Genomic DNA, 55,914 nt, shown 5'->3' with positions numbered 1-55,914 from the left:
TATATTTTTATGCTTAAATTGCTAAATTTATTTTGCTTGATAAAAACACTGTAGGAGTTATGATAGATGCCTTAGCTAGTAGAGGATTATTAGAAAGAAAACAAAATCCTAAAAATCGTAGAGAAAATATTATAAGCACAACTAAAAAGGGCAAAGAATTAGTCGATAAACTTGAGCCTATGTTTTTAAAGGCGCAAAGAGAGGTTTTTAGCTTTCTAAAAGACAAAGATTATGAGATTTTTTGTTCGTATATGCAAGATGTTATGACAAATATTTTTTTAAAGGAGAGAGAATGAATTTGTTTTCATTTAAAAAGGGTTTTTTGTATTTTTGTGTTTTTATTTTTATAAACATGAATTTGTTTGCTTTGGATATAGATAAATCTAAATCAAAAGTCGCATTCAAAGCTAGTAAGCTAGTTTTTGTGGGAGTTGATGGCGAATTTAAAGACTACGAGGGCAATGTAAGTATACTAAATGATGAAATAGTAGCTTTAAATGGCAATGTTTTTGTGAATTCTGTTGAATCTGGCGATAAGACAAGAGACGAGCATATACGAGGCGAAGTACTTTTTGATAGCAAAAAATATCCTATCATAAGCTTTAAAATGAGCAAATATGAGGCTTTAAGCAGTGCGAATGGAATTTCAAAGGGCAAAATTTATGGGCTAATGAATGCGCACGGCGTATCTAAAGATATTGTATTTGATAGCACAGTTAAAAAGACGGAAGAAGGCTATATTTTGACTCTTAATTCAACTGTAGATGTGAAAAAAGACTTCAATATGCAATCTTAATTCTATAATGAGCAATTCGGTAGATATAGATGTAAGCTTGTTTTTGAAGTAAGCTCAAAAAAGGGGGATTAGTTTTTTATAAAATAATCCCCATCAAAACTAAATACTAGCTTTGAAAGCTTGTGTTTTTGATTTAAAACAATTCACTATGACTTTCAAGCCTAAAGCAAACTAATACTAAAATATCTTCTTGCTTTTTATAAATTAAGAGTAAGTCCGGTTCTATATGGCATTATCTATAGCCTAGATATTCGTCTTTTAAAACGTGGTCTTTGTGTTTAGCTTCTAAGGTTTCAAAATCTACATTTTTTAAAGTTACAGTCATCTTTTTTCCTTTAAGTTTTAAGACATTTGACAAATATCATTCTAGCAAGAATCCATACTCATAAATCTTTGGTTCGATTTTTTTAGCAAGTTTATCTAAGGCATAACGCAAATCAGCGATTAAATCATTATAGGCAGAATCTAAACTCCTAGCATTCATTTTACTCTTGCCTTTACTTTCCTTAAAGCCTTGAAAATAGCCTTTTATGTCATATAAACTTGCATTTGGATTGTAGTTTTTATAAAAATCCTCTTTATGCTGGGTGTGGATTTCTGGGATTTTGGCAAAGTTTTGATGATAATATTGCCATATTTTACGTCCTGCTTCAAAGACAGCCTTAGCTTCATCACTAAAAATTAAGGGCTTGCTTGGGATAAAGCTTGTAGATTCTATTGCAAAAAGTGCTTTTTGTATAGATTTAGAATTTTGACTAGAAGCTAGCTTGATTTTACCCTTGATAAAATCCTGCATAAAGTGGGACTCAAAAGCTTCTTTTGCCTCCACTTCTGCTTCGCTAAAGGGTATAAAATGATTTATGCTCTCTTTAGCGCTGATTCTATTTTGTCCGTGAAAGAGGGTAAAGGCTAGGCAGTCATTTTGAAACTCTTTATCCTCATCCCAAGTCTTATTTGGATACAAAAATTGGTCTCTATCATTTAACCAAGTGGCAGGAATAGCGTGTCGTACTGCGAAAAACACACAACAAGGAATGAGATTAGTAAGAGTAAGAGTAAGAGTAAGAGCGTGTGCTTCATCACTTATGTAATTCTTGATATAAACAAGTTTTTGATTTTGAAAATCTAATCTACCAGAGTTTAACATTCCTAAATTTGGACTTGGATTTTTGATTCTATATTGTGCTATCCATTTTCCTATATTTTGGGCGTAATGTTCTGTCGCATAAAAGTTCTTCACTCCCATATATTCATTTTTATCATTATGCACATCAAGTTTTATAGATTTTTGTATAGGTTTGTTGTTGTTCAAATCCCATATCATAAAGCCTATGGGAAAAGAACCTTTTACATTATCAAAGGTATAAGCAGGGCAGACAAAACCGCCCAAAAATTTAGCCTTAAACCTTAAACGAAACTTAGAAAAATTCGTGCCTTGCACAATTTTCAACTTTGAAAATTGTGCAAGGGTGCAGTTTGGAATCTCCTCATATATTCTTATGAAAAATTGGGCAAAGACTTCATTGCTTGCCTTGCCTAGCACCTCCTTATAACGCAAGTAAGTGCGATTATCGGTAGCGACTTTGGTTTTGTTAAGTCCTGTGCCTGTTGTTTGTGCGGTCGTGCCAGCTTCCGCATAGGGCGGATTTATGAAAATAATGAGTTTCTCACGCTTTTTAGAATCTTTTAGGATTTTTACTAAAGATTGTGGCAATCTAGTCGTGTTTTCATCAAAATTACGGCAATTAAAGCATAAATCATTCTTTTGCTTATGCACTACACAAGGTAGCGGGTCGTTTAAAAAGTCAAAGACAAAGACATTAGATTCCAAAAGATTAAGATTGGCTTTTTGTATCCTTTGTGTCATCACATCAACATCACTTTTATAGAGTGTGGAAGCATAGATTTTGTATTTATCACTTAAGCCAACAAGTAAATTTCCTGTGCCAGCCGCACAGTCCCAGATATAATGCTCCTCTTGATAGTCTTCACCTAAGGCTTTTGTGAGGTATTCTTGTGATTTTTCCACCCAGATTCTAGGGGTAAAAAAGGCACCTTGATATTCTCTAAGATTTTGAGGCACGAGTAAATCACGTCTTTCTATGATATAGTCCCAATACTCCTCTTTTGGCGGTCTTTCATAACGGTTCCAAAACTGGGCGTGTTTGTCTTTGAGATTTGTCTTAAACTCTGCTCTAGCACCAGAAAATAGCCCTACATCATTTTTACCGCGTAAAAGCTCATAAAATACCTTATCTTCGTTATTTTCACGCGTTTTTTTAAGCACAACTAAAAGTTTATCGGTTAAGGTTTGATTTTCAGTGCTTAAAAGATCAGCCAAATAAAAGTCCGCATCTAAAACTTTATGCTTTTTAGCTAAAATTTCCCAATTTACATCGATGCACTCTTTTACCTCATCTTGCCACCTTAGATAGATATTAACAAAGTTATTTTTATCTATCTTTTGTCTGTTTATGTGAGCATTTTCTAGTATAAAATTTACTTTTATAAAGTCTTTTAGAGCTTTGTTATCTTTAGAGAAATAAAACAAAAGGCTTTGAGCTTCTATAATGGACTTAGATTCTGCATAGAGTTGTGCGAATTCTTTGCTTTCATGATCGCTTGGACGGACATTCCAATTAAAGTCATTTTGTGAGAAAATGTGCATAATGGAGTTGTAGGGTAAAAAGGCGATTTTCTCACAATCAAATGCACCTAAAAAGCTAGGTGGGCTAAAGATGTTTTGTAAGCTTTTTTTACCAATAGTTAGAATTAACTGCACGAAAGATTGCAAAATATCCTCTTTATTGCCACGCTTTGCCTCCGCCCAAAGATAGCTTGCAACCTGTGTAAAAAGATTATCCTTAGGACAAATCCAAAAGTCTATGTTATCGTTTATCTTGGTGCTATCAAAGGCGGCAAAAAAATCCTTAGCTACTTTGTTTTTTAGCTCTTCTTCTTTTATACTCTTATCATACATAGTTTTACTTTATTTTTTGCAGTGATTGTAACCTAAAAATGCAAAATTTTATCTTTTATCTATGATATAAAGCTGTTCTTTTATGTGTTTGTTGCGGGAATGCAGGTTCCTTGAGCCCCTAAATGCCGGGTAGTCTTGCTCTAAAAGTTGGCATTTTCCAAGCTTTTCTAGTTTTTTTAAAAAGCTTTCTTTTTTTACGAAGCCCTCGCAGTTGTAAGATAGCAAGATTATCTTAGCTTTTAAGTTTGAAATCAGCTCAAAAAGTGCATTTTCAGCCTCTTTAGCCTTGTTAAATTTGCTTCTATTCCACTTTTTTGGTATGCCGCTTACCTTTGAAAGCTCCTGCGGTTTTTCATAAGTGGCTAGTAAATTTAACATAAAATAATTTGAAGCGTAAGGGTGCTGATTATAAGGCGGGTCTAAGTAAGCTAAATCAAAGCTATCAAGCTCTTTTGCTAGTTCGTTTGCATCCTTTTGAAAAACCTTAAAATCACAGCTAAAATTCGAAAAAATGGGCATTTTAAGCTCTATATCGCCCTTTATGCGAGAAAGGGCATTGCCTGCCTCTCCTCCAAATTTACCAAGTCCGTTTTTACCTTTATAAAAGCCCTTGAAAACACCGCTGGTATTGGAATGCACGCTTGCTTCGTATATCAAAGGAGCTATGAAAAAATGCTGAAAATCCTTTGGCACTTCCCTTGCTATAAGCTCTCTCATAGAGTCCAAATACATAGCGTTTCTTTTGGTGTAAAAAAGCCTGTCATCCTTTGTGATAGCCTTTTCATCCTTTGCTGAGTAAAGCTCTGTGATAAAGCCTTCTTTAAGCTCTAGTTTTGAAAGTAAAATTTGATGATGAGCTTTTAAAATTTGCTTAAGCTCTTTGTTTGCATTGTGTAAATAACACTCATTTATAAGCTTTGAATAATACTCTAAATCATTTGCTATTATAAAGCTTGAATGTGCCTTTGCAAAGCGACTTACTATGCCAGAGCCGCTAAAGATGTCGCAAAAGGAAAATTTGTCCTTTTTAAGCTCTTTTTTTGCATACTCAAAGCCTTTTTGCAAAAAGCTTAAAAGGCTTCTTTTGTTGCCTAGGTAGGTGATGATTTGCTCTTTTAGGTATAGGGGGTTTTCTTGCATTATTTTTGGGTGCAAGCTATAGGGAGCTTGCTTTTGATTTTAAGAACTCATAAAGCATAAGCTCATTTCTTAGGAGTAACCAGCATATTCACATAACGGCCCTCAAAATTTGGCTCTTTGTCCCTGTTTGCCTTTTCTTCTATCATAGTCCAAATTTTTTCAAGCAAGGCAACCCCAGCTTCAGGGCTTGACATCTCGCGTCCTTTTAAAAATACTCTAAATCTAACATGCTTTCCTTGAGCTAAAAACTCCAAAGCGTGTTTTACCTTGTAATTTATGTCATTTTGTGCGATTTTTACGGAGAGTTTTATCTCTTTTACATCTATGATTTTTTGTTTTTTCTTAGCCTCTTTTTGCTTTTTTTCTTGCTGGTAGCGGAATTTTCCAAAGTCCATTATCTTGCATACCGGAGGTTTTGCATCAGGTGCTATCATAACCAAATCAAGCCCCAAGCGATTAGCTATATCTTGTGCTTCTTTAGAGCTTATGATACCATAAACCTTGCCGTCATCACCCACACATCTTATCTGCTCTGCTCTTATGTCCTCGTTAAGCAATACTTCTTTTTCTTTACTCAAAAGTGCACCTCACTTATTTTCTCCTTTACTAAAGCTATAAAATCATCTAGGCTAAGATTACTTTGCTTTTTTTCTCTTCTATCTCTTAAAGCAACGCTTTTCTTAGCCACCTCCTCATCTCCTAAAACAAGTATCATAGGTAGTTTTTGCTTTTCTGCATTGCGAATTTTTTTGCTTAAACTCTCATCTTTAGCGTAAATTTCGCTGTCTATGTTTAACTCTAACAAGCTCTTTTGAATTTGCTTTGCGTAGTTTAAATGCTTTTCATTTATAGGGACTATGCCAACTTGCACAGGTGCGATGAAAAATGGAAACTCGCCCCCGCAATGCTCTGTTAAAATTCCTATAAATCTCTCAAAAGAGCCTAGTATAGCTCTGTGAAGCATAACGGGCTGCTTTTTGAGATTATCACTATCTGTGTATTCTAGCTCAAATCTTTGCGGTAAGTTGAAATCAACCTGTATGGTGCCGCACTGCCACTTTCTTTTCAAGGCATCAGTTATCTTTATATCTATCTTTGGTCCATAAAATGCACCGCCACCCTCGTCTATGCCGTAGTTTAAGCCCTGCTCATCAAGGGCTTCTTTTAAAGCCTTTGTGGCTGTGTCCCAAATTTCATCATCTCCTATAGCCTTGCTAGGTTTGGTTGAAATTTCCATTTCATAAGAAAAGTCAAAAAGCTTCATAAGCTTATCCACAAAGGCTAAAATTTCAAGCACTTGCTCCTTAATCTGACTTGGCATACAAAAGATATGCGCATCATCTTGAGTAAATTCCCTAACCCTAAAAAGACCGTGCAAGACCCCGCTTTTTTCGTGTCTATGCACCACACCATACTCAAAGAATTTCAAAGGCAAATCCCTATAACTTCTTATATCGCTTTGATAAATTTTTATGTGCCCTACGCAGTTCATCGGCTTTATGCCATACTCTTGCTCATCAATCTGTGTAAAATACATATTTTCTTTATAGTTTTCATAATGCCCACTTATCTGCCAAGCCTTAGCCTTTAAAAGCTCTGGACCTCTTACAGGCTCATAGCCTCTTAAGCGATGTATCTTAAAAAGCATTTGCTCTAGCTTACTTCTTAACCTAGCTCCATTGCTAAGCCATATAGGCAAACCCCCGCCTATATCATCATCAAAGGTAAAGAGTTTAAGTTCCGTACCTAGCTTTCTATGGTCTCTTTTTTTACCCTCTTCTAAGATATGCAAATATTCTTTTAAGCTTTCTTTATCTGCGAAGGCTGTGCCATAAATTCGAGTTAGCATTTCTCTTTTTTCATCTCCGCCTAAATACGCACCCGCAACGCGTATAAGCTTGAAAAATTTTAAAAATTTAGTATTTGGTAGATGAGGTCCTCTACACAAATCCTCAAACTCGCCCTGTCTATAAATTCCAACATCGCCCTCTGGAATTCTTAACAAAACCTCTTGTTTTAAGTCATCATTAGCAAATTTAGCCTTAGCCTCGCTTTTTTGAATTTGGTATTTTTCTATGGGAAGCTTAGCCTCCGCAAATTCTTTCATCTTTTTTTCAATCCTTGCTAAATCCTCCTCGCTTATCTTAGAGCTTACCCTAAAATCATAATAAAATCCGTCCTCTATCACGGGACCTACGAAGAATTTAACCTCGGGATACAAAGCTTTGATAGCTTGTGCCATTAAATGAGCGCAAGAATGCCTTATAATTTCAAGAGCCTTGCTAGAATTATCAAAATAAATAGCCTCTCCAGAATTTGTGCTTTGTGTATCTATAATCTTATCTTTGTCAAAATATCCAATTATTTCCTTAGTCATATTAAAACCTTGTTATAAAAAAATTTAAAGATAATTTTAACTGTGTAAAACTTAAGTTCTTTTAAAATCATAGTTTTAAGACGGTATTGTAAAGCGGCATTGTTAAAATTTGCTAGTTGGATCTAAGATGTTATTGAAGTAAATATAAAAGAACAACAAGCCAAGCAAAATTCTATAAATCCCAAACGGTATAAAATCAAACTTAGATATAAATTTCAAAAAGAGTTTTATAACTATAAAAGCCACCACAAAGGCTGTTACAAAACCTATGCTAAGTGCTAGAAAATTTGAACTATTTGTAATAATACTAGGCTCTTTATATATACTATAAGAAGTAGCTGCAAACATCGTAGGAACAGCTATTAAAAACGAAAACTCGGTAGCTACTTTGCGGTTAAAGCCCAATAAAAGCGCACCAACTATACTAGCACCACTTCTTGAAGTTCCGGGTATCATACCTAGGGACTGTATGGCACCTATGGCAAGGGCGTGTTTATAGCTAATCTCATCTAAGGAATTTATGCTGTATTCTTTACCCTTGTGTAGAAGTTCTATAAGTATAAAAATAATACCGCCAATAATTAGCATAGTAGCAACCAAATATCCATTAAACAAATCTTGAGTAAATTTAGAAACTAAAATTCCTATCAAACCCGTTGGTATAAAGCCCACACAAAGCTTTAACCACAAATCAAAGCTTTGTATAAGCCTTTTATAAAATACAAAAAGCACAGCAAGTATGGAACCTAGCTGTATAACAACCAAGAATGAACGCCAAAAATCATCTAGCTTTATACCCAAAACAGTAGCACCAAGTATCATATGACCTGTGGAGCTAACCGGTAAAAACTCTGTCAAACCCTCTATAACGCCTAGTATTAACGCATTATACAAATCTTGCAAAAAAAGCCTTTAAAGTGAAAGTAAGCTAGAAGTATACTAAAATTTTACAAATAATTCCTTATTGTTGTAGCACTTAAAAGGTTTTTTCTTTAAAATCTTGACTTAAACTAGCTCTCATCTTTTATAATTACACATTTAGAACTAAACTTTAGCTCAAAAGAGTGGCAAAACCTAGAAGCAAAACTTGATAAAATAGAAATAGTAGGCGATAGATACCCACCAGAACAAGCACAAAGAGTTGGGAAGTAAGATTTAGCAGGGCTTTAGCAAAATACTAACTTTTATCCCGAGACTAACTATCAGATTCAAAAGCTTTGAAATAGCATTACATCAAAGCTTTTGATTTATAAGCAATCTTAGAATCTTTTTAAATACCCAAGCTCTTAAGATTCTATGCTCTTATGCTCCTTCAAGCTCTGCGATGATAGCATCTATTTGCAAACGTAGCTTACTTTGTCTTGCCACGATTTGCGTGATTTCTGCATTTAAAGCTTTTATGTCTATCTTTTCCCTTGTATCCTCTGGCTCTATATAGCTTGATACGCTTAAATTATACCCATTTGCCTCTATTTCCTCCATGCTTACAGACCTTGCGATATGCTCTATGTCTTTTCGTTCTGTATAGATTTTTAGGATAGTATCACGGTTTTGTTCTGTAAGGACATTTTTCTTTGTAACTTTTTTGTATTCTTTACTTGCATCGATAAAAAACACCTTAGAATCTTGCTTGTTTTTCTTAAGCACCATTATGCAAGTGGCAATGCCCGTGCCAAAGAAAAGATTATCAGGAAGAGCGATGATAGAATCTATAAAATTTTGCTTGATTAAGTATCCACGTATTTTTTTCTCCGCACCCTCTCTATATAAAATTCCCGGAAAGATGACAATAGCCGCCGCTCCTTTGTTTGATAGCCACGCTAAGGAGTGCATGATAAAGGCAAAATCAGACTTAGACTTAGGAGCTAGCACACCAGCAGGAGAGTAGCGAGGGTCATTGATAAGCACAGTATTAGAATCACCCTCCCATTTGGTGCTATATGGGGGATTGCTTACTATTACGTCAAATGGCTCATCATCATAATGATAAGGCTTTATAAGCGTATCATCGTGGGCTATGCTAAATTTTGTGAAATTTACATTATGCAAAAGCATATTCATACGTGCTAGGTTGTAGCTTGTGATATTTATCTCTTGTCCGAAGTAACCAAGTGCAGGATCTTTATATAAAATCTTTTTATATTGTAAAAGCAAAGAGCCAGAGCCACAAGCAGGGTCATAAACTTTGTTTGGTTCTTTTACCGTGTGCAAAGTAAGACGTGCTAAAATCTCACTCACTTCTTGCGGAGTAAAAAATTCTCCCCCGCTTTTGCCTGCACTACTTGCATACATACCCATCAAATACTCATACGCATCACCAAAAGCATCGATTTTACTATCTGCATAATCAAAATTTATCTCGCTAATGGCTTGCATTATTCTTGCTAGTTTTTTGTTTCTTTCTACCGTGCTTTTTCCAAGCTTATCGGATTTCAAATCCATATCATCAAAAAGCCCTTTAAAATTTTGCTGTGCTTTGTCTGTAGGTAAATCCTCGCTTGATTTTTGGATATTAGCAAAAACGGAATTTAAGTGCTCGTTAAGATTTTCCAGATATTCACTTTTTTCAGCAGATTTTAAAACATTTTCAAAAAGCTCACTTGGCAGGATAAAAAAGCCTTTTGCTTTGGTGATTTCTGCCTTGCCATTTTTCGCTATCTCATCATCTAAGCTTTCATAATTATCCTCTCCCATACTCTTTACATAGTTTTTGAGATTCTCGCATAAAAAGCGGTAAAACAAAAATCCCAAAACATAACTCTTAAAATCCCAGCCATCTACGCTACCTCGTAATTCATTAGCGATTTTCCAAATGCCTTTGTGTAGTTCTGCTCTTTGTTTTGTGTTTATCATTTTTTATCCTTTTTAAAATTCTAAAAGCTTAAAAGCTTTTCTCTGTAATACTCATATTGCTTTTTCCTTGCCTTTATCTCAGCAGGGAGTCCCTGACTTAAGTCATTAGCTAAAGATTCAAATTTATCTAAAATACTTACGATTTTTTCTTGTATTTCTAGGGGCGGGAGGGGGATTTTAAATTGTTTAAACTTTTTCATATCCACAGAAGCAAAGCCTGATACATTGACATTATTCCTACACCACTCCCCTAAAATAAAGCAATAGTAATAAAAGTATTTCATATTGAGAATCTCACAACAATTCACCTGCGGACTCAAGCAGGTGAATCGTTGATTCGCAAGCGAATCAACGATTATCAATGCGTGTTCGCCAATAGTAGCAGTCGTAGAAATGATAATAGAATTTGCAGGGAATAATTTGCCGCCTTTTACCGCCTCTGGTGTGATATGCTGGATAGAATCTGCTAAGATTCTGCCATTTGTCCGAATGTCGTCCATTCTAAACCAAGGGATAGTGCCATTTTCCCAATATTCTTTTTTAGCCTTGCTTGGTGTGTATCCGTTCCTAATAATAAAAAGATCTCCCAAAGCCATATAACTAATGCCCCCCCCCGTGATAGAATCTAGGTAATCAAAGCTTAGTAATTTTTCGCGGTAATAGGCGTATTGCTTCTTTCTAGCTTCTAGCTCTGCTTCTAGCTCTGCTTCTAGCTCTGTAAAGGTATCGAGAATAGTTACTATTTTCTCTTGCACTATCAAAGGTGGTATGGGGATTTGCAGGGATTGCCATTTGCCTAAAGTTAGCCCGAATCTTGTAATTCCTTGTGCGTATCTCCTAATTTGCCTTCTTAAAAAACTAGATTCAAAACAATATCTTATAAAAAAGCTTGTAATCATATTTGAATTGAACAATCTATAACGCATTATGTGATAACTATAACAAGCATTTGGTATTGTTTCTGTAATTACTGAAGCAAAGCCTATTTCATCTATTGTTTCCGAAGATGGGGTAATAAAAATGTCTCCTTTTTCAATAGTGCATTTTTGTATTTTAGAATCTGAAGCTGTTACACGCATTTTTGGAATATTTTTATCAATATATTTGTTTTTCACTACATCAACGAAATTTAATAAAATTACTTCTTTTTGCCCGTCAATGACTTTCTTATCAACGCCTATATTTGCAAATTCTCCCAATTCCCCCAAAGGCTTATACTCCACACCATTAGGACAATGCGTTTTTAGTAATTCTTCTATGCTATTCATTTAGTTTCCTTGGTCTATGACTTTGCCGTTATAATATAACTCATTGCAAGAGAGGTCTAGTTTATCATTCCACTCTATGCCATAGCCACCTTGTGAGACTTTCACGTTTTTAAAAAGTTGTGGAGTAGATAAAAGAATCTTAAAATCGCTATATTGCCCAAGCTGTGATAGGTCGTAGATTTTGCATTCATCTGATAGGAATTTGACTTTTAGCTTATAATCATCTAATGCTTGCACCTGCTTAATCTTATGAAATATATATTTTTCCATTTTCTTTACTCCAAAGGTTTTAATTCTTTAAATATTTGAGATTGCCACATTTGCATTAATTCATCTTTATGCTCTGTCATCCATTCCTCTACCATTTTTTTAGCTTTGTTTGGTAAATCGCCCTCTATCATTTCTATAGGCTCTATGCTAAACACTCCCGAATATTCATTATAAAGTGCGTGTATATGCGGTGGGTTATGCTCCTTACTTGCAAAAAACATTTTTATAATGATTCCATAAAATCTAGCAATCACTGGCATTTTATCTCCTTTTATTGTTTTATAATATTTTATTATTTTTTTAGAATGATAAAATATCACTCCTCCACTAAAATATAGGCAAATTCTTTGAATCTATCAAAAAATTCTCGCATTTGTGCGATAACATTTTTGCGTTTAGCTTCATTTTCTTCTTTTTGCTTACCTCCTGCAAAAATCGACATCTTAGGCAAAACCTCGCTAATCTCTACGCCAAGCTCTTGAAATTCGCCTATTTTGATAGCGTTGTATAAAAAGTCTTTAGCTTTTTCTTTTTGTAAGTTTTCAGATTCTATAAGCTTTTGTAAGTGTTCTTTGTATTTGTCTTTTATAAAGCTTTTAAAGAGTGAATCAAAATCCTCACTCTTGCTACCTGATAAAAGCTCTAAAAACTCCCGTAATAATTCTTTTTTGTTTCTCAAACTAGGACTTGATTCAAGGCTTTTTAGAATCTCTTGCTTTATCTTACTGTCTTGTTTGTTGCTGTATGTTTGCAAGAGAAACATTATATACTCGACATTGACTTCTACTTGCTTTATAAGCTCTATTTCAAAAACTATGTCATCATCAATTCGTGCGGGGGTTGCTTTAGCAGGGCGAATCCTCTCCCAAATATCTACATAATGGCTTTGATAGTCTTGCTTGTCTGCGTGGGTAAGTGTGGAAATTTGGCTAAATTCATCAAATACGCGCAAAATATTTTCTAACTTTAAGATACGGTTAAAAAGCTTTATAAAGTCTCTTTCCTCTGTATCTGTGCTAAGTGGAAAACTTGAAAGGGAAAAATTTTCTTTAAGCTCTTTTGTAAGCTCTTTATAACCTTTGTGGTAGGTTTGATTTTCATCAGTGTAGCCCTCTAAATAGTCTTTAAAGCTTCTAAGCAAAGCTATGCTTTGAGTTTTTTTATCGCCATAGAGTTTTAGGCTGTCATTAGTGGCTTGTTCTAGGTTTCTAAAGCATACGACATTGCCAAAATTTTTGACTTCATTGTAGATTCTATTTGTCCGTGAAAAAGCTTGCATAAGGGAGTGGTATTTGAGATTTTTATCTACCCATAGAGTATTTAAGGTTTTAGCATCAAAGCCTGTGAGAAACATATTTACAACTATTAAAATATCTAACTCTTTATCCTTAAGTCTTTTTGAAATATCTTTATAGTAGTTTTCAAATACTGATGTATCAAAGCTCGTGCCAAAGATAGCATTATAATCTTTTATGGCAGATTCTAAAAATTCTTTAGAGCTTTTTGTATCTGCACCAGAATCTAACTCATCTAAATTTTCATTAGCTATATAGCTGTAAATAATGCCTATTTTTAGCCTTTCTTGCTTAGGTTTATGCTCTTGTTGCTTTTTAAATTCTGCATAATAGGCTTTTGCTGCTTCTACTTCTTGTGTGGCAAAGATAGAATTAAATCCTTTTAATCTTTTTTCTTCTAAAGAATAGTGTTTATTACGCAAGGTTTTAGAATCAAAATGCGTAAGTATGTATTCTACGATGGTAGCTATACGCTCTGGATTATTTAGGGCGGATTTTGTATCTATGCTATTTACTTGCTCTTTTGATTCTAGTTCTTGGATTTCTTTTTCTTTTATGGTGTTTATGTATTCCACTCTAAAAGGTAGGACATTTTCATCTTTGATTGCATTGACTATGGTATAAGTGTGCAAACAGATTCCAAAAGTTGTTTCGGTCGTTTGGACTAAAGCTTTTTGTGTTTCATTGCCTAATGCATCTTTATCTTTTATGGTGCTGTATTTGCCACTTGGGGCATTTTCTTTCATTATGGGTGTGCCACTAAAGCCAAAAAGATAGTATTTTTTAAAAGCCTTTGTGATAAGGCGGTGCATATCTCCAAACTGACTTCTATGGCATTCATCAAAGATAATCACTACTTCCTCATCAAAAATGCTGTGCTTTTTGTATTTATTTACAAAGATTGAAAGCTTTTGAATGGTGGTTATGATGATTTTGCTTTGTGAATTTTCTAGTGCTTTTTGAAGTTCGTTTGTATTTTTTGTGCTATTTGCTGCACCTTTTTGAAATTTGTCGTATTCTTTCATCGTTTGATAATCTAGGTCTTTTCTATCTACGACAAAAAGCACTTTTTTGATAAATGGTAATTCACAAGCAAGTTGTGCGGTTTTAAAGCTTGTAAGTGTTTTGCCGCTTCCTGTGGAATGCCAGATGTAGCCACCAGATTCTTTACTGCCATAAAGCTTGTGATTATGTGCTATAGTGATTTTTTCTAAAATTCTCTCACTTGCTGCGATTTGATAAGGTCGCATAATAAGCAAAATATCATCAGTATTAAACACGCAAAAACGCGTCAAAATAGCTAAAAGCGTGCGTTTGCTAAAAAATGTTTTGGTAAAATCCTCTAAATCTAAAATGATGTTGTTTTTACTATCAGACCAAAACATAGTAAAGCTAAAACTTGCATTTTGCTTACTTTTGGATTTATCTTGGCTGTATTGTGTGGAATTGCTATAATATTTTGTTTGAGTGCCATTACTGATAACAAAAATTTGCACATATTCAAACAAGGCATCACCTTTACTAAAGCTCTCTCTTGCGTATCGTTTGATTTGATTAAATGCTTCTTTGAGTTGCACGCCTCGCTTTTTTAATTCAATATGCACTAAAGGCAGTCCATTTACAAGTATGCTTACATCATAGCGATTTTTATAGCTTCCTTCGTCGTTGTGAAATTGGTTTATTATTTGTAAGTGATTATTATGAAGATTGTGCGTATCAAGCAATTTGATATTTTTCTCGCTACCATCATCTCGCTCTAAAAGCTCGGTATGTCCTTTTTCTTGTATCATTTTTGTTTTTTGTTTAAAGTCTTTTTGTGTATTTGCTAAAGAAGTTTTATAAAATCTTTCCCATTCTTTATTGCTAAAAGTTACATTGTTAAGCCTTTCTAACTGGGTTTTTAGATTTTCTTTAAGGCTTGGATAGTCTTTGATGTGTGAGGCGTATTCATAGCCTTGAAGTTGCAAGTCTTGTATAAAAGCTTTTTCTAAAGCCTCTTCACTTTGATAGCCTCTATCTTTGCTTCTTTTGGCTTCATAGTGGGCTACTACGGTGCTAAAATCATTTTGACTGATGAGGTTTTGATGTGTTTCTTGCATACTCTATCCTTAATGTGTCATTGAGTGCATTGTCTTAGGCGTAATTATATCTTGCATAGTGCCTATAATCTTTGTAAATTTGGGATTTTACATTGCTGTGTTGCCAAATTTCTACCTTTATCATAAAAGCCTAATTGTAACAAACTTGAAATAATATACAAACAAGAGCAGCAAACATCTTGTGTATGGGCATTTTAAACAAGGTGTGCGGGTTTTAATCAAAAAAGCTTATGCTTCTTTGTCTAGCAATTTTCAGCCTCGCATCTTTTCTTTCTATATTTGCGAATGCCTTTTGGCAATATTTGTTTTTAAGAGGGCTAGTGGGTATTTTTCACCCTATTTACTGTGCTCTAGCCTTTAGCATAGCGGCAAAATCAGCAGCCAATCCAAAAGACGCTCCAAAAGAAGTGGCTAAGGTCTTTGCAGGAGTTTCTGCTGGTATGGTTTTGGGTGTGCCTATGGGAAGTTACTTAGGAGGGAATTTCTCTTACGAGCTTTCACAAGCTTTCTTTTGCTTACTTAGTGCTTTGACATTTATCGTAACACTCTTTTTGGGCTTACTTGGCATAGTATTAAGGCTTAGAATTGGCACAAAACTATCTTAGCTAAATACCTTGCCTTACAAAAAAAGCCTTGCTATAATGACAAAATTAATTGCAAGGCTTTATAATTTGTAAATTCTAGCTAAAGGATTAAAATGCCCATCTTGATACAAAGCACGGTTTCTAGCAAAAAACAAGCACAAAAATTAGCCCATAAGCTTTGCAAAAAACACCTAGCCGCTTGTGTGCAAATTCATAAAATAAAAAGCTCTTATTTTTGGCAAGATAAATTTTGCAAGGAAAGCGAATTTATTTTAAATATAAAAAGCAAAAAGAAAGCCTACAAAAAAATAGTCAAATTTATGGAGAAAAACCACCCTTACGAAGTCCCTGAAATTATCGCTTTTAAGATAGATAGGCTAAATAAAGCTTATAAAAAATGGCTAAAAAATTCCTGTAAGAATAAATTTTAAATTTAAAAAATATTTATTGCAAATTGTGTAATTTCTTAACATAAATTCAAAAAAAAAAAAATCCAAAAAAATTTTTAAATACAAAATCGTTTTTTTTTGATTACAATCATCATATACAAAAATATTTTGTAATGGTGCTAATCTATGCTAAACAGTTTTAAGTCAAAACTCATACTCGTTTTATCCTTGTGTATAGCCCTTGTTGTTGTGCTTAGCGCTTTGTTTAATTATTTTTCAAGCCTAAGCTATGTAAGCAATAAGCTAAAAAGCGAAGAGTTGCCTATCATGGCTAGATCCTTGGCTAAAAGCGTTAGTCTTGAAATTCTAGCACTTATACACGGCTCTAGTGTCATGGCAAATGATGTCTTTTTTCTTGAGTGGATTGAAAACAACGAAAATTCTCAAGACGGCGTATTTTACAGATACCAAAACAAAATGAAAGATAATTTTAAGGCCTCAACATCTTTCTTTGCTTCCATTAGGAGCTTAAATTTTTACTCTCACGAAAAGATAGAAAGCAAGCTAGATATAAACGGCAGGGATAAATGGCTGCTTGAAGCGCAAAATAGCCCACATCCTTATGTGCTAAATATGGATTTTGACAGAAACAACAACGACCGTTTAGTTCTTTTTGTAAATCACAAGGTATATGCTAAAAATGCGAATTTCTGGGCATAGTTGGTCTTGGTTCTTCTGTGGAAAATATAGAACTTTTAATCAATAACCAAAAAATAGGCAAAAACGGTATGTCTTTTTTGGTGGATGAAAAGGGCAAAATTTTATTTCATGAAAACAAAGAGCTTATCTTAAATAAAAATTTAAGCGACATCGCAGCCCTTAAGCCTATCTCAAAAGGGCTTTTAGAAAATGAAGGAGAGGTTTTTACATATGTGGATGAGAACGAACGCGAAAGGTTTGTGATTTCAACCAAGATTAAAGAACTAGGCTTTATAGTAATAACCGAGCTTGATTCGAGTGAAGCCTTTGCGCCTATTTATGAGAATTTATACAAAACTCTTACTTACTCCTTTGTCTTTATAGTAATTGGCGTGATTTTTGCCTATATCCTTGCTTCGTATTTTCAAAAAAATATCAAAAAACTTCAAGACGGAATTTTGAATTTCTTTGCATATTTGCATTATAAAAAAAGCGATATACAAAGCATACAAATCAAGAGCAAAGACGAGCTAGGCCACATGGCTGCATTGATAAATGAGGGCATTAAAGCCACCCAAATCAACCTCCTTTCACTTAACGCAGCCATTGAAGCTGCACGTGCGGGAGAACACGGGCGTGGCTTTGCTGTGGTGGCTGATGAGGTAAGAAAGTTAGCAGAATCAACCCAAAAATCCTTAGCGCAAATTGAAGCAAACAGCACGAGCTTGGTGCAAAGCATTATAGAAACTAGTTCTGTGGTAAATTCTCAAACACAGGCTATGCAAAATGTAAGCAACATAGCTAATAAAATTTCCACCGCCTCGGCAGAAAACATAAATTTAATTAAGAATTTCCAAGAAATAGCAAAAGAAATTAGCGAAATGTCAAACAATATGAAGGATGAAATTAAGAGTAAAAAATTCTAACCTTAAAGCATTTGCTTTAAGGTTATTTTAATCTTGTAAATTCTCAAAGCTCTTAGCTCCAGCTTCTTGTAAAAGCTGTATATTTATATCATAGGCATAATCTAGTGCTGTTTTATTTCTATCCTTAGCATTTAAGTTTACTCCCAAGCTTATAAGCATTTTTGTAGCCTCACCTAGGGCTGTTCTTTAGAGGCAGCTGCTATCATCAAAGGAGTTTGTTTTATGTTTTCATTCTTGTATTTAACATCAGTTCTTGCTTCCATATTGGCTCCAAATTTAGCTATTAAGGCCAAGGCTTGCGTCTTTTGGTAGTTCGCACAGTTGTGTATAATGCTCCAGCCGTCCTTGCCTAAACTTTCAAAACTAGCCTTCTTATCAAGCAAAAACCCAATCAAATTCACATCGCTTCCGCCAAATTTTATATAATATTGTAAAACGTTGTTCTCTCCGTCGCTATCACTGGCTTTTAAACCGTAAGAAAGCAAAAAATTTAACATATCAAAATTCTTAGTTTTTTCATAGGCTAAACAAGCTTGATACAGGCTAAGAGCAGAGTTAAACATAGGCTCTTCCTCAAAGTCAAAACTATTTTCATAAAAGATGTCCTCTAGCTTAAAATCCTTTAAAAAATTTCTTGTTTCCTTTATGTTGTTGCTAGAAATTAAGTGCCAAAGCTCTTTTTGCAAGGAATCTTTTTCCTCAAAACTCATCTTTTTTATGTATTCTAAATTTATCATAACTATGCCTTTTAAAAAAGTAATTGTAATTACATTACATCAAAACTAAGACAAATTTTGTTTTTTAAATATTAAGCTTACTGTCCTATAATCGCATTTTTAGTTTTTAAGGAAATAACCTTGAATAATATTTTATATAAATTTTTTTCTGTAAATACCAAAGAATTAGCCTTGCTTGCCTATTCTTTCTTTTTTATGTTTTTGCTTTTTGCTTCTTATGCTATCTTAAGACCATTGCGAGATGCCTTAGGTTTGGAAGGCGATACAGTAGATCTTAAGTGGCTTTTTCTAGCAACCTTTATACTAATCATACTAGCTTCCTTAGCTGCTATGTGGATTAGCTCTCGACTAAAAAGAATGTTTTATATCAATGCTATTTTTATATTTTTTATATCAAATTTATTTATCTTTTACATTGCTATGCAAACAATTAGCAGCGATAGTGTGTATTTTTTATGGCTTTGTAGAAGTTTTTATGTGTGGGTGTCTATTTTTAATCTCTTTATCATATCTTCTGCTTGGAGTTTATTAGCTGATGTTTTTACTAAGGATTTTAGCAAGAGAATGTTTGCTATGATAGCTGCTGGAGCATCTTTGGGAAACATAATGGGTGCTTATTTGGTCTCTGTGCTTGCTGCTTCTATCACTGTTGATTTGTTTATCTTTATTTCTATTTTGTTCTTACTCTTTTCTTTGATACTTAAGAAATTAATCATAAGTGAGGGCTTTAAATTTAACGACAAAGTAAGCTTTGAGGATAAATTTCAAAAGCCTATAGGCTCTAAAAATCCCTTTGAGGGCTTTAAGCTCATAATAAAATCAAAATACCTAATGGCTTTACTTGGCTTTATACTACTTTTAACCTCTGTTAGCACATTTTTATATATGGAACAAGCAAGAATGATATTTGATATGTTTCCAACAAGAGAAGCAAGAATTCAAGCCTTTGCAAACATAGATTTAATAGTGCAAAGCCTTAGCTTTTTTATACAAATTTTTCTAACGGCTAAGATAGTGCAGTTTTTCGGCATAAAATGGCTGCTTTCTTTGCTTGGCTTTGTTCTAACTGTTGTTTTTGTAATAATGGCTTTAATGCACTATGGAGGACTCGCTGAAAAACCAGAATCTAGTGGTGGAATTTATGGTGGCTACGGTGGCTACAAAGAACCAATACATAGGCTTTTTGATAGTTTGGTTTCAGAGCCAGAAACTACTTATTTTTACCCTATAGTATTAATAATAGCTATGGTTATAAGAAGGGTTGGAGAATACGCACTTGTAAAACCCGGACGAGAAATGCTTTTCGTGCCTCTTGATTCTGATTCAAAATACAAGGTAAAGAATTTCTTAGACACCGTTGTGTATAGAGGAGGAGATGCACTATCCTCACAACTTGAAGGTGCCTTAGCAAAGATAAGCATTGCTTTAACATTATTTGCGGGAGCCTTTATTAGCTTTATTTGGGGACTTTTAGGTTTATTTTTATCTAGGAGTTATGAAAAAAACAAATACTAAATTTAAAAACAGTTTAAAATAAATTCGCTATAATCTCATTTTCGGGGCATTAGCTCAGCTGGGAGAGCACAACGCTGGCAGCGTTGGGGTCAGCGGTTCGAGCCCGCTATGCTCCACCATTTCAAATCTTTCATCCCAAGTTTTTGTATTTTTTTTCTTATTTAAAAAGTTTTGCGTGTGTGCCTATTCTTAAAAGCTTTATAACATCACCATCCACCATATAAATTACAAGCATATCGCTGCCTATGTGAAATTCCCTTGAGTCTTTGTATTCTCCCAAAAGGGCGTGATCTCTTGCTTGTTTTGGCAAGGGTATATCATTACTTAAAAGAGCAAGATAATTGATGAAATTATTAAACTCGCTTTCATTTAATTGTACTCTATCAAAATCCTTGATAAAACTTTTCTAACGCACGAGCTTCATTCTTTTTCCCATTTCTTTTTAAGCTCAGCATATTCTTTTTTTAGCTGTTCTATAGTAACTTCTTCTAAATTTTCATTATTTCTAGCATTTTCAATCGCTCTTTTTGTGGCTTCGTTTGGCACTTTAGCTCCTTTAATGCTAAATGGCACTTTGTTTTCGTTTATCACAGCCTTAGCAAAAACATTAAAAGCCGAGCTAAGATTTAAGCCCATAGTATTTACAATGCGTTCAAATTCTTGCTTATCCTCTCTACTCATCCTAAAAGTTACATTTATCATATTACTTTTTGACATTTTTCATCCTTTCTGCCTTAAATTTAAGGTAATTAGCATAAAGTTAAGGCATTTTTACTTAAATGCTAAATATTTTTATTTTGATGGAGATTATTTTATAAAAGAGTGAAAAATTTAAAAATAAAGTAGAAATTTAAACAATGAAATTTTAAAAATAGAATTTAAAAAATATAGTGAAATTTCAAAATTTAAAATGAAATTTAAAAAATTTTAAAATTTTTTGCTTTTTTGTTAGCCTCATTAATCGTTTTTTTTGTTATATAATCTTTTCCGCATTTTTAACTTAAATTTAAAGGTTTTGCTGTGAAAAGGGCTCTTTTTTATTCTCCTTTTAGCTTCTTTTGTCTTTGCTTTGAAAAGTGAATGGGTGGGTAAGATAGAGGATAGCCCTGTAAATTTAAATGACGGAGAAAGTAAAACTGTTATATTAAAAAGAGACCCTAGTACCGACACAGCTAATCTCTTCGCAAATCGAGTTAATTTTGAATATACTACTTCATCTGGCTCTTCGACATTGACATTGCAAAAAGACCCAAACCTTAATACAGATATGAGCTACTTCATACAAGGAAATATGCAAGTAAGTGGAAACAGTCATTTAATTATGAATTTAATAGCACAGGGGGCTATGGTTTATTCAACTAAATGGAGGTATAACCGCAGATGGCTCAACTATAGAGATAAATAATGTAAATAATTTTGTTATAGATAAGAAAGGCATGATGAGCGGAGAATTAAAGGTTACAAACGGAGGCACTTTAAATATAAATAATGTAGATAGCTTAATAAATGTATCAAGCACTAGTGCTTCAGCTTCTATATACAACAATAATTCCACACTTCACATAGACGCTGATGTATATAATTATGATAAAGATACTTCAACAGGTGGAGGATATTTTCGTCAAACAGGCGAAAATGCTGAAACAACTATAGGGGCTCTTTTTATAATGCTGGTTTTAAAAGTGGTTCTGGAGGCAGGCAGGATGCCTTAGTGCATATAAATGGTGGAACTTTTACTGTAAATGGAAATTTTTATAATGGCAAGAATGATACTTACGCTTCTAGTGATTATTACGGAGTTGGAAATTTAAAAGCTGACAATGGAGCCTTAATAACAGTAAATGGAAATTTCATAAGCGATGCACAGGGAGAAAAGTTTGGCAGTTTAGACAAATATTACTCAACAGTTGATTTAAATAATGCAAATTTAGTGGTAAAGGGAAAAATTTAATGCTTCTAATAGCTATATTTCTTTGACAAACACAGCTAAAATTTATACAACAGATTTTACTTTAAATGATAGTGCCACTATGAATTTCGTAGGAGGAGATACAGGCTTTGGTTATATAAATGCCTCATCTTCTGCTAATTTTAATGGCGTAACTAACTTTCAACTCATAGGGGCAATTGCTAAAAATGATAATATGTCTTATCTTTTTCTAGAAAGTAAGGATGTTAGTGGCAATATAAAAGAAGGTTCTGTAACTGTGTATGATAATTATGGAAATCCTCTTTCTGATTCTGGCTACACCTCAAATATAGTTAAGGTGGGAGATAAATACTTCTTAGTATTCGGCGAAGCAAATAATGAGGGGAATGAAAATTACCCTAATGCAAATGCTCAGCCTCCCGGAGGACACTTAGCCGGTTATGAAAATGGAATTCAACCGGACGGCGATACTGAAGGCGGAGACAATCAAGGCGGAAATGAGGGCGGTAGCGATGATAAACCTATAACACCAAGTCCAAGTACACCACCAACTTATGACAACCCCAAAGACGCTATACACTCAGCACTTAAAGATGCCTTTATAATATCTGATAATTATGTAGGAAAGGCTGTAAATGATATAGAAAAACAATTTGCTTTAATGCAAGATGAAAGAAAAACATATCAAGGGAATTTAATATATCATAATATGTTAGGTAGAATTGCTCATCTTAGTAGTAGAAATAATAATATTGCTTTTAATAGAAATACTAATAATTATGCACTTTCTAAAAGTAACTCTCGTATAGAAACTGAAGGAATGTATTTAGATAGATTTAACTATAGTTTAGGTTTATACTCAAGAGTTTATATGCCATATTCACTTGAGCTTGATGTATTAGGATACTATGCAAATAATCATAATAAATACGATAGAATTTTTGCTGGTTTAAGTCTTCATCAAGGAGATTATAAAAGACATAATATAGGAGCACAAGCTAGACTTGGATATAGATTTGAATTTAAAAATGAACATAGTTTAAAACCTTATCTTGGTATATTAGGAAGTTATTATCATATGCCTTCTTATAAAGAAAATGGAATACTACCTATAAGCAGAAGCACAAATACTTTTACAAGCTTATATGGTGTTTTATAGGTATAGAATATAAAAAAGAAATAAATACAGGAAGCTTTTTTATATCCTTAGAAGGAGTTAATGGAAAAGCTGTCTTTGGAGATAAGAACTATGAAATGAGCATAGGACAAGAAAAATATCTTATGAAAATCAAAAAGAATTATTTGCAAATGTATTTGCAGGTGCAAATTTCTCTGTATCAAAACACTTAGACTTTACAGCCTCTGTTATGTCTTAAGCCTATGAGGGTGGCTTTATAAATGTGAATGGGAGTCTTGGGTTTAGGTTGAGGTTTTAGGGCTTGAAACAGATATTAAATTTTATACTTTCACTTAGAATGTAAAATTTTTTATTTAGACCTTACAGCAAGCTAAGGAGCAATTTACTTGCTCCACTCCCACGCGTTGTAAGCAAAGCCTACGCCATGGTGTCCTAGGGTGTATGTTTTAATTCCTTTTATGTTTTTGTTAAAGGCCAAAGGATAGTCAATATAGGCTATGAATACGAAAGGAGGGTTTTCATCTAGGGATTTTATGAAAGTTTGGTATTCTTTTTTTCTTAGCTTTTTATCCAAGGTGTTTCTTGCTTTTAGCAAGCTTTCATCTACTTTTTTATCGCTGTATGAGCCGAAATTCCAATCCGCGTTGCTTGTAAAAACCCTATAAGTGTGAAAATCAGGGTCATACGGACTGCCCCAACCCACCAAAAACGCATCAACTTTTGTATAATCAAAGCTTCCAGCAGGTTTTGCAACGCCCTTTGCCTTAACTCCTATCTTGTTAAAATCGCTTACCAAGATATTTACAAGCGCCACTCTTAAAGGGTCGTTGCTCATGGCGTAAAGTTCAAATTCCAGCACCTTGCCATCTTTTTCGTAAAAATTATCAGCATTCTTTACAAAACCAGCCTTTTGCAAATACTCATTAGCCTTTTTTGTATCATAGTTGTATTGGGATTTAAAGCCCTCATAAGCAGCCCAGGACCTTTGTAGCGGTTCATTTGCCACCACAGCTATATTGTGCAGCAAATTCTTTACTATGAGTTCTTTATTTACGGCATGATTTAAAGCCTTTCTTACATTTAAATCCTTTAAAAATTCGTTGTTAAAATTAAACATCAAGGCTCTGTAATCAGCTGATTTTTCCATTAAGACCGTGAAATTTTTATCATTTTTAAAGTCATTTACGCTTTCAAAGTCTATCAATGCAACATCTACATTGAGGCTCTTAAGCTCAAGGGCTGCTATTTTGGTATCTTTGATGAGTTTTAGTATGAGTTTCTTTGACTTTACCTCTCCTAGATGAAAATTCTCATTCGCGACAAGCTCCATGTATTGCCCTTGTTTCCAGGCTTTGACCTTAAAAGCCCCCGTTCCTATGGGCTTTTGGTTAAAAGAAGCCTTGTTTAAGTCCTTATTTTGCAGGATATGCTTAGGTATCATACCCATACTTAAAGCGTCTAAAAACGCCGGAAAAGGTCTTGAAAGAGTGATTTTAATCTTAGTATCGCTTAGAATTTCAACATCTTTTATATCCTTAAAATTTACCTTAGTCGGAGCGTTTAGCCTCTTATCTAGCAAACTTTTTAAAGTAAATTCAACATCTTCCGCACTAAATTTCACCCCATCATGCCAAAAAACATCATCTCTTAAGTCAAACTCATACACCAGCCCATCTTTACTGATAGTCCAAGACTTAGCCAAATCAGGCCTTATGTTCATGTTTTCATCAAAGCGAGTAAGCCCTGAAAAAATGAGAGCCAAGGCACTATCATGGTCCTCGCTAAAAAGTGGATTTAGTCTTAAAGGTTCGTTTTCAACCGCTATTATAATGGTATTTTGAGGGCTTTTTGCAAAGGAAAAAGCAAATAATGAAAATATGGTAAATAAAATTCTAAGCAAAATACATCCTTTTTGCAAAATAATGCAAAGATTTTAAAGCAAAAAAGCTTTTAGCAAAAGCCCCCTAAGGGCTTAAATTTGAGATAGTATTTCAGCCTTGGAATTTACTATGGCTAGACAGTGTTCGTAATGAGCGGTGTTTAGTCCGTCTTTGCTTGCTACATTCCAATTAGGTATGAGATGTACAGGGGTGCCGTCCTTTTGGCAAATCATAGGCTCCACGCAAAAAACCATGCCATTTTTTATCTTTTCTCCGCTTTTTACATTGACGCCAGGTTCTAGGTAATTTGGAATTTCAGGCTCGCAGTGAGGTTTGCTTCCTATGCCGTGTCCACAGTATCCTCTAAGTGGCACAAAGCCCCTTTTTACTATGAAGTCCTCTATAGCCTTTGAAAGTTCTTTAAATCTCATGCCGGCTTTGATTATATCGATAGCATAGTACAAGGCATCCTTAGCACAGGCTATCAGCTCCTCATCTTTCTTTGAAATTTTACCAATAGCTATGGTTCTTGCGGCATCTCCATAAAAACCATCTTTAAAAGTTCCCACATCAAGCCCTAAAATATCACCCTCTTTTATCTTGGTATCATCTGGCTCTCCGTGTATACACACTGAATTTAAGGATATACATATAGCGCCCTTAAAGCCGTAAAGCCCTTTAAATGAAGGCTTTGCACCATGCCTTAGTATGAAATCCTCAGCCATATCGCTAATTTGTATCAAGCTCATGCCCTCTTTGATGTTTTCCTCTAAAAAATCAAGCGTCAAAGCAACTATTTTATTTGCTTCTCTTAGTTTTTGAATTTCGTTTAAATTTTTTATCTCTATCATGTTTATACCGCTAAAGAAAATGAGCTAGAATTTTCACTGCTTACATAAACCCTTGCTATGCTGGCTTTTTCTTCGCTACTCATTTCTTTATCATCCTTTCTAAGCGTTTCATCTTTTTGTTTTATAGCTTCGTTTTTTTCCTTGTTTTCCTCTGCTTTAATCCTAACTAACTCCGCCCTGGCTTCTATCTCCATTTGCATAGCACTTGCAGCCACCTTGTAATCCTGCGGACTAGGATCGCTTGGTGCCATGGCTGCTGCTTGAATTTGTCTTGCTTTGGCTATTGTTTCTTGCGGGGTGTTGCCCTCGGTGGTTGAGATTGAGACCTCGCCTGCTGTGGCGTACATTTTATTATCAGGTCCTTTGGTGTAGCTATAAGTAGCAGCACCGGTTAAACCGCCACCAGCAGCGACATGAGCCATCTCATGAGCCCTTACCTTGGCATCAATGACTTGAAGTCTGCTTACTAAGGTTCTTTCGGCAGGGCTTAGCTCGTTTTCGTTTTTTGTTTCTTGCGAATTTTCATTCTTTGAATTTTCGGTATTTTCTTGTTTTTGTTCGGTTTTTTTATCAAAAGAATAGGAGTTGTTGTAATAAGAATTTGCCGTAATTTGCATATTATCTCCTTTCTATCTTTTTAAAATTATACTCTAAATTTAGATAAAATGTTTAAGAAAATTTAGGAGAAAAGTTATGTTTTATGAGAGCAAAAATTTGTATTTAGAAGAGGAAAAATCCCAAATTCCTTGGATAAAAATTTTTACAAAAAAGCCTTATAAAGAGCTTAGCGAGTGCCCGTCTTTTTTGCAAAAAGAGCTTTTTGAGATGACACTTTTTTGCGAGAAAACCTTGCTTAGTTTTTACAAGCCCGATAAAATCAACATCGCCTCCTTTGCAAACTATGTTCCAAGAGTGCATATACACGTAATGGCTAGGTTTAAAAATGACGCCTTTTTTCCTGAGTGCATGTGGGGCAAGCAGCAAAGGGAGCTTGTGGATTTAAATTTAGCTAGTTTTGGTGATTTTGTATCATTTTTTAAGGCAGAGCTTGAAAAAAATGAATTGAGAGTTCAATATTAAATTTTTATTTGCCATTTTTAAGTTAAATATTTGAAAATAAATTTAAAGGAATTAAAATGAAAAAAGCGTTATTTTCACTAGCTTTAGCTAGCTCTTTGTTTGTTGCTTTTGCAAATGCAAAGCCTTATGAGATAGACAAAACTCACACAAACATAGGTTTTAAGATTAAACACCTTATGATAAGCACTGTAAACGGAAATTTCAAAGATTATAGCGGGGATATAGACTTTGATCCTAAAACCTTTACTTTTTCTAAATTTGAAGGTTCTGTAAAGGTTGCTTCTATAAATACTGAAAATAAATCAAGAGACGCACATTTGCAACAAGATGACTTTTTCAAGGCTAAAAAACACCCAGAGCTTACTTTCAAGATGAAAAAATATCAAAAGAAAAATGACAAAAGCGGCACTATGATAGGCGATTTAAGCATAGCAGGTGTTACAAAAGAAGTAAAATTTGACACTGAAATAGGTGGCGTAGCAGAAGTAAGAGGCAAAGAAAAGGTAGGTTTTTCTCTAAGAGGTGCTATAAAAAGAAGCGATTTTGACTTCGCACCAGGCAGCAAAGAAGCTAGTTTAGGCGATGAGGTTCAAATTTTAATCGACATGGAAGCAGACGCTAAGTAAGCATAACTTTTAAGCCCTTTTCATCAAGCATTTTCGTGCTTATGGGAAGGGAAATTCTCTCTTTTCTTATTTTGATTTCTGTATTTTTCAAAGCCTTTATAATGTGTTCTAAATTGCTTATTTTCATCTCATCATCGCAGACAAAAACAAAGCCGAATTTGGTGCTAAAAATCTTATAATCCTTGCTTAAATACCTTAAAATTTTAGCCATTTTTTTAAGATAAAGTCTTGCGTATTTTTCTTGCAAGTTGTCTAAAAGCTCGAATTTTAAAAGCATGAAATTTAAATTTTCTTTAGCTCTTATAAATCTTTTTAGCGAATTTTCATTTGGCAAAAAAGTAAGCGGGTCAAAAAACAAATCTTTGTATCTATCATAAAGCATAAAGCCAAGAAAAAACAAAGAAGCAAATTCAAAGTAAAAAAGCTCTTTTATATAGCTTGTAAAAAAGCTTATGTAAGCCAAGATAAGGCTTAGTGCTTGGTATCTTTGCGCGTTAAAAAATGAAATTAGTGCTAACAGTATGAAAACAGCCAAAAAAGGCAGCAAAATAAAGTCTGTAAAATTTGCGTAAGAGCTTAAAAATTCATCTATCTTGGCATTTGTATAAGGAAGTTTTAAACAAAAAAGCAAGAAGAAAAAGAAAAATAAAAGCGTTAGTGCCTTGCTTAAATTTAGCCTTGAAAAAAGTAAATTTTTGCTCGGCAAAAGGCAAAATAAAAACCAAAGCAAGGGCAAAAAGATGGCTAATAATAAATTTACTCTGTCTAAGGGAGCAAAAAAGTAAAGAAATCTAAACAAAAGCAAGGTAAGTGTTAGAAAGAAAATTTTACCCTGCTTGAAATAAAAGGCGCAAATAAGGGCTAAAATTTCAAAAACAACGCTGACTGTTGGTAAGAAGCTAAAAATTTGCATGCAAAAACCTCACAAAAACTTTGATTATAAGCTTTTTTTCTAAATTTTCTCTAAATTTTTAAAGACAAAAGCCGATTTAAAAAAGTTAGGTTTTAAGGAGCATTTATGAGGATTAAATTCCCTGCGGACATAGCTATTTCTAACGCACTTGGCGTAGAACTAGTTAATCTTATCAATCACAAGCTAAATAAAGAGCCTATTTTAAGCAAGGAAGAGATTAAAAAAGAGCAAATAGCATTGCTTGATGATTTTTTTGCTGGGGTTGAAAATACAGAGGGTAGCATAAGGGATTATGTGTATGAAAATGTCCTTGCTGATGAGCCTAGCAAGGAATTTGAAAGCTTTATGAGTTTTTTATATGAGTTTCGTCCTAGATGTTATTTCGCGCCAGAAGCAGGGATTATAAATAAAGAAACAGCCAAAAGACAGGCTATGCTTTTTAGCACTATGACAAATATGGAGGATTTTAAGGCAAGCTACATAGCCTTAAGCGTTTTTGAATCTAAGCTCTTTGAGGGCAATGACGCAAAAAATAGAGAAGAGTTTTATAAAGAAATGCAAGAAGCTGAGGAAAATGCCAAGAAAAAACGTTTTGAAGCCATAGAGGTTGAAAGAAAGAGTAAAACTTACGAATACGATGATATAGCTAAAAAATTCTTTTTAAACTTTTTAGAAAACGAAAGACAAAAGGGAAATGACATACTTAGCCTTTTGGAAAAAGTGCTAAAACTTGGTGGCAAGGGGCTTGATTTTAAAGCTTAAAACGCCAACCTAAATTCTAAGCTCCCATTTACATTCATAAAGCCACCCTCATAGGCTTAAGACATAAATTAAGCACTTATATCAAAGTCCTTAGACATAGAAAAAGATGCACCTGCAAAAGATTTGCAAAAGTTTCTTTTTCATTTTCATAAGATATTTTTTCTTGTCCTATGCTCATTTCATAGTTTTTATCTCCAAAGACAGCTTTTCCATTAACTCCTTCTAAGGATATAAAAAAGCTTCCACTATCTAGTATTTTTCTATACTCTATACCTAAAACACCATATAAGCTTGTAAAAGTATTTGTGCTTCTGCTTATAGGTAGTATTCCATTTTCTTTATAAGAAGGCATATGATAATAACTTCCTAATATACCAAGATAAGGTTTTAAACTATGTTCATTTTTAAATTCAAATCTATATCCAAGTCTAGCTTGTGCTCCTATATTATGTCTTTTATAATCTCCTTGATGAAGACTTAAACCAGCAAAAATTCTATCGTATTTATTATGATTATTTGCATAGTATCCTAATACATCAAGCTCAAGTGAATATGGCATATAAACTCTTGAGTATAAACCTAAACTATAGTTAAATCCATCTAAATTCATACCCTCTGTGTTTATATAAGACTTACTTATAGAAGCATAAAAACCAGCAAAGAACTCATCTTCTATTTCTTTATCATATCCAAAGCTTAGACCAAATTCAGAGCCTGAACTACTTTTATAATTACTATATCCTGCTAAGGCAGAGATATAGAAATTATCACTTTCTTGTTCTTCTAAATTTACATAGTAAGGTTTATAATAACTTGCTAAGCTTGCAAATTTAGATTTTGTGTTAAAGGCGTATTTTGGTTTATTAAGATTATTTGCTATACGACCTAACATATTGTGATGTATAAGATTTCCTTGATATGTTTTTCTTTCATCTTGCATAGTCTCAATCTGTTTTTCAACAGTACTAGTAGCAGTTCTTATAAGATTATTATTGTTTATGATAGAGCCATCTAAGGCTTCATAAATAGCATTATATATAGGAGCTTGGTGGAGTGTTTGGACTTGGTGTTATAGGTTTATCATCGCTACCGCCCTCATTTCCGCCTTGATTGTCTCCTCCTTCAGTATCGCCGTCCGGTTGAATTCCATTTTTATAACCGGCTAAGTGTCCTCCGGGAGGCTGAGCATTTGCATTAGGGTAATTTTCATTCCCCTCATTATTTGCTTCGCCAAAGACTAAGAAGTATTTATCTCCCACCTTAACTATGTTTGTGGTGTAGCCAGAATCAGAAAGAGGATTTCCATAATTATCATATACAGTTACAGAACCTTCTTTTATATTGCCACTAACATCCTTACTTTCTAGAAAAAGATAAGACATATTATCATTTTTAGCAATTGCCCCTATGAGTTGAAAGTTAGTTACGCCATTAAAATTAGCAGAAGATGAAGCATTTATATAACCAAAGCCTAAATCTCCTCCTACGAAATTCATAGTAGCAGTATTATTTAAAGTAAAATCGGTAGTGTAAATTTTAGCCGAATTTGTTAGAAAGATATCACTTCTATAAGCGTCAAATTTGCCTTTTACCACTAAATTTGCGTCATTTAAATCAACGGTTGAGCGATAGCTTGTCGAAGTGCTAAAGCTATCTCCTTGTGCATCGCTTATGAAATCTCCCTCTACTGTTATCACAGCTCCATTATAGGCTTTTAAATTTCCAATACCGCGATAGTCATTAGAAGAAGAGGAAGGATCATTCTTGCCATTATAAAAATTTCCAGTTACAGTAAAAGTTCCGCCGTTTATCTCTACTAAAGCGTACTCTCTACCTCCATTATCACTCTTAAAACCAGCATTATAAAAAGAACCCCTATAGTTGTTTTAGCGTTTTCGCCTGTTTGAAGCAAATATCCTGCACCCTGTGTAGTATCTTTATTATAATTATAAACATCGGCATCTATATAAATGGTGGAATTATTGTTGTATATAGAAGCTGAATCACTGCTATTTGATTTATTTGTTAAAATATCTACATTATTTATATAAGGTGCTTCCGTTTGAAACCGTTATACCACCACCTCCTTGCGTAGTATCTATAACAAAGTTATTTACATCATTTATTTCTAAGCTTGAGTTATATACCTTTATCGCTCCTTCGTCTAGCTTAAATAGACCCTTGCTTCCTGTGCTATCTAAATTCATAATCAATTGAGATCCTGGATTTATAAATATATCTCCCTCTATATAGTAACTCATATCACTTCCTTGAGAGGAAGAAAAAGTGCTTGGGTCTTTTTGTAATGCAAGTTTGGCAGTGCCAGATCTACCAGAATATGTAAAATCTACATTGCTTCCTTGCCCAAATATATTGCCATCTTTACTAGGGTCTCTTTTTAGTATTACTGTAACATCGTCTCCTGGCTTTAAATCCGAAGTACTATCCTCTATCTCACCCACCCATTCACTTTTCAAAGCAAAGACAAAAGAAGCTAAAAAGGAGAGTAAAAAAAGAGCCCTTTTCGCAGCAAAACCTTTAAATTTAAGTTAAAAATGCGGAAAAGATTATATAACAAAAAAAACGATTAATGAGGCTAACAAAAAAGCAAAAAATTTTAAAATTTTTGAAATTTCACTATATTTTTTAAAATTTCTACTCTATTTTTAAATTTTCACTCTTTTATAAAATAATCTCCATCAAAACTTACTAAAGAATACTGCCTTTCCAAGCCTATGCTCTCTTTAAGCTCATCTATGCTTAAAAAGGTAAGGGTGTCAGCTCCTACGAAGTTTTTTACCTCGTCTGCGTTTTTATTATGCGAGATGAGTTCCTCAAAGGTTGGGGTGTCTATGCCGTAGAGGTCTGGGAATTTGATTTCCGGACAGGCTATGGCTAGGTGTATGCTTCTTGCTCCTGCTGCTCTTAAAAGCGAGATTATCTTTTTCGAAGTCGTGCCACGCACTATACTATCATCAATCACTGCTATATCCTTGCCTTTTAAGACCTTTGACATAGGATTTAGCTTTAGTTTTACCTTGAAATTTCTAAGCTCTTGGGTTGGTTCTATGAAGGTTCGTCCTATGTAGTGGTTTCTTACTATAGCCATTTCTAAGGGTTTGTTTAAAAAATTTGAAAAGCCTATGGCAGCACTTACGCCACTATCTGGCACAGGCACTACAAAGTCGATGTGTTCTTTAAAGTTCTTGGCTAGGCTTTCGCCCATTTTTTTACGCACCTCATAAACGCTTTTGCCCTCGATAATGCTATCAGGCCTTGCGAAATACACATACTCAAAGGCACAAATTCTAGGCTCTTCTTTGAAAAGCTCTATGCTTTCGTATTTTTCGTAGCCGTTTTTAAAGATGAGCATTTCGCCCGGTTTTACATCTCTTATAAATTCAGCTTCTAGCAGGTCAAAGGCACAGGTTTCGCTAGCTACGATGTAGCCTCCGTCCTTTAGTCTAGCTAGGGATAGGGGTCTAACTCCGTATCTATCTCTAATGACGAAAAGCTCATCTTTTGAAGCTAGGATGAAGCAGTATGCTCCTAGGCAGTGTTTTAGACTTTCAATAATCCTTTCTTTTAGGCTTTCTTTCTTACTTCTGGCGATGAGGTGGATGAGATTTTCTGTGTCCATATTTGAGCTAAAAATCGCTCCTTCTTTGATGAGCTTACTTCTAATCTCGTCTTTATTTACCAAATTTCCATTATGCACTAGGCTTATGTCGCCTAAAACGCAGGTGGCACTTACGGGCTGGGCGTCATTTATGGAGGAAGTGCCTGCTGTTGAGTAGCGGTTGTGCCCTATGGCTATGGGACCTTTTAGCTTTTTAAGCAAGCTTTCGTTAAAGACTTGATTTACCTCGCCTTTTGACTTTATAGTTTGAATTTTGTTTAAATCGCTAACGCTTATGCCTGTGGCTTCTTGCCCTCTGTGCTGCATAGCAAAAAGTGCGTAATACGCATACACGGAGGCTGAATTTGAGTTTATAACTCCAACTACTGCACACATTCTAAAACTCCAACATATCGTTTATGCTGTAAAATCCAGCATCTTGCTTTATCAGCCATTTTGCTATCTTTATAGCACCTTTTGCGAAAGTGGCTCTTGAAGTGGCGGTGTGGCTTAACTCTAAAAACTCGCCATCCTCGTAAAAGCCGACCGTGTGTTTGCCTACGATGTCGCCTCCTCTTAGAGAAAGGACTGAAATTTCATCTTTTTTTCTGGCTTCTTTTCGGTTTGTAACCATAACCTTGCTAAGCTCTAAAGATCTAGCACTTGCGACTGAGTTTGCAAGGCTTAGGGCTGTGCCGCTTGGGGAGTCTTTTTTGTGCTTGTGGTGCATTTCTAAAATTTCTATGTCAAAGTCTCTTAAAATGGCACTTGCTCTTTGTGCTAGGTGGTTTAAAACGGCTATGCCTAAAGATGTGTTAGAAGCATAAAAAATTGGCATTTTTTTGCTTAGCTCTTTCATAGTCTCAAATTCTACATCAAGTCCTGTTGTGCCTATGAGTAGGGGCTTGGGATGAGTTTTTGCGAAGTCTAAAAGCGAGGCGGTGCCTTGCTTTGATGAAAAGTCTATAATTAAATCGCTATTTTGAAAAAAGCTTTCAAAGCCTGAATTTTTATCGTAAGAGGCTGATACAAAGGCTTCTTTGTCATCTTTTAAATTTTCTTGTATGCAAAGTCCCATTCTGCCGTTTGCACCGAAAAGTCCTAGTTTTATCATTGGTTTTCCTTTTGAAAAAGCTGAATTCTAGCATGTATTTTTTAATATGTTGAAAGTTTCTAAAAAGTTTCCAACTTGCTTTACAATGCCAAAAATTTTAAAGGATAAAGATGACAAGACGCAAATTTTTACAAAATTCAACTATGGGTTCTATGCTTGCTTTTTTTGCTGTTTCAAATTTAAATGCAGCTGTTCTTGGCTCAAGGAAAAGTTTGCTCGGCTTTGAAGAAATCGGCGCAAGCAGTGCTGATGAAGTGATAGTGCCAAAGGGCTATGAGAGTAAAATTTTACTTTCTTGGGGGGATCCTTTGTTTAGCAAGGCTTACAAATACGATGAAAGCAAAAAGATAGATGAAAGAGCGGTTGAGAATGCAAAGCTTTGTTTTGGAGATAATACAGACGGCATGAGCTTTTTTGAACTAGATAGCAAAAGAGCGATTTTAGCTGTGAATAACGAATACATAAATCCAGAGCTAATGTTTACTCATCAAGGAAAAAAGTTAAGCAAAAATGATGTTTTATACGAGCAGGCAAATGTTGGGGTTAGTATTTTTGAGATAGAAAAAGAGGGCGAGTTTTACTCTGTGGTGCTTGATTCTAAATTTAACAGACGCATTGACGCAAATACCAAGATGAAGGTGAGCGGGGCTGCGAAAAATGAGGTTTTGGCTGGCGAAAATTTTGTTTATGGTACTTTGAATAACTGTGCAAATGGCAAAACGCCCTGGGGGACATATCTTAGCTGCGAAGAAAATGTGGATGATTTTTTTGGAAGCAGTGATGAAAATTTTGTCTTTGATGAGAGTTTGAAAAGATATGGTTTTGGCGTGAAAAGTGTTTATGGCTGGGAAAAATTTGATAAAAGATTTGATTTAAGCAAAAACAAGCAGGAGGCAAATAAATTTGGCTGGGTCGTAGAAATTGACCCGTTTAATGCTAAATCAATCCCTGTTAAAAGAACGGCTTTGGGGCGATTTAAACACGAAAATGCTGAATTTGTGCTAGAAAAAGATGGAACTGTGGTTGTTTATATGGGCGATGATGAGGCGGATGAGTTTATATATAAATTTGTAAGCAAGCATAAATACAAAAAAGGTGCAAATACTGATAAAATTTTGGATGAGGGAATTTTATATGTAGGGCAGTTTAATGGCAAAATAGGGGATTTTAGAGGTAGCGGCAAGTGGATAGCCTTAGAATACGGTAAAAACGGGCTTGATGAAAAAAACGGCTTTAAGTCACAAGCTGATGTGCTTATAAATGCAAGATTTGCTGGGACTGTTGTTGGTGCTACGCCTATGGATAGGTGTGAGTGGATAGCCTCGCATAAAGAAAGTGCTCAAAAAGAAGTTTTTGCAACTCTTACAAACAACAAATCAAGAAAAGAGCCAAATGCCGCAAATCCTAGGGTTAAAAATGTATATGGTCAAATCATAAAATGGTGGCATAAAAATTCACATAAAGAGGATGAGTTTTCTTGGGAACTTTTTGTTTTAGCGGGCAATCCTAGCCAAAAAGGCCTAAACAAAGGCACAAACAACATCACAGATAAAAATAAATTCAACTCACCTGATGGCTTGTGTTTTGATAAAGATGGGCGGCTTTGGATACAAACTGATGGGAATTACTCAAACAAGGGCGAATTTAGCGACATGGGCAATAACTGCATGCTAGCGGCTGATACTAGAAGCGGAGAGATAAAAAGATTTTTAAGCGGGCCTGTTGCCTGCGAGATAACGGGCATTGCTTTTAGTCCTGATTATAAGCTTATGTTTGTGGGAATTCAACATCCGGGCGAGTTTTTAAAACCAAGCACTTTTCCTTACGGGCAAACGCCTCGTTCAAGTATAGTTATGATACGCAAGAAAGACGGAGGTATAATAGGAACTTAAGCCGTGCTAAAGACGGCTTATTTTTAATCATCCCAAGCTTGGCCTAGCAAGTTGCCATTTCTATCAAAATACATCTTCATGAAATTTGTAAGCTCAACTTCAAAACCGTAACCCTCAAAGTCTATATCTTTTATATATACTCCAGGATAGGTTTTTTGTATGGTGTTCATGGCCTTTTGAGGCAAGCCGTAATATCCTTGGTAAGGTTGAGGATTTACATAAGGTTGAACAGGCTGTGGGGCGGCTGGTGCTGGCTGAGCAGTAGCAGCTTGGTTAGCAAAGGCACATACGCTTGAGGCAAGCACGAGTGAAGCAATAAATTTTGTTTTCATAGATTTCTCCTTAAATTTGTTTTTCGAGGGCAAGTATATTTGTATTGTGTGAATTTTGCGTGAAGTTTGTTTTTGCTTAAAATATTTGTTTTATAAGCTTTATATTTTTTTGAATTTAGCCTTTGTGTTAATTTGTAAGCACATAGTGTAACGGTCTTTTAATTGAATGAAATTCTAAGCCTCATTTAATGAAATCTGTTATATAAAGTTCTTAAATTATCAAAAGAGCTAAGATGACAAAATTTGATAAAAAGATGATAAGTCTTACTGAAAGACTTAGATTTAAGATAGCTATATTTTCCGTGGCTATGATGACTGTTTTAGGCGCTTCTTTAATCTCTCCTGCTCTGCCTTCCATATCTAAACATTTTCATTATGTAGAAAATATAGAGCTTTTAAGCGGACTTGTGCTTACTATACCCGCTCTTTCTACGGCTTTATTTTCGCCTTTGGCGGGGTATTTGTTAGATAAATTTGGCAAGCTTGTGTTTTTGTATCCGGCTACTATTTTATGGATACTTGTAGGCTTTTCCGGTTATTTTGTGGATAATATTTATTTGTTATTGCTTTCTCGCTTTGTGCTTGGCATGGCTACTGCTTTCATCACAACGGCTGCTTCTGCCTTGCTTGGAGATTACTACGCGGTGGGTGCTGGCAGAAAAGACAAGGCCTTATCTTTGCAAGGCTTATTTCTAGCTTTTGGCGGAGCGGTGATGACCATGATAGGTGGCTTTTTAGCTTCTTTTTCTTGGAATTATGTTTTTATAGTTTATCTAAGTGGCTTTTTGATTTTTTTCTTTTGCATTTTTTATCTTTTTGAGCCTAGGGTAAATAAAAACAAAAAGGCCTTAAGGGATGAAAAACAAAGGCAAAAGGTTGATTACAAGCCCTTTGTGCCTACTTATTTCATGGGCTTTTTTGTGATTATGATGTATTATCTAATCTCTGTGCAGTTTCCGCACTACATAGAACACAACCTAGGCCTTGATGCTAAATACATAGGCTTTGCGATGTCTGCTTCTGCCATTTCTTACGGAATTTTCTCCTTTTTATATAAGGATGTGGTTAAAATTTTAGGCATTAAAAAAATTTACATTTATTCCCTTGTGCTTCAATCTTGCAGCTTTTTTATGGTTTATATAAGCGATAGTTTTTTCATCACCATACTAAGTCTTTTTATCTTTGGTGGTGCGGGAGGACTTGTCATAGTTAATAATTCAGCTTATTTGCTAGGCTTAGCACCATCTTATGCAAAGGCTAGAATTTATAGCATACTTGCTTCTTGTATGTTTTTAGGACAGTTCATCTCTCCTTTTATCACAACCCCACTTACTCAAAGCTTTGGCATAAAAAATGAGTTTTTAATCTGGGCTTTAACCTTGCTTTTAGTGGGGCTTTCATACTGCTTTTTCAAAGAAAAAAAGGCTTGATTTCTTTTGTTTTAAACTTTTTCAGCTTATAATTTCAAAAAAGAAAAAAGGATAAATATGCAAATAATGCTTTGTGCCATTTGCAATATAGCAAGTGGAGGCTGTAGCGAGGACTGCAAATACTGCACCCAAAGTGCTAGATTTAAGACAAATATACAAAAATACAAAAGCAAACCTATAGAAAAGATAGTTGAAGAAGCTAAAATGGCTAAGAAAAATGAGGCACTTGGCTTTTGCTTGGTTACTGCTGGGGCTGGGCTTGATGATGAAAAACTCGACTATGTTTGTAGGGCTGCTCATGCGGTCTTAAAAGAAGTTCCTGATTTATTACTCATAGCCTGTAACGGTATAGCCAAACTAGAGCATTTAAAAGAGCTTAAAAAAGTCGGCGTTTTTTCTTATAATCACAATCTTGAAACATCTCGCGAGTTCTTCCCACAAATTTGCTCCACTCACAGTTGGGAGGATAGATTTAATACAAATTTAGCCGCTAAAGAAGCCGGGCTTATGCTTTGTTGTGGTGGAATTTATGGGCTTGGCGAAAGCGAGGATGATAGGATAAGCTTTAGAAAAAGCTTAAGTGAATTGCAACCTTTTTCCTCTCCTATAAATTTCTTTATAGCAAATGAAAACTTGCCCCTAAAACAAAAACCCCTAGATACTGATGAAGCTTTGCAAATCATAAGAGACACAAAAAAGGCTTTGCCAGAAACTGTGATAATGGTTGCTGGAGGCAGGGAAGTCGTGCTAAAGGAAAGACAATATGAAATTTTTGAAGCAGGAGCAGGAGCTATAGTCATAGGGGACTATTTAACCACAAAGGGAGAAGTGCCAAGCAAGGATATACAAAAGCTTAGGGATATGGGATTTAGCTTTGCAACACAGTGTCATTAATGCAAATGATTTACAAATTCTAGCCTTAATAGCTTGTTGCTTGCTAGCCTCGCCTTATATAGCTAGATTTTTTAAGCTTCCTATCTCGGCCACTGAGATAATTTTAGGAAGCGTGTTTGCGTATCTTGGTCTTTTAGGTCAAAGTGATACTTTTGATTTGGTAGCAAAGATAGGATTTTATTATCTCATGTTTATGGCCGGTATGGGCGTAAATTTAAAGTCCTTTTTTGCTATGAAAAAATCCTTAGCAAAAAGAAGTGTTTTGTATATAAGCTCGCTTTATATATTAAGCTCGCTTTTTGCTTTGTTCTTTAATCTTTCTTATATTTTTATAATAATACTTCCTGTCATGAGCGTTGGGCTTTTGTCTATATTATTAAAAGATTTTGACAAGGACTGTTATTGGCTAAAGACATCCATGATAGTGGCTACCTTAGCTGAGGTTGTGAGTATAGTTTTATTAACCATAGTTGGCACGGTTTCCAAGCAAGGTGTTACATTTTTAGAACTTTTTTTAAATGTTTTATATTTGCTTGTATTTTTAGCCTTTTGTTTGTTTGCTTTTAAGGTACTACGAATTTTGTTTTGGTGGTATCCTCAACTAAGAAACATTCTTATGCCTAATGAGGATAAAAATGAAAAAGACATAAGGCTTTGCATGAGCATTTTTATGCTGATAATAGCCGCTATGCTTTTTACAAAGCTTGATTTGGCTTTGGGTGCTTTTATAGCTGGTGCTTTTATATCTACCTTTTTTACGCATAAGCAGGATTTGGAAAAAAGGCTTTCAAGCTTTGGTTACGGGCTTTTGATACCTATATTTTTCATACATATAGGCTCTACCTTTGATATGAGATTGCTTAGTGATTTGGTTGTGATGAAAAATGTTGCTATGATTATGCTAGCTATGATATTTATCAGGGTTGTGAGTGCCTTTGTTTTTTATGATAAGCTAGGTTTTAAAGAAAGCGTGTTTTTAGGCCTTAGTCAGTCTATGCCTCTTACCTTGCTAGTGGCCGTGGCTACTTTATCTTACAATGCTAAGATTATTGATAATGGGCTTTACTCTGCTTTGATTTTAACGGCCTTGTTTGAGGGAATTTTGGTTATGACCTTGTTTAGGTTTTTACATACTAAATAAAGTTACATTTTTACTCAATTTATTTCATATATCCTCATTGTTGCTTCTGTGAATTTCAATACAATCTAATTCTATGTTACAATTAGAAAAAACAAACAGGAGGATTTAGGATGTCAAATTCCATAACCATAACAGACAATAGAACTAATCAAAGCTATGACTTTCCTATATATGATGGCACAGTTGGACCAAGTGTTGTTGATATGTCAAGCTTTTACAAGCAAACAGGTATGTTTTCTTACGATGAGGGCTTAACCTCGACTGCCGTTTGCAAATCAGATATAACTTTCATAGACGGAGAAAAAGGCCTTTTAATGCACAGAGGCTATCCTATAGAATGGCTTGCTGAAAATAAACTCTTTTTAGATGTTGTACATCTGCTTTTGTATAAAAACCTGCCAGATGAGCAAAGACTTGCTGAATTTAGATATGAGCTTAAGAAACGTTCTTTCATACACGAGGGTATGAAAAAGCTTTTTGACGCCTTTCCTGATAATGCACATCCTATGGCTGTTTTACAAGCAGCAGTTTCATCTTTATCTACCTTTTATCCTGACCATTTAAATATGAATTTAAAAGAAGAATATATGGAAATGGCAGCTAGAATAATAGCTAAAATTCCTACCATAGCAGCCACAGCTTATAGATGTAAGCACGGCTTTCCAGCAGCTTATCCAAATTTAGACAGAGGCTTTACTGAAAATTTCTTATATATGCTAAGGACTTATCCTTATGATCATGTAGAATTAAAACCTATAGAGGTCAAGGCTTTAGACACTGTCTTTATGCTTCATATAGACCACGAGCAAAATGCCTCAACTTCAACTGTTAGAGCTGTTGGCTCAACTCACGCTCACCCTTATGCTTGTATTTCTGCTGGTATAGGAGCTCTTTGGGGACATGCTCATGGAGGAGCAAATGAGGGCGTTATAAGAATGCTAGAAACCATAGGAACTGTTGATAGAGTAGATGAATTTATAAAAAGGGCTAAGGATAAAAACGATCCATTTAGGCTTATGGGCTTTGGACACAGGGTTTATAAGAATTTTGATCCTAGGGCAAAGGTGCTTAAAAAGCTAAGAGATCAACTAATAGATGAGATAGGCATAGACACGAATTTAATCAAAGTAGCCTCAAGGATAGAAGAAATCGCCTTAAATGATGATTATTTCGTGCAAAGAAACCTTTATCCTAATGTTGATTTTCACAGCGGACTTATACTAAAGGCTCTTGGCATACCAAATGAAATGTTTGCTGTGCTCTTTGTCATAGGTAGAATTCCGGGCTGGATAGCGCAGTGGATAGAGCTAAAAGAACAAGCAAGTTTAAAAATCGTGCGTCCAAGACAGCTTTATGTAGGCGATAAACCAAAAGTTTAAAAAAAAGTACTAAAATGCAAGGAAAAATTTTTTTCAAGGTAAAGTATGAAACTAAATTCCTTGCTAGAACTAGCCCTAGAGGCTTCAAATGAGGCTTCTAAGGCTATCTTAAAAGAAAAAGAAAATCTTAAAATCTGGCAAAAAAAAGATCTTAGCCCCCTAAGCTCTGCTGATGTGCTTGCAAATGAACTTATAAGTGAAATTTTAGGTAAAAGTGATATAAAAATTTGTAGCGAGGAAGAGCCTTTAAATTACGAGCTTAGAAAAAACTTAAAAAGATTTTGGCTAGTAGATCCTCTTGATGGCACAAAAGGCTTTATAAAAGGCAGCGATGAGTACTGCATCTTAATAGCTCTTATAGAAGAGCAAAGACCCATACTAGCTCTCATTCAAAAACCAAGCACAGGCGAGGTTTTTTACGCACACAAAGATAGCCCTGTGTATAAAAATGATAAAATTTTACAAAAAGATGAGGCTAAATTTCAAAAAAACAAAAACAAAGCCCTAGTAAGTGTGCATCATCCAAACGCTAAAAACCAAGACTTTTTAGACAAAAACTCACTTAGCACCCTCAAAATAAGCTCAGCTTTGAAATTTTGCTCTCTTTTAGAGGCTGAGGCCGGACTTTATCTAAGATTTGAATCCTTAAATTCTTGGGACATAGCCGCAGGGGATTTTTTGCTAAATCAAAATGAGGGGCTTATGTGCAAACTAGATAAAAGCCTTTTAGAATATAACAAAGAAAGCTTTTTATGCCCTTCTTTCATAGCCTTAGCTAAAAAAGAGTATTTAAAGGATATAAAATTTTAAGACTAATCCTTTTGCTTTTAAGTAGCCTTGCTTTTGCAAGAGAGCAAATCATCATAAAGCTTGAAAATCCTCAAAAATTTGAACTAATAGATTTAAAACAAGTAAAGTCAAATGATATAAACGATGATGAGCCCATTTTTGATAGCTCTGTGGAGCTTCTTAAAAACAATGTTTATCTAAACTACGAGGATACTAAAAAAGACTTTGTTTTATTGGTAGCTTATGATGATAATATAAGTCTTGAGTATAAAGAGAATTTTTTGTCTTTGCTTTTTGATAATTTTACGCAAAAAGTATTAGCTAATAAAAGCTTGGAGCTTTTAAACAAGCAAAATAACTACCTTTATCAGCACCCCATAAATTTTAATAATATCTCTAAGGATAAAAAATACGAAATTTTTGATGTTTCTAAGTTTTTAATACACGAACCCCAGCTTGATAGAACCTTTATAAAAATTCCTGAATATCTTTTATTTATAGCCTTTGATGAGGTGGTGCAAGAAAATGAAAAGCTTTTGTTTTTATCCTTTAAAAAGTTAAAAATAAAGCTTAGATATAAAATTTTAGACACTAAGAAAAAAATCATTCTAAAAGATGAGTATCTTATCTTAAGTCTTGATTTTGATAAGAATGCTAAAAATATGGCACAAAATGCAGCTTACGAGCTTGAGAGCTTTTTTGCTAAGTTAGCTTCAAAGCTCTAAGCTTTTAAAAACAAAGCTCACTCAATCGTTTTAATAAGCTTAGCTGGGTTTCCTCCAACTATAGAATTTGCTGGCACATCCTTTGTTACAACAGCTCCTGCGGCTATGATAGAGTTTTCTCCTATCTTAACTCCGGCACAAACATTTACCCCAGCTCCTATCCAAACCCTATCGCCTATATGTATAGCTTTGCAAAAGGTGGTTTTTCTGTTATAAGGATTTATATCGTGATTTATGGTAAGTAAATTTACCTTAGGTCCTATAAATACATCATTTCCTATGTAAATTCCTCCCCTATCCATAAATTCACAGCAATGATTGATAAAAACATTCTTGCCAAGATGTATATTTTTACCAAAATCCGTGTAAAAAGGAGGCAAAAGCCACACGTTTTCATCGACTTCACGTCCTGTTAGCTCTCTTAGTATTTGCCTCACTTCCTTTTCATCGTGATAGCCTGTATTAAGTCTTGCTATGATTTTTTGAGCATTTTTTATAATGTCTAAAATTTTATAATACTCACTCTCATCCGGACTAATGCCCTCTCCTGCCAAGTCTCTTTGTAGTATATCCATAATATCTCCTTTGTTTTTTGATATTATAATGGATGAGAGCTAGTCTAAGTCAAGAGCAAGCCTTTGTTTTTTTACAAAGGCTTTGAAATTTAATGTAAGCTTTCTATGTAAGATATGGTTGAAAGTGCGGCCACTGCACCATCTGCGGCGGCTGAGATGACTTGTTTAGGAGCGTCTATCCTTAAATCACCAGCTACAAAAAGCCCTTCAACATTTGTCCTCATCTTTAAATCCACGACAACCTGTCCTGTTTCGCTGAGTTCGCACAAAAAAGAGCCGTCATCTTGCTTTAAAATTTCATTTTGTACATCAAGTCCTACGAAGGTGAAAATTCCAGGCACGGCTAAATCCCTTATAGAATTATCTTGTAATTTTACCTTTACACCTAAAACCCCGCTAGCATCTCCATAAACCTCATCAACTACCGCATTTGTTACTAGCTCTATCTTTTCATTTTGTTTCACCTTTTCAACCGTGCTAGGTGCGGCACGGAAGCTATCTCTTCTGTGTATAAGATAAATTTTAGAGCAGATATTTGCTAGGTATAAGGCCTCCTCAAGAGCGCTATCTCCGCCGCCTAAAACGGCTACTTCTTTGTTTTTGTAAAAAAAGCCATCGCAGGTTGCGCAAGTGCTAACACCTTTTCCAAAAAATTCATTTTCTCCCTTAAAGCCTGCTCTTTTTGGTCTTGAGCCTGTGCAAACTATCACTGCTTTAGCCTGTTTGCTAGAGCCATCCTCTAAGCTTATGGTAAAAGTCTTATCCTCATTTTTGCTGACCTTAGTAACGGTTATCATCTCGTGTTTTAAGCCAAAACGCATACATTGCTCACTCCAAGGCGTCATAAAAGAAATCCCGTCCATTACAGTGGCAACACCTGGGTAGTTTTCTATCTCTGAGCTTGAGGTGATTTGCCCTCCGGGCATACCCTTTTCAAACATAACAACTTCTTTAAGCCCACCACGAGTAGCATAAAGTCCGGCACTAAGCCCAGCAGGCCCTCCGCCAATAATCGCTAAATCTAACATAACTGTTCCTTCTTTTTTATTTTAATAACAGCATTGTAGAATTTTTTGTATATGTATTAGTTAATAAAAGTTATTATTTGAAAAAAATAAATAAATGTGGGAAAAATAGCCACACAGGGCGGCTATTTTTAAAGTAAAGAGTTGATTTTATCGCTGATTGCTTGTTTTGACTGAGCACCAACTAGCTGATCTACTATTTCTCCATTTTTAAAAAATATTAGTGTAGGTATTGAGCGAACGCCGTATTGTGCTGCTAAATCGCCTTCCTCATCTGTATTTACCTTGCAAATTTTAGCCTTGCCGTCGAATTCATTAGCAAGCTCATCTATGATAGGTGCTAACATTCTGCAAGGTCCACACCAAGGAGCCCAAAAGTCAACCAAAGCCACACCGCTTTTTGCTTCGTCAAAATTGCTTGAAGTAAGTTCTAAGTACTTTCCCATCTTATCTCCTTAAAATTTTTCCTGCATTATAGCTTAAAAAGATAAGTTTGAGGTTAATTATAAACTTATGTTTTGCAAAAAATCAAACTCCTTGTCTTTTATACAAAGCAAATCAAGCTGAAAATCCCTAGAAATGCCTTCTTTGCTAAGATAAAAATTAATAGCCTTTAAAAGCTTTGCATATTTTTGCTTGCTTACTCTGTAGGCTACTTCGTAGTTCTTTTGTGTAGATTTAACTTCTATGAAATGCAAGATTTCATCTTTTGTGGCGATTATATCTATCTCGCCAAATTTAGAGTGGAAATTCCTTTTAAGTATCTTAAAACCTTGTTTTTTTAAAAAAGTACAGGCCTTGTCCTCGCCTAAAATTCCGCTAAGATAGGCTTCAAGTCCCATTTTCCATTCTCATCATAAAGACTTCATCTTTCATAAAGTCTTGTTGTTTGAGTGCTTGTATAAGGTTTTTAATGCTTCTTTCATAAGTATGATGTGTGGTGAAAAATAATGTGCTTTCCTTGCCCTTTGGCTTTTGCAAGAAAATATCTACTGAAATTTCATTATCACACATAAGTTTGGTTATCTTTGAAAGCACGCCAAGCTTATCCTCAACCCTTAATCTTAGATAATACTTAGCGTAAATTTCATCCTTTTCAATGAGGCTAAAATTTACCTTGGAGCTAAAGCCTAGCATAGGCAGTTTGGATGAGTTTGAATTTCTAGCAAATTCCATGATATCAGAAATCACAGCCGAAGCAGTGGCCTCGCCTCCCGCTCCCTCTCCGTAGTAAAGGCTTTCTTTAAGCATATCCCCGCTTATGCTTATGGCATTCATCACGCCATCAACCTTTGCTAACATCGTGTTTTTAGGTAGCAAGCTAGGATTTACCCTTAGTTCTATCTTGCCATTTTTGGCCTTTGCGACACCAAGCAGCTTTATAACCAAGTCAAATTCATCGGCAAAATACATATCATCGGCACTTATCTTGCTAATGCCCTCTATCAAAATGTCCTCAGGCTTTGCCTTAAGCCCGTAAGCTATACTAGAAAGAATTAAAAGCTTATGCGCTGCGTCATCGCCATTTATATCAAAGCTAGGGTCAGCCTCAGCATAGCCTAAATTTTGAGCTTCTTTTAAGGCTTCAGCAAAGCTAGTATTTTTTTGCTTCATGGAGCTTAGTATGAAATTGCTCGTGCCGTTTAGTATGGCTTTTATGCTTATGATATTATTTGCACTTAAGCCCTCTTTTAAAATTCTAATGATAGGAATTCCCCCAGCCACGCTCGCTTCGTAGCCAAAAAAGGTATCTTTTGCCAAAGTTTCAAGCTCATATCTGTGATAGGCTAGCATGGCTTTGTTTGCGCTTACTACGGGTTTTTTTCTCTTTAAAAGCTTGCTTACAAGCTTAAAAGGCTCATCAATGCCACCCATGAGCTCTATATAAATATCTATATCATCTCTTTTTAGAATTTCATTTATATCATTTACCACAGGCACTAAAGAATTCGGCTTTTTGCTCCTTGCAAGAGCTATCACAGGTTCTAAAATTTGACCACATCTTGCGGAAATGATTTCTTGATTTTCTAGCAAAACCTTAGCAACAGCAGAACCGACCGTGCCATAACCTAATAAAGCTATTTTCATATCTATTCTTTAAGGAATTTTTTTATATTTCTTGCGGCTTGGCGAATTCTGTTTTCATTTTCTATTAGAGCTATTCTAACATACTCATCTCCAGCCTCACCAAAACCAACTCCGGGACTTACCGCAACCTGTGCCTTTTGTAAAAGCTGCTTTGAAAATTCAAGGCTTTTTAAGTGTGCCTTTTGCACTGGTAGTTTAGCCCAGATAAACATACTAGCATTTGGCCTTAAAAGCTTCCAGCCGGCGTTTTCAAAGGCATCAAGGGTTATTTCTAGTCTTTTTTCATAACTTTGTCTTATCTCCTCAACACAGTCTTGCTCACTATCAAGTGCTATGGTAGCGGCTACTTGTATGGGCGTATACATACCATAATCAAGCCAAGATTTTATCTTTTTAAGTGCTGAAATAAGCCTTTTATTGCCAACCATGAAGCCCACACGCCAACCTGCCATATTATAAGACTTTGAAAGAGTGTAGCACTCAACCGCCACATCCTTTGCGCCCTCTACCTCAAGTATAGACGGGGTTTTGTAATCCTTAAAAGTAAGCTCCGCGTAAGCTATATCAGAAATGATGTAAAATCTTTCTTTCTTAGCCATGGCTACCAATCTTTCATAAAAGCTTTTCTGAACTGTTACGGTAGTGGGATTGTGCGGGAAATTTACCACCAAATATCTAGCTCTAGGCTCACTTTCTCTTAGCGTAAATTCTAGGCTTTGAAAGAATTTATTTTCATCAAGCTCGAAATTTTCATTATAAAAAATGGGCATTTTGTTTACAGAACCGCCCGCTAGGATAAAACCTTGAGTGTGTATAGGATAAGCAGGGGTTGGCACTATGGCTACATCGCCGGGGTTTATAATGGCTCTTGCTAAATTTACAAAGCCTTCTTTGCTGCCCATAGTGGCAACAGCTTCTGTTTCAGGGTCAAGGTCTACTTGGTATTTTCTTTTATACCAAGAACAAATCGCAAGTCTTAGCTTATAAATTCCAGCAGAGGCCGAGTAGCCTGAGGTTTTGTCCTTGTTTGCACTGTCGCAAAGCTTGTCTATGATGTGCTGAGGTGTTTTACCACTTGGATTTCCCATGGAAAAGTCTATGATGTCCTCTCCTGCGCGTCTTGCAGCTAGTTTTATGGCGTTTACCTCTGCAAAAACATAGTTTGGCAATCTTTCTATGGTGTTAAAACGAATTTCATCAAACATTTTTTATCCTTATCTTAGTTCTACGCTAAGTCCTCGCCTGATATTGTCAAGGTTGAAATTATCGCCTATTAAAACATACTGTGCTTCTTTTGGAATGCTTGCTGAAAGGTTGTTTTTTTGCTCTGTGCTGTGTATGCTTTCTACTAAATTTAAATTTTTATCTAAGAATAAAATTCTAGGAAACCATTTATCGTTAGTATCAGCCTCGATGTAAATATTTCTCGCATTTTGCAAAGAAAGCATATAGTCTTTATGCGGTCTTTTAAGCTTTGTTTTTTTGGTTCCTACGAAGATGGGAGGATTGTAGTTTGCCCCGCCAAAGTCAAGCTCGTATTCATAAGCAAAATTAGCCTTTTTCTTGATATTTGTTATATAAACTAAATTTTTATTTAAAATTTGCCTAAAAAGGCCGGGGTCTAAAAGATATCTTGAATCAACCTTTACTGTATATATATTTCTTTCCTTAGAAAATTTGAAATTTGTCGGTATGAAATGCACAAAGCCTGCTTCGCTTAAGGAATCATTGATGATTTTTATAAATAATACAGCTTGCGAGTTTGTGCTTGTGAAGCTTAGTTCAAGGCTTGTTGGTTCGTTTAGTGTCAAATTTAGCAAGGAATTTGTTTTTAATACTGTGCTTATTTCATCCCACCTAGGATAGCCTAAATGGTCTGTGTAGTTCTTGCCTTCAAATAACAATTTTAGCTTTGCTTCAGCAGCCGGGTTTGCCACTAAATTTCTTGCTAGTTCTAGTGTGCTAAGTGCAAGGGCATTGCTTAGAAAAAAAGCAAAAATAAAAATTATCCTTACCATTCTCTACCCCTGTTGTTGTTCATAAATTCAGTTAAGCTTATATTTCTTACCTTGCCATCTTTAACCATAAATCTTTTTGACTGCCCTGCTGGAAATTCATGTGTTTTGCCTTCTCCATCTAGCAAGGTTATGGCGGTTGCTCCTATTAAGATGAGTTGGTTAGTAGCCAAATCAACCGTGAAATTCTCATCAGTTACCAAGGCAGTTTTCTTGCCATCACTCATATTTATAAAGCCAACCCACACCTTGCCCTTGGTGCTAAAAATGGCTTCGTTTTTGTTGTTTAAATTTGAAATCGCATCTTGTAAAGTGTTGTTTGTTTGGGTGTTTGTGCTGATATTTTCCTCTTGTTTTTTATCCTCTTTGTTTTCTTCTTTTTCCTCTTCTTCACTTACATCTTCTTCGTTTGTTTGTGAATTTGTGCTTGTTTCCTTGCTTGAGTTGCTGTCATTGTTAGAATTTATGATTAAAACTGAATTTAAATTATCCTTGGCTTGTCCTACTATGTCAATCACGGAGGAATTTATAGGCTCGTTTTTTTTCACTAAAAAATTGTCCAAAAGATTGTATTTATACACCACAAAAGCAAGCACTGCAATTATGGCTATGATGAGTAGGTAAATCCATGTGTGAGATGATTTTTGCGAGTAAATGTCAACCTTAGTCGTTATGTTTGCATTATTTGCTTCTTTGTTTGGTGTTTCTGTGTTTTCGTTTAAAAAGGCGTTGTATTCCTCTAAAAGTTCGGTAAAATCAAAGTCGTATTCTCTGGTTAAGATTTTACAAAAGCCTTTGACATTAAATTTGCTAAGTCTTTTAAAGTCTTTTTCTATAAGAGCATTTAAAAAGTCAATTTCTATCTGTGTTCTTTGCGAAACTTCTTTTAAATTCAAATCCTGCAAGTTCTTAATCATTTACTATCCTATCACAAAGTATTGCAAAAGCGGCACTTACATTTAAGCTATCAAAGTCATTTATCATCTTTATGCTTAAAATTTCATCGCTTTTTTTAAGTATTTTATTTGGTAAACCAAACCCCTCACTGCCCATAATCAACAATTTTTTCTCACATAGCCTTACATCCTTTACACTTACACCTTCCTTGGCACTTGAGTAAATGCTAAAGCCTTCTTGTTTTAGCTCATTTATCACCGCCATAGCATCTGTTACTAGGCTTATTTTCATATCCAGCGCACAGCCAGCACTTGTCCTAACAACAGCACTCATGCTTAAGTTTTTAGCAAGTATTATCAAGCCATCTACGCCAAAAGCATAGGCACTTCTTGCTATAGCTCCGATATTTCCAACATCACTTATTCCAAAAAGCAAGGCCAAAAAATTTGCCTTTTTAAGAGAGTTAAAATCAGTAAATTCATACTCTTTAATGTCCATCAAAAAGCCTTGATGATTGCCATTTTTGGCCAAAGCCTGTGCCTTTTTAAAATCAAGCTTTTGTATCTTAAAGCCCTCTTTGCTTATGCTTTGAAAGAGCTTTTTGTCAAGTTCCTTGGCTAAATAAAGCTCTTTTATTAAATGCTTATGTTTTTGTAGAATGTAAAAGAACACTTGTTTTCCATAAACTATCATTAATTTTACCTAATTTTGACTTAAAAGTAGTTTGTTGTAAATTTCTTTTGGATTTTTTGCTAATAATTTCGCTAAAAGCTTGCTTTTATCTTTTAAAGCTATGTCCAGGCTTAATATATCCTCCTTGCTTATGCTGCCTTGTTTTTCTTGCTTGCAAGGAGATATTACAAGTACGAATTCTCCCTTTATATTTTCATTTTCTAAGAGATGTAAAATTTGTTTTGCTTTGCCTTTAAATTTTTTCTCAAATTTTTTACTCAGTTCTTTTGCTACAAAAATTTCCCTATCCTCATCTATGCTAACTATGCTTTGAAGTAAGGATAATACTCTTGTTGGGGCTTCATAAACAATACTTATGAAAGGGTGTTTCATCAACTTTTGTATCTCGCATTCTCTTTCTTTGCCCTTATTTGATAAAAAGGCAAAAAAGCTAAATTCTTTATCCAAAAAACCGCTCGCACAGTAAGCCGTTAAAGCAGCGTTTGCACCGGGTAAGACCTCGTAAGCTATATTATTTTTAATAGCAAAGCTAACCAAAGCAGCGCCCGGGTCGCTCACGCAAGGCATTCCCGCATCACTTAGATAAAGCACAGTTTTATCAAAAAAATTTAGTTCAATGCTAGAAAAAAATTTATCCTCATTATGAGAATGTAAAATTCTAAAATCTTTAACCTTTATATCTGCATTAAATTTTGAATTTAGAGCCTGTATAAGGTGTTTGCACACCCTGCTATCCTCACAAATTATCGTATCGCAAGCTTTTAAAAGCTCTAAGGCTCTTAGAGAAATATCGCTTAAGTTTCCTATCGGGGTAGGAAGGAGGTAAAGCATATTATTGCATTGAGTATTTTTTCTTAAATTTCTCTACCCTACCAGCGGAATCTACTATCTTTTCGCTACCTGTGAAAAAAGGGTGGCAAGATGAGCATATATCAACTTTTAATTCTGCCTTGTTTGATTTTGTTGTAAAGGTATTTCCGCAAGCACAAGATACTTTGCATTCCACAAATTCTGGGTGTATATCTTTTTTCATATTTTTCCTTTTTAAGCAAAAAATAAAGCCTTAATTTTACAACTATAAATATTAAAGTAGGATTAAAATTAAACTGCTTTTTGCTTTATGTGAAAGGCATTGGCCTTGATGTGCTTGAAATTTTTAAAGTAAAATTTTAGCGCAAAGTCCTATTATGGCACTTTGGGATTTTAGTGTGTAAGGGCTTTTAAATTTCACTTTTCTTGTAAAAAACTCTCTTTCTTTTTTGCTAAATCCACCCTCGCAGCCAACGAAAATTATTTCATCCTTTAAATTTTTTTCATCCAAAAGTTCGTCAGTTTCAAAGTCTAGCAAGATTACATTATCATATTTTTTGCAAAAGCTCTCAACATCCTTAAAAAGCTCGATTTGCATTAAATTATCCCTGCCGCACTGCTGAGAGGAGTTGATTAAAATTTTTTCACATCTTTTTTCATCTAGCTTGAAATTTTTTTGAGAAAAATCGCTATACACAAGTATCAATTTATCAAGCCCCATTTCGTTTAAAAACGGTAGGGTTTTTTCTAAAATTTTACTATCTATCATGGCAAGGGCTAGGCTTAAATTTGATTTTTCGTATTTTTGCTTGACTTTAGAAACTAAGTTTAGGGATATGAATTTTTTATTTATCTCATCCACTTGGTATTCGTATAAAAACTCATCTTCTAAATTTCTAAGATTTATGCTTTCTTTTGGCTTTATCCTGCGAATTTTTAAGTGCATTAAGGCTTCATCTTGCACGAAAACTACATCATTGCCAGCTTCCTTAGAATACAAGAATTTCATATAAAATCATACTTGTGCAAAAATGGCAAGACAACTAAGATTAGATTAAAAAGCAAGATAAAAAAGCTAAAAGTTCTGTATGTTTTGTATCTTCTGTACATCCTAGCTTTTTTAAAGGACTTGTATTGCAAGATGTTTAAAAAAAGTATCAAACACCAAGAGACAATCATAAAAATCCTGTAATGATTTAGCTCAAAATTAAGCAAAGCAAGCATTAGTATGCCTGTGAAAAATACTATGGCCAAAAACATATAGTATATAGGCAAAAAAAGCCTTATTCTTTTTATAAAATTAAATTCGGTACTAAAATTACTCTGCGTAAGATACAAATAAAATAACATTAAAAAGGCAACCGTGTATATGCTGTAGATGTGTAAATTTAAAACTAGCTCAAAAATTTGCATGCTTACTCCTCAACCGGCAGCGGCAAATTTGTATCGCTAAGCTCTGATTTTTCATCAGATTTTTCAAGCTGAACCTCTACAGACTGCGTTGTGCTTTTAGGTGCAGGGGTTTTTTCATCAAAACAAGCTATAAAGAAAAATAACAGAAAAAAGCTTAGCAAAATTTTCATCACAGTTCCTTTTTGTTTATAAATTTATAATCACCCTTTAGGTTTTCAAAAAAGTTTTCATCGCTCCACTCGCTTTTTATCTCATCTGAGAATTCTATCTCATCTAAATTTACCTTTGGTAAAACATCACTGTAAGCGTCATCAAAAAAGCCTTGAGCATACGAAGTGCTTGTCTCATGAACTATCACGCTGTATAATTTCACGCCTTTTTCGCCATTTTGCATAATGGTTTTGTTAAGCAAGGTATCTATTAAAACAAAGAAAATTCTACAAAAATTCTCAGCACTAGCATTTAGCGGCAAGCAAACCCACCTTTTTGAGTGCTTTTTCATATCTTTTAAATACTCTTTATCATCGTCTTTATAAAGGCTTATGCTGTGATCAAAGCTATCTATAATCTGTCTTATTTCTTGCTTTAAAAGCCCGAAGTCATACACCATACCGCCATTGTCAAGGTATTTGCTTTGAAGTAAAATTTCTACCTTATAAGAATGTCCGTGAATGCTAGTTTTACACCTTTTTGAAGTGCAAAATCTCACTATGTGCGCATTTTCAAAGCTAAATATTTTTCTAATTATCATACGCCTTCTTTACTTCCCCATAATCTTATGTGTAACCTATCACTGTAATTATATCCATTTTCTATACAAAATTTGGCTACTTCTTTTGCATTTATTTTTAGTTCCTTGTTGTTTTGTCCCATGGGCATACAATACACTTGCGTTTTTGCTATATCAAGCAAGGCTTTGATTTCTTTTTGTGCTTCACCGCTTTTTATGAAATTTTTATCTAAAACAAATTTATAAAAACTATCTTTTGAGTTTGCAACTATGGCCTTGATTGCCTTTGGATTTATCCTTTGTTCTTGCTTGACTCCGCTATTGCTTAATTTCACGCTCATGGCAAAGATACAGTTTTTATAAAGCTCATATTGATCAAAATCTATATAAATGCTAGCATTGCTTTCAAAATGCACTTCTAGCTTCATTTGCTCTAGCTCTAGCATAAGTTCTATGAATTTTTTATTTTTATGCCACAAGGTCGGCTCTCCGCCTGTAATTACTATGATAATTTCCTTATCTTTTGTAATATCTTTTATCATTTTCACTAAAGTATTTACATTTACATTTTCATATTCATTCTTAAAATGCTCTGTGTAAACCGCCCTTAAAGTATCGCAACCAATTAAGACTTCTGCGTTTTTTTCCTTGCTTACATTAAAGCCAACACAGTTGATATTACAACCTGCAAATCTTATGAAAAAGGCCAATTTCCCACTAAATTTGCCCTCTCCTTGTAAGGATAAGAATTTTTCTACTATATACATTTAACTTCCTTTGCTAGTAAATTATATAAAAAAATTTCTTGCGAATAGATTTCATTTTTTAAAATTAAATTTATTTTTTTATATGTATAATTTTAAAAATGTTTATCAAAATATGGAGAGTTTTTTATGGAATTTTTAAAAACTCATATTGATTGGATTATTTTATCAATATTAGCCTTAATGGCTTTTATAGCTCTTTGGTGTGTGATAGAGAGATTGTTATTTTTTAGAAAGCTTAATCCTAGTGATTACAAGAGCCAAGATGAATATGATAATGCCTTGAGCGAGAATTTAACCACCATACATATAATCTACTCAAACGCCCCTTATGTTGGCTTGTTAGGAACTGTAGTGGGCATAATGGTAGTTTTTTATGACATGGGTCTATCTGGAAATATAGATGTAAAATCAATAGTAGTAGGGCTTTCTTTGGCTTTAAAAGCTACGGCTTTGGGGCTTTTGGTGGCTATCCCTGCGTTAATGGCTTATAATGCCTTGGCTAGAAAGGTTACTGTACTTAGCTCTAAATTTAAGGATAGAGATGATAAAACTGCCTAAGGAAAGTGGCTTAAATGTAGTTCCGTTTATAGATATTATGCTTGTTTTACTAGCCATAGTTTTAAGCGTTTCTACTTTTATAGCTCATGGACAAATAAAGGTTGATTTGCCAAAGTCCGAGCTTTCTAGTGCTAGCACAAATGATGATAAAAACAAACTTTTAATAACAATCAGTGCTGATAATCTTTTTTACGCTAATGATAAATTAGTTGATATAAAGGCCTTGCAAGATGAGATTGATAAAACACCTAAAGAAAATTTAATAGAATTAAAGACAGATAAGAATTCTAAATTTGATAGTTTTATGCAAGTAATTAATATGTTAAAGGCTAAAGAACATCAAAATTTCCAAATCATCACGGAGCAGAGCAGATGAAAAATTCACACAAATACCAAGCTTTCGCACTTACTTGTCTTATTTTTGCACCCCTGCTTTTGTTTGCTATCACGTATGAGCCACAAAAGCTTGATTTAAAAGCCGATGATAGCTTAAATTTAGTTATAGGGCAGTTTGTAACCAAAGAAATTCAAACACTTCAAAAACCAGCTCCTAAGCCTCAGCCGGAATTTAAAAAAGAGCATAAAAAAAAGATGAAGGATATGGCAAAAAAGGATAGAAAAAAAGATGTTAAAAAGCCTGAGCCTAAAAAGCAAGCGGCTGCTGTGTCAAATTCTGCCCCGGTTATTTCAACCTTAATGGTCGGTAAAGATAATAACGAGTTTTTAAAGGCTGTAAAACTTGCAGTCGATAAAGCCGCTATAGATACTTACCCTAGACAGGCTTTGCAAATGAATTTGGAGGGCAGTGCTTTGGTGGAGTTTACTTGGCTTGGTGGTGCTAAATTAGGCAGCGTTAAGATTGCTAAAAGCTCTGGCCATAGAATTTTAGATGATAATGCTATAAGAGTGATAAAAAGAGCTTCTAAGAATTTTCCATCTTACAGTAATGATGTAAGCGTAACCATACCTATAAAATATGGGATAAAGAGGTCTTAACTAAGATTTAGCTCCTCTTTTTCCTCCTTATCTTGCTTTGATAAAATTTCAGCACAGTGTCTTATATCCTTTGCTATGTTTCTAGCTATGGCAGTGTCATTCATGATAGAAGTTGCCATAGTGTCTGTAATTCTTTTATAGCGTATCAAAGAATCAAGCGAATTTGATGAGATAGCATCGTATTTTTTAACATTAAATTCTAATTCTTGCAAAATTTCTTGCCTTTTTTCCTCATCTGTGCTTAAAAGCAAATTCTTGCTAAGTCTTAGCATTCTTAAAATATTGCGTCTTAGATGTGCGTACTCCTCGCTTAAAGCCTTATTGCTTGAAAAAGCGTATTTTTCTATGTTTACTTGTAATTCTATGGCCGATTTAACCGCAGCAGCCATAAACAAATTCGCCCTTTTTATATCCATAAATGAATTTGCATAAGCATTATAGCCGTGTGCGAGGTGAGCATGTGCTATGAAGTCTATGATTTCTGAATATATTAGCTTGAATTTATCTTGATAAATTTGATTTAGATTATCTTGAGTTTGGGTATTTCGTTTTTTGATTATCTCATCCACATTTTCACTGCTATCAATATCGCTTGTTTTGATGTTAATTGCCTTTGCGATTATTAAACAAGCTATTTCAAAAAGATGTTTACTTTCTTTTTCGCCAACTTCTTTTGCGCTGTGTGCGAATTCTAAGGCACTTTCGTTTAGATAAAGGGCTTTTTCTTGCTTTGTTTTCGTATCTTTTATGACGAGATTTAAAAAAGAGCACATTTGCTTTATAAAAGGGTAGAGCAAGATAACTGCAAGCACATTAAATAAGGTAGTAAAAATCGCAAGTTTTAGCACATAATCATCGCTTTTTATGTTTAAAACAGTGGCAAAATAATCAGTCGCAATAAGGTAGTATTTGATAAAGATGATA

General features: G+C 34.6%; 66 protein-coding genes, 1 tRNA gene and 1 pseudogene (1 of these 68 cut by a window edge). 26 read left to right on the top strand and 42 right to left on the bottom strand.

Going from position 1 to position 55,914, the window contains the following annotated elements; translation table 11 throughout:
- The first annotated feature begins 17 nt into the window (after positions 1-17).
- Together CAV_RS08095 and CAV_RS08090 are read left to right on the top strand one after the other, a co-directional pair.
- Entirely contained in the window at positions 18-296 is a 279-nt protein-coding gene (locus CAV_RS08095; protein ID WP_342744146.1) for a MarR family winged helix-turn-helix transcriptional regulator, read from the top strand.
- A complete protein-coding gene (locus tag CAV_RS08090; protein ID WP_094752861.1) occupies positions 293-796 on the top strand; it encodes a YceI family protein in 504 nt (167 codons plus the stop codon). Before CAV_RS08095 ends, CAV_RS08090 begins: the two co-directional genes overlap by 4 nt.
- Before the next feature lie 133 nt (positions 797-929).
- On the opposite strand, the gene CAV_RS09365 is transcribed toward CAV_RS08090, so the two are convergent.
- The 11 genes from CAV_RS09365 to CAV_RS08035 form a co-directional block, all read right to left on the bottom strand.
- The gene (locus CAV_RS09365; protein ID WP_281248839.1) at positions 930-1,022 is read right to left on the bottom strand and encodes a type II toxin-antitoxin system RelE/ParE family toxin; all 93 of its coding nucleotides are present in this window, start codon (positions 1,020-1,022) and stop codon (positions 930-932) included.
- Between the two features lie 135 nt (positions 1,023-1,157).
- On the bottom strand, positions 1,158-3,776 hold the full coding sequence (locus tag CAV_RS08080; RefSeq protein WP_094752860.1) for a hypothetical protein: 2,619 nt from the start codon (positions 3,774-3,776) through the stop codon (positions 1,158-1,160).
- A gap of 48 nt (positions 3,777-3,824) precedes the next feature.
- Complete coding sequence (locus CAV_RS08075; RefSeq protein ID WP_094324331.1) at positions 3,825-4,916, bottom strand: DNA adenine methylase; 1,092 nt, start codon at positions 4,914-4,916, stop codon at positions 3,825-3,827.
- A 62-nt stretch (positions 4,917-4,978) separates the two neighbouring features.
- On the bottom strand, positions 4,979-5,494 hold the full coding sequence (gene infC / locus CAV_RS08070; protein ID WP_094324330.1) for a translation initiation factor IF-3: 516 nt from the start codon (positions 5,492-5,494) through the stop codon (positions 4,979-4,981).
- Complete coding sequence (gene thrS / locus CAV_RS08065) at positions 5,491-7,293, bottom strand: threonine--tRNA ligase (RefSeq protein WP_094324329.1); 1,803 nt, start codon at positions 7,291-7,293, stop codon at positions 5,491-5,493. The genes infC and thrS overlap by 4 nt, the downstream gene beginning before the upstream one ends.
- Before the next feature lie 102 nt (positions 7,294-7,395).
- Entirely contained in the window at positions 7,396-8,196 is an 801-nt protein-coding gene (locus CAV_RS08060) for an undecaprenyl-diphosphate phosphatase (RefSeq protein ID WP_094324328.1), read from the bottom strand.
- 399 nt (positions 8,197-8,595) lie between these two features.
- Complete coding sequence (locus CAV_RS08055) at positions 8,596-10,146, bottom strand: type I restriction-modification system subunit M (protein WP_094324327.1); 1,551 nt, start codon at positions 10,144-10,146, stop codon at positions 8,596-8,598.
- Positions 10,147-10,166: 20 nt separating this feature from the next.
- On the bottom strand, positions 10,167-11,414 hold the full coding sequence (locus CAV_RS08050; protein WP_094324326.1) for a restriction endonuclease subunit S: 1,248 nt from the start codon (positions 11,412-11,414) through the stop codon (positions 10,167-10,169).
- Entirely contained in the window at positions 11,415-11,684 is a 270-nt protein-coding gene (locus tag CAV_RS08045) for a DUF2442 domain-containing protein (RefSeq protein ID WP_094324325.1), read from the bottom strand.
- 5 nt (positions 11,685-11,689) lie between these two features.
- On the bottom strand, positions 11,690-11,944 hold the full coding sequence (locus CAV_RS08040) for a DUF4160 domain-containing protein (RefSeq protein ID WP_094324324.1): 255 nt from the start codon (positions 11,942-11,944) through the stop codon (positions 11,690-11,692).
- A 56-nt stretch (positions 11,945-12,000) separates the two neighbouring features.
- On the bottom strand, positions 12,001-15,078 hold the full coding sequence (locus tag CAV_RS08035; RefSeq protein ID WP_094324323.1) for a type I restriction endonuclease subunit R: 3,078 nt from the start codon (positions 15,076-15,078) through the stop codon (positions 12,001-12,003).
- Positions 15,079-15,308: 230 nt separating this feature from the next.
- Here CAV_RS08035 and CAV_RS08030 point away from each other — a divergent pair, with 230 nt between their 5' ends.
- The 5 genes and pseudogenes from CAV_RS08030 (at position 15,309) to CAV_RS09355 (ending at position 17,676) form a co-directional block, all read left to right on the top strand.
- The gene (locus CAV_RS08030; RefSeq protein WP_094324322.1) at positions 15,309-15,683 is read left to right on the top strand and encodes an MFS transporter; all 375 of its coding nucleotides are present in this window, start codon (positions 15,309-15,311) and stop codon (positions 15,681-15,683) included.
- A gap of 92 nt (positions 15,684-15,775) precedes the next feature.
- Positions 15,776-16,093: a divalent-cation tolerance protein CutA gene (gene cutA, locus CAV_RS08025; protein ID WP_186821771.1), complete on the top strand. Its 318-nt coding sequence runs from the start codon at positions 15,776-15,778 to the stop codon at positions 16,091-16,093.
- Positions 16,094-16,237: 144 nt separating this feature from the next.
- The gene (locus CAV_RS08020; RefSeq protein ID WP_094324321.1) at positions 16,238-16,771 is read left to right on the top strand and encodes a hypothetical protein; all 534 of its coding nucleotides are present in this window, start codon (positions 16,238-16,240) and stop codon (positions 16,769-16,771) included.
- A 17-nt stretch (positions 16,772-16,788) separates the two neighbouring features.
- Positions 16,789-17,073 (top strand): annotated as a pseudogene (locus tag CAV_RS09360) (Cache 3/Cache 2 fusion domain-containing protein); the annotation flags it as partial.
- A 216-nt stretch (positions 17,074-17,289) separates the two neighbouring features.
- On the top strand, positions 17,290-17,676 hold the full coding sequence (locus tag CAV_RS09355; RefSeq protein WP_390088231.1) for a methyl-accepting chemotaxis protein: 387 nt from the start codon (positions 17,290-17,292) through the stop codon (positions 17,674-17,676).
- A gap of 27 nt (positions 17,677-17,703) precedes the next feature.
- On the opposite strand, the gene CAV_RS09215 is transcribed toward CAV_RS09355, so the two are convergent.
- The gene (locus CAV_RS09215; protein ID WP_261786906.1) at positions 17,704-17,835 is read right to left on the bottom strand and encodes a hypothetical protein; all 132 of its coding nucleotides are present in this window, start codon (positions 17,833-17,835) and stop codon (positions 17,704-17,706) included.
- Between the two features lie 14 nt (positions 17,836-17,849).
- A complete protein-coding gene (locus CAV_RS08010; RefSeq protein ID WP_094324319.1) occupies positions 17,850-18,413 on the bottom strand; it encodes an ankyrin repeat domain-containing protein in 564 nt (187 codons plus the stop codon).
- Positions 18,414-18,533: 120 nt separating this feature from the next.
- Between CAV_RS08010 and CAV_RS09045 the strand changes: the two genes are divergently transcribed.
- Together CAV_RS09045 and CAV_RS08000 are read left to right on the top strand one after the other, a co-directional pair.
- Entirely contained in the window at positions 18,534-19,928 is a 1,395-nt protein-coding gene (locus CAV_RS09045; RefSeq protein WP_186821770.1) for an NTP/NDP exchange transporter, read from the top strand.
- A gap of 43 nt (positions 19,929-19,971) precedes the next feature.
- Positions 19,972-20,047: transfer RNA gene (locus CAV_RS08000), tRNA-Ala, on the top strand.
- A 38-nt stretch (positions 20,048-20,085) separates the two neighbouring features.
- On the opposite strand, the gene CAV_RS07995 is transcribed toward CAV_RS08000, so the two are convergent.
- Entirely contained in the window at positions 20,086-20,325 is a 240-nt protein-coding gene (locus tag CAV_RS07995) for a type II toxin-antitoxin system YafQ family toxin (protein ID WP_211277030.1), read from the bottom strand.
- Between the two features lie 23 nt (positions 20,326-20,348).
- Positions 20,349-20,645 (bottom strand): type II toxin-antitoxin system RelB/DinJ family antitoxin, encoded by a 297-nt coding sequence (locus CAV_RS07990; protein WP_094324318.1) that lies wholly within the window; start codon positions 20,643-20,645, stop codon positions 20,349-20,351.
- A gap of 367 nt (positions 20,646-21,012) precedes the next feature.
- Between CAV_RS07990 and CAV_RS07985 the strand changes: the two genes are divergently transcribed.
- The 4 genes from CAV_RS07985 to CAV_RS07970 are packed head-to-tail and all read left to right on the top strand — an operon-like array spanning position 21,013 to position 23,017.
- Positions 21,013-21,333, top strand: a complete 321-nt coding sequence (locus tag CAV_RS07985; RefSeq protein WP_094752859.1) for a hypothetical protein — start codon at positions 21,013-21,015, stop codon at positions 21,331-21,333.
- Between the two features lie 34 nt (positions 21,334-21,367).
- Complete coding sequence (locus CAV_RS07980; protein ID WP_094752858.1) at positions 21,368-21,640, top strand: hypothetical protein; 273 nt, start codon at positions 21,368-21,370, stop codon at positions 21,638-21,640.
- Positions 21,640-21,879, top strand: coding sequence for a hypothetical protein (locus CAV_RS07975; protein ID WP_094752857.1), 240 nt, complete (start codon positions 21,640-21,642; stop codon positions 21,877-21,879). Before CAV_RS07980 ends, CAV_RS07975 begins: the two co-directional genes overlap by 1 nt.
- A gap of 22 nt (positions 21,880-21,901) precedes the next feature.
- Entirely contained in the window at positions 21,902-23,017 is a 1,116-nt protein-coding gene (locus tag CAV_RS07970) for an autotransporter outer membrane beta-barrel domain-containing protein (RefSeq protein WP_094752856.1), read from the top strand.
- A gap of 361 nt (positions 23,018-23,378) precedes the next feature.
- Here CAV_RS07970 and CAV_RS07965 read toward each other — a convergent pair whose 3' ends face one another.
- From CAV_RS07965 to CAV_RS07955, 3 genes are all read right to left on the bottom strand, one after another.
- Positions 23,379-24,896 carry an ABC transporter substrate-binding protein gene (locus CAV_RS07965; RefSeq protein ID WP_245807406.1) on the bottom strand — a complete coding sequence of 506 codons (1,518 nt, stop codon included), beginning with the start codon at positions 24,894-24,896 and terminating at the stop codon, positions 23,379-23,381.
- Between the two features lie 72 nt (positions 24,897-24,968).
- Positions 24,969-25,727, bottom strand: a complete 759-nt coding sequence (gene map / locus CAV_RS07960) for a type I methionyl aminopeptidase (protein WP_094325994.1) — start codon at positions 25,725-25,727, stop codon at positions 24,969-24,971.
- A 2-nt stretch (positions 25,728-25,729) separates the two neighbouring features.
- Complete coding sequence (locus CAV_RS07955; protein WP_094325993.1) at positions 25,730-26,344, bottom strand: putative metalloprotease CJM1_0395 family protein; 615 nt, start codon at positions 26,342-26,344, stop codon at positions 25,730-25,732.
- A gap of 76 nt (positions 26,345-26,420) precedes the next feature.
- Between CAV_RS07955 and CAV_RS07950 the strand changes: the two genes are divergently transcribed.
- Both CAV_RS07950 and CAV_RS07945 read left to right on the top strand, forming a co-directional pair.
- A complete protein-coding gene (locus CAV_RS07950) occupies positions 26,421-26,807 on the top strand; it encodes an HIT family protein (protein WP_094325992.1) in 387 nt (128 codons plus the stop codon).
- Positions 26,808-26,863: 56 nt separating this feature from the next.
- Complete coding sequence (locus CAV_RS07945) at positions 26,864-27,433, top strand: YceI family protein (protein ID WP_094325991.1); 570 nt, start codon at positions 26,864-26,866, stop codon at positions 27,431-27,433.
- On the opposite strand, the gene CAV_RS07940 is transcribed toward CAV_RS07945, so the two are convergent.
- Positions 27,426-28,346, bottom strand: coding sequence for a hypothetical protein (locus CAV_RS07940; RefSeq protein WP_094325990.1), 921 nt, complete (start codon positions 28,344-28,346; stop codon positions 27,426-27,428). The two genes, CAV_RS07945 and CAV_RS07940, sit on opposite strands and share 8 nt — an antisense overlap.
- A gap of 105 nt (positions 28,347-28,451) precedes the next feature.
- Here CAV_RS07940 and CAV_RS07935 point away from each other — a divergent pair, with 105 nt between their 5' ends.
- Positions 28,452-29,108: a hypothetical protein gene (locus tag CAV_RS07935; protein ID WP_094325989.1), complete on the top strand. Its 657-nt coding sequence runs from the start codon at positions 28,452-28,454 to the stop codon at positions 29,106-29,108.
- 76 nt (positions 29,109-29,184) lie between these two features.
- Here CAV_RS07935 and CAV_RS07930 read toward each other — a convergent pair whose 3' ends face one another.
- The 5 genes from CAV_RS07930 to dapB all read right to left on the bottom strand — a co-directional run bounded on the left by CAV_RS07930 (position 29,185) and on the right by dapB (position 33,841).
- A complete protein-coding gene (locus tag CAV_RS07930; protein ID WP_094752855.1) occupies positions 29,185-30,048 on the bottom strand; it encodes an autotransporter outer membrane beta-barrel domain-containing protein in 864 nt (287 codons plus the stop codon).
- Between the two features lie 91 nt (positions 30,049-30,139).
- Complete coding sequence (locus CAV_RS07925; RefSeq protein WP_094752854.1) at positions 30,140-30,805, bottom strand: hypothetical protein; 666 nt, start codon at positions 30,803-30,805, stop codon at positions 30,140-30,142.
- Between the two features lie 342 nt (positions 30,806-31,147).
- Positions 31,148-31,570 (bottom strand): hypothetical protein, encoded by a 423-nt coding sequence (locus CAV_RS07920; RefSeq protein ID WP_094324515.1) that lies wholly within the window; start codon positions 31,568-31,570, stop codon positions 31,148-31,150.
- Positions 31,571-31,782: 212 nt separating this feature from the next.
- Complete coding sequence (gene purF, locus CAV_RS07915; protein ID WP_094325982.1) at positions 31,783-33,123, bottom strand: amidophosphoribosyltransferase; 1,341 nt, start codon at positions 33,121-33,123, stop codon at positions 31,783-31,785.
- Position 33,124: 1 nt separating this feature from the next.
- Entirely contained in the window at positions 33,125-33,841 is a 717-nt protein-coding gene (gene dapB / locus CAV_RS07910) for a 4-hydroxy-tetrahydrodipicolinate reductase (RefSeq protein ID WP_094325981.1), read from the bottom strand.
- 110 nt (positions 33,842-33,951) lie between these two features.
- Between dapB and CAV_RS07905 the strand changes: the two genes are divergently transcribed.
- Complete coding sequence (locus CAV_RS07905; RefSeq protein ID WP_094325980.1) at positions 33,952-35,733, top strand: PhoX family protein; 1,782 nt, start codon at positions 33,952-33,954, stop codon at positions 35,731-35,733.
- A 23-nt stretch (positions 35,734-35,756) separates the two neighbouring features.
- Here the strand turns inward: CAV_RS07905 and CAV_RS07900 are convergent, their stop codons facing one another.
- Positions 35,757-36,065: a PepSY-like domain-containing protein gene (locus tag CAV_RS07900; RefSeq protein WP_094325979.1), complete on the bottom strand. Its 309-nt coding sequence runs from the start codon at positions 36,063-36,065 to the stop codon at positions 35,757-35,759.
- A gap of 233 nt (positions 36,066-36,298) precedes the next feature.
- On the opposite strand from CAV_RS07900, the gene CAV_RS07895 reads away from it, so the two are divergent.
- The 6 genes from CAV_RS07895 to CAV_RS07870 all read left to right on the top strand — a co-directional run bounded on the left by CAV_RS07895 (position 36,299) and on the right by CAV_RS07870 (position 42,423).
- A complete protein-coding gene (locus tag CAV_RS07895; protein ID WP_094325978.1) occupies positions 36,299-37,495 on the top strand; it encodes an MFS transporter in 1,197 nt (398 codons plus the stop codon).
- A gap of 57 nt (positions 37,496-37,552) precedes the next feature.
- Entirely contained in the window at positions 37,553-38,389 is an 837-nt protein-coding gene (locus CAV_RS07890) for a biotin synthase (RefSeq protein WP_094325977.1), read from the top strand.
- Positions 38,370-39,530 (top strand): cation:proton antiporter, encoded by a 1,161-nt coding sequence (locus CAV_RS07885; protein WP_094325976.1) that lies wholly within the window; start codon positions 38,370-38,372, stop codon positions 39,528-39,530. Before CAV_RS07890 ends, CAV_RS07885 begins: the two co-directional genes overlap by 20 nt.
- Before the next feature lie 110 nt (positions 39,531-39,640).
- Complete coding sequence (locus CAV_RS07880; RefSeq protein WP_094325975.1) at positions 39,641-40,909, top strand: citrate synthase; 1,269 nt, start codon at positions 39,641-39,643, stop codon at positions 40,907-40,909.
- Between the two features lie 45 nt (positions 40,910-40,954).
- On the top strand, positions 40,955-41,719 hold the full coding sequence (locus CAV_RS07875; protein WP_094325974.1) for a 3'(2'),5'-bisphosphate nucleotidase CysQ: 765 nt from the start codon (positions 40,955-40,957) through the stop codon (positions 41,717-41,719).
- A gap of 11 nt (positions 41,720-41,730) precedes the next feature.
- Positions 41,731-42,423 carry a hypothetical protein gene (locus CAV_RS07870; protein WP_094325973.1) on the top strand — a complete coding sequence of 231 codons (693 nt, stop codon included), beginning with the start codon at positions 41,731-41,733 and terminating at the stop codon, positions 42,421-42,423.
- A gap of 17 nt (positions 42,424-42,440) precedes the next feature.
- Here CAV_RS07870 and CAV_RS07865 read toward each other — a convergent pair whose 3' ends face one another.
- The 16 genes from CAV_RS07865 to CAV_RS07795 all read right to left on the bottom strand — a co-directional run bounded on the left by CAV_RS07865 (position 42,441) and on the right by CAV_RS07795 (position 53,436).
- The gene (locus CAV_RS07865; protein WP_094325972.1) at positions 42,441-42,998 is read right to left on the bottom strand and encodes a sugar O-acetyltransferase; all 558 of its coding nucleotides are present in this window, start codon (positions 42,996-42,998) and stop codon (positions 42,441-42,443) included.
- 89 nt (positions 42,999-43,087) lie between these two features.
- On the bottom strand, positions 43,088-44,026 hold the full coding sequence (gene trxB, locus CAV_RS07860; protein WP_094325971.1) for a thioredoxin-disulfide reductase: 939 nt from the start codon (positions 44,024-44,026) through the stop codon (positions 43,088-43,090).
- A 128-nt stretch (positions 44,027-44,154) separates the two neighbouring features.
- Entirely contained in the window at positions 44,155-44,469 is a 315-nt protein-coding gene (trxA, locus tag CAV_RS07855; RefSeq protein WP_094752853.1) for a thioredoxin, read from the bottom strand.
- Between the two features lie 57 nt (positions 44,470-44,526).
- Positions 44,527-44,865, bottom strand: a complete 339-nt coding sequence (locus CAV_RS07850) for a YraN family protein (protein ID WP_094325969.1) — start codon at positions 44,863-44,865, stop codon at positions 44,527-44,529.
- Positions 44,855-46,111, bottom strand: a complete 1,257-nt coding sequence (locus CAV_RS07845) for a homoserine dehydrogenase (protein ID WP_094325968.1) — start codon at positions 46,109-46,111, stop codon at positions 44,855-44,857. The genes CAV_RS07850 and CAV_RS07845 overlap by 11 nt, the downstream gene beginning before the upstream one ends.
- Before the next feature lie 2 nt (positions 46,112-46,113).
- On the bottom strand, positions 46,114-47,316 hold the full coding sequence (locus tag CAV_RS07840; protein ID WP_094325967.1) for an LL-diaminopimelate aminotransferase: 1,203 nt from the start codon (positions 47,314-47,316) through the stop codon (positions 46,114-46,116).
- Between the two features lie 9 nt (positions 47,317-47,325).
- On the bottom strand, positions 47,326-48,129 hold the full coding sequence (locus tag CAV_RS07835; protein ID WP_094325966.1) for a hypothetical protein: 804 nt from the start codon (positions 48,127-48,129) through the stop codon (positions 47,326-47,328).
- On the bottom strand, positions 48,123-49,043 hold the full coding sequence (locus tag CAV_RS07830) for a hypothetical protein (protein WP_094325965.1): 921 nt from the start codon (positions 49,041-49,043) through the stop codon (positions 48,123-48,125). Before CAV_RS07830 ends, CAV_RS07835 begins: the two co-directional genes overlap by 7 nt.
- Positions 49,036-49,716, bottom strand: coding sequence for a 23S rRNA (guanosine(2251)-2'-O)-methyltransferase RlmB (rlmB, locus tag CAV_RS07825; RefSeq protein ID WP_094325964.1), 681 nt, complete (start codon positions 49,714-49,716; stop codon positions 49,036-49,038). Before rlmB ends, CAV_RS07830 begins: the two co-directional genes overlap by 8 nt.
- A gap of 9 nt (positions 49,717-49,725) precedes the next feature.
- Positions 49,726-50,547 carry a 16S rRNA (cytidine(1402)-2'-O)-methyltransferase gene (rsmI, locus tag CAV_RS07820; RefSeq protein WP_094325963.1) on the bottom strand — a complete coding sequence of 274 codons (822 nt, stop codon included), beginning with the start codon at positions 50,545-50,547 and terminating at the stop codon, positions 49,726-49,728.
- 1 nt (position 50,548) lies between these two features.
- Positions 50,549-50,749, bottom strand: coding sequence for a 50S ribosomal protein L31 (rpmE, locus tag CAV_RS07815; RefSeq protein ID WP_094325962.1), 201 nt, complete (start codon positions 50,747-50,749; stop codon positions 50,549-50,551).
- Between the two features lie 123 nt (positions 50,750-50,872).
- Positions 50,873-51,535: a 16S rRNA (uracil(1498)-N(3))-methyltransferase gene (locus CAV_RS07810; protein WP_094325961.1), complete on the bottom strand. Its 663-nt coding sequence runs from the start codon at positions 51,533-51,535 to the stop codon at positions 50,873-50,875.
- Positions 51,532-51,939 (bottom strand): hypothetical protein, encoded by a 408-nt coding sequence (locus CAV_RS07805; protein WP_094325960.1) that lies wholly within the window; start codon positions 51,937-51,939, stop codon positions 51,532-51,534. Before CAV_RS07805 ends, CAV_RS07810 begins: the two co-directional genes overlap by 4 nt.
- Positions 51,940-51,941: 2 nt before the next feature.
- A complete protein-coding gene (locus CAV_RS08920) occupies positions 51,942-52,109 on the bottom strand; it encodes a cytochrome C (RefSeq protein WP_148131235.1) in 168 nt (55 codons plus the stop codon).
- Complete coding sequence (locus CAV_RS07800) at positions 52,109-52,690, bottom strand: 6-pyruvoyl trahydropterin synthase family protein (protein ID WP_094325959.1); 582 nt, start codon at positions 52,688-52,690, stop codon at positions 52,109-52,111. Before CAV_RS07800 ends, CAV_RS08920 begins: the two co-directional genes overlap by 1 nt.
- Entirely contained in the window at positions 52,687-53,436 is a 750-nt protein-coding gene (locus tag CAV_RS07795; RefSeq protein ID WP_094325958.1) for a 7-carboxy-7-deazaguanine synthase QueE, read from the bottom strand. Before CAV_RS07795 ends, CAV_RS07800 begins: the two co-directional genes overlap by 4 nt.
- A 126-nt stretch (positions 53,437-53,562) precedes the next feature.
- Between CAV_RS07795 and exbB the strand changes: the two genes are divergently transcribed.
- The 3 genes from exbB to CAV_RS07780 are packed head-to-tail and all read left to right on the top strand — an operon-like array spanning position 53,563 to position 54,990.
- Positions 53,563-53,994 (top strand): TonB-system energizer ExbB, encoded by a 432-nt coding sequence (exbB, locus tag CAV_RS07790; protein WP_094325957.1) that lies wholly within the window; start codon positions 53,563-53,565, stop codon positions 53,992-53,994.
- On the top strand, positions 53,978-54,370 hold the full coding sequence (exbD, locus tag CAV_RS07785) for a TonB system transport protein ExbD (RefSeq protein WP_094325956.1): 393 nt from the start codon (positions 53,978-53,980) through the stop codon (positions 54,368-54,370). The genes exbB and exbD overlap by 17 nt, the downstream gene beginning before the upstream one ends.
- The gene (locus CAV_RS07780; RefSeq protein WP_094325955.1) at positions 54,367-54,990 is read left to right on the top strand and encodes an energy transducer TonB family protein; all 624 of its coding nucleotides are present in this window, start codon (positions 54,367-54,369) and stop codon (positions 54,988-54,990) included. The genes exbD and CAV_RS07780 overlap by 4 nt, the downstream gene beginning before the upstream one ends.
- Here the strand turns inward: CAV_RS07780 and CAV_RS07775 are convergent.
- On the bottom strand, positions 54,987-55,914 hold the 3' portion of the coding sequence (locus tag CAV_RS07775; protein ID WP_094325954.1) for a Na/Pi cotransporter family protein. Its footprint extends 854 nt past the window's final position; 928 of the gene's 1,782 nt are visible here — the last part of the coding sequence; the start codon falls outside the window, past its right edge; its stop codon occupies positions 54,987-54,989. The two genes, CAV_RS07780 and CAV_RS07775, sit on opposite strands and share 4 nt — an antisense overlap.

This window comes from Campylobacter avium LMG 24591, from assembly GCF_002238335.1.
In the GTDB taxonomy this organism is placed as follows: Bacteria; Campylobacterota; Campylobacteria; order Campylobacterales; family Campylobacteraceae; genus Campylobacter_D; species Campylobacter_D avium.
Note: the sequence above shows the minus strand (reverse complement) of the source record. Positions and strands in the feature narration are given on the sequence as shown.

Bases quoted from the DNA above. Each gene is read 5' to 3' on its own strand.
- CAV_RS08090 (WP_094752861.1), top strand. From the start codon at position 293: ATGAATTTGTTTTCATTTAAAAAGGGTTTTTTGTATTTTTGTGTTTTT.
- CAV_RS08080 (WP_094752860.1), bottom strand. From the start codon at position 3,776: ATGTATGATAAGAGTATAAAAGAAGAAGAGCTAAAAAACAAAGTAGCT.
- CAV_RS08075 (WP_094324331.1), bottom strand. From the start codon at position 4,916: ATGCAAGAAAACCCCCTATACCTAAAAGAGCAAATCATCACCTACCTA.
- thrS (WP_094324329.1), bottom strand. From the start codon at position 7,293: ATGACTAAGGAAATAATTGGATATTTTGACAAAGATAAGATTATAGAT.
- CAV_RS08055 (WP_094324327.1), bottom strand. From the start codon at position 10,146: ATGATAAACACAAAACAAAGAGCAGAACTACACAAAGGCATTTGGAAA.
- CAV_RS08050 (WP_094324326.1), bottom strand. From the start codon at position 11,414: ATGAATAGCATAGAAGAATTACTAAAAACGCATTGTCCTAATGGTGTG.
- CAV_RS08045 (WP_094324325.1), bottom strand. From the start codon at position 11,684: ATGGAAAAATATATATTTCATAAGATTAAGCAGGTGCAAGCATTAGAT.
- CAV_RS08040 (WP_094324324.1), bottom strand. From the start codon at position 11,944: ATGCCAGTGATTGCTAGATTTTATGGAATCATTATAAAAATGTTTTTT.
- CAV_RS08035 (WP_094324323.1), bottom strand. From the start codon at position 15,078: ATGCAAGAAACACATCAAAACCTCATCAGTCAAAATGATTTTAGCACC.
- CAV_RS08030 (WP_094324322.1), top strand. From the start codon at position 15,309: ATGCTTCTTTGTCTAGCAATTTTCAGCCTCGCATCTTTTCTTTCTATA.
- cutA (WP_186821771.1), top strand. From the start codon at position 15,776: ATGCCCATCTTGATACAAAGCACGGTTTCTAGCAAAAAACAAGCACAA.
- CAV_RS08020 (WP_094324321.1), top strand. From the start codon at position 16,238: ATGCTAAACAGTTTTAAGTCAAAACTCATACTCGTTTTATCCTTGTGT.
- CAV_RS09355 (WP_390088231.1), top strand. From the start codon at position 17,290: ATGGCTGCATTGATAAATGAGGGCATTAAAGCCACCCAAATCAACCTC.
- CAV_RS09215 (WP_261786906.1), bottom strand. From the start codon at position 17,835: ATGCTTATAAGCTTGGGAGTAAACTTAAATGCTAAGGATAGAAATAAA.
- CAV_RS08010 (WP_094324319.1), bottom strand. From the start codon at position 18,413: ATGATAAATTTAGAATACATAAAAAAGATGAGTTTTGAGGAAAAAGAT.
- CAV_RS07990 (WP_094324318.1), bottom strand. From the start codon at position 20,645: ATGTCAAAAAGTAATATGATAAATGTAACTTTTAGGATGAGTAGAGAG.
- CAV_RS07980 (WP_094752858.1), top strand. From the start codon at position 21,368: ATGAGCGGAGAATTAAAGGTTACAAACGGAGGCACTTTAAATATAAAT.
- map (WP_094325994.1), bottom strand. From the start codon at position 25,727: ATGATAGAGATAAAAAATTTAAACGAAATTCAAAAACTAAGAGAAGCA.
- CAV_RS07955 (WP_094325993.1), bottom strand. From the start codon at position 26,344: ATGCAAATTACGGCAAATTCTTATTACAACAACTCCTATTCTTTTGAT.
- CAV_RS07950 (WP_094325992.1), top strand. From the start codon at position 26,421: ATGTTTTATGAGAGCAAAAATTTGTATTTAGAAGAGGAAAAATCCCAA.
- CAV_RS07945 (WP_094325991.1), top strand. From the start codon at position 26,864: ATGAAAAAAGCGTTATTTTCACTAGCTTTAGCTAGCTCTTTGTTTGTT.
- CAV_RS07940 (WP_094325990.1), bottom strand. From the start codon at position 28,346: ATGCAAATTTTTAGCTTCTTACCAACAGTCAGCGTTGTTTTTGAAATT.
- CAV_RS07935 (WP_094325989.1), top strand. From the start codon at position 28,452: ATGAGGATTAAATTCCCTGCGGACATAGCTATTTCTAACGCACTTGGC.
- CAV_RS07930 (WP_094752855.1), bottom strand. From the start codon at position 30,048: ATGCAAGATGAAAGAAAAACATATCAAGGAAATCTTATACATCACAAT.
- purF (WP_094325982.1), bottom strand. From the start codon at position 33,123: ATGTGTGCAGTAGTTGGAGTTATAAACTCAAATTCAGCCTCCGTGTAT.
- dapB (WP_094325981.1), bottom strand. From the start codon at position 33,841: ATGATAAAACTAGGACTTTTCGGTGCAAACGGCAGAATGGGACTTTGC.
- CAV_RS07905 (WP_094325980.1), top strand. From the start codon at position 33,952: ATGACAAGACGCAAATTTTTACAAAATTCAACTATGGGTTCTATGCTT.
- CAV_RS07900 (WP_094325979.1), bottom strand. From the start codon at position 36,065: ATGAAAACAAAATTTATTGCTTCACTCGTGCTTGCCTCAAGCGTATGT.
- CAV_RS07895 (WP_094325978.1), top strand. From the start codon at position 36,299: ATGACAAAATTTGATAAAAAGATGATAAGTCTTACTGAAAGACTTAGA.
- CAV_RS07890 (WP_094325977.1), top strand. From the start codon at position 37,553: ATGCAAATAATGCTTTGTGCCATTTGCAATATAGCAAGTGGAGGCTGT.
- CAV_RS07880 (WP_094325975.1), top strand. From the start codon at position 39,641: ATGTCAAATTCCATAACCATAACAGACAATAGAACTAATCAAAGCTAT.
- CAV_RS07875 (WP_094325974.1), top strand. From the start codon at position 40,955: ATGAAACTAAATTCCTTGCTAGAACTAGCCCTAGAGGCTTCAAATGAG.
- CAV_RS07865 (WP_094325972.1), bottom strand. From the start codon at position 42,998: ATGGATATACTACAAAGAGACTTGGCAGGAGAGGGCATTAGTCCGGAT.
- trxB (WP_094325971.1), bottom strand. From the start codon at position 44,026: ATGTTAGATTTAGCGATTATTGGCGGAGGGCCTGCTGGGCTTAGTGCC.
- trxA (WP_094752853.1), bottom strand. From the start codon at position 44,469: ATGGGAAAGTACTTAGAACTTACTTCAAGCAATTTTGACGAAGCAAAA.
- CAV_RS07850 (WP_094325969.1), bottom strand. From the start codon at position 44,865: ATGGGACTTGAAGCCTATCTTAGCGGAATTTTAGGCGAGGACAAGGCC.
- CAV_RS07845 (WP_094325968.1), bottom strand. From the start codon at position 46,111: ATGAAAATAGCTTTATTAGGTTATGGCACGGTCGGTTCTGCTGTTGCT.
- CAV_RS07840 (WP_094325967.1), bottom strand. From the start codon at position 47,316: ATGTTTGATGAAATTCGTTTTAACACCATAGAAAGATTGCCAAACTAT.
- CAV_RS07835 (WP_094325966.1), bottom strand. From the start codon at position 48,129: ATGGTAAGGATAATTTTTATTTTTGCTTTTTTTCTAAGCAATGCCCTT.
- CAV_RS07830 (WP_094325965.1), bottom strand. From the start codon at position 49,043: ATGATTAAGAACTTGCAGGATTTGAATTTAAAAGAAGTTTCGCAAAGA.
- rlmB (WP_094325964.1), bottom strand. From the start codon at position 49,716: ATGATAGTTTATGGAAAACAAGTGTTCTTTTACATTCTACAAAAACAT.
- rsmI (WP_094325963.1), bottom strand. From the start codon at position 50,547: ATGCTTTACCTCCTTCCTACCCCGATAGGAAACTTAAGCGATATTTCT.
- rpmE (WP_094325962.1), bottom strand. From the start codon at position 50,749: ATGAAAAAAGATATACACCCAGAATTTGTGGAATGCAAAGTATCTTGT.
- CAV_RS07810 (WP_094325961.1), bottom strand. From the start codon at position 51,535: ATGAAATTCTTGTATTCTAAGGAAGCTGGCAATGATGTAGTTTTCGTG.
- CAV_RS07805 (WP_094325960.1), bottom strand. From the start codon at position 51,939: ATGCAAATTTTTGAGCTAGTTTTAAATTTACACATCTACAGCATATAC.
- CAV_RS08920 (WP_148131235.1), bottom strand. From the start codon at position 52,109: ATGAAAATTTTGCTAAGCTTTTTTCTGTTATTTTTCTTTATAGCTTGT.
- CAV_RS07800 (WP_094325959.1), bottom strand. From the start codon at position 52,690: ATGATAATTAGAAAAATATTTAGCTTTGAAAATGCGCACATAGTGAGA.
- CAV_RS07795 (WP_094325958.1), bottom strand. From the start codon at position 53,436: ATGTATATAGTAGAAAAATTCTTATCCTTACAAGGAGAGGGCAAATTT.
- exbB (WP_094325957.1), top strand. From the start codon at position 53,563: ATGGAATTTTTAAAAACTCATATTGATTGGATTATTTTATCAATATTA.
- exbD (WP_094325956.1), top strand. From the start codon at position 53,978: ATGATAAAACTGCCTAAGGAAAGTGGCTTAAATGTAGTTCCGTTTATA.
- CAV_RS07780 (WP_094325955.1), top strand. From the start codon at position 54,367: ATGAAAAATTCACACAAATACCAAGCTTTCGCACTTACTTGTCTTATT.